This is a genomic window from Arsukibacterium sp. (genome assembly GCF_033722355.1).
GTDB lineage: Bacteria > Pseudomonadota > Gammaproteobacteria > Enterobacterales > Alteromonadaceae > Alishewanella.
In genome coordinates this window covers 1-47171 of sequence record NZ_JAWVZF010000006.1, presented here as the reverse complement: position 1 = coordinate 47171, position 47171 = coordinate 1, and the positions used below count along the sequence as shown (strand labels likewise).

Annotated in this window: 47 protein-coding genes, 4 tRNA genes, 1 pseudogene and 1 riboswitch; of the genes and pseudogenes, 28 read left to right on the top strand and 24 right to left on the bottom strand. The window is 48.4% G+C overall.

Going from position 1 to position 47171, the window contains the following annotated elements; all coding sequences use genetic code 11:
• From R3177_RS01645 to R3177_RS01635, 3 genes are all read right to left on the bottom strand, one after another.
• Positions 1–228, bottom strand: a 228-nt coding sequence (locus tag R3177_RS01645; protein WP_318969303.1) for a 1-deoxy-D-xylulose-5-phosphate synthase N-terminal domain-containing protein, incomplete at its 3' end; no start/stop codon positions are given.
• Positions 229–242: 14 nt separating this feature from the next.
• Complete coding sequence (ispA, locus tag R3177_RS01640) at positions 243–1127, bottom strand: (2E,6E)-farnesyl diphosphate synthase (protein WP_318969302.1); 885 nt, start codon at positions 1125–1127, stop codon at positions 243–245.
• A 1-nt stretch (position 1128) separates the two neighbouring features.
• The gene (locus tag R3177_RS01635) at positions 1129–1374 is read right to left on the bottom strand and encodes an exodeoxyribonuclease VII small subunit (protein ID WP_318969301.1); all 246 of its coding nucleotides are present in this window, start codon (positions 1372–1374) and stop codon (positions 1129–1131) included.
• A 197-nt stretch (positions 1375–1571) separates the two neighbouring features.
• Between R3177_RS01635 and pomA the strand changes: the two genes are divergently transcribed.
• The 3 genes from pomA (at position 1572) to thiI (ending at position 4906) form a co-directional block, all read left to right on the top strand.
• Positions 1572–2345, top strand: coding sequence for a flagellar motor protein PomA (gene pomA, locus R3177_RS01630; RefSeq protein WP_318969300.1), 774 nt, complete (start codon positions 1572–1574; stop codon positions 2343–2345).
• Positions 2342–3298: a flagellar motor protein MotB gene (locus tag R3177_RS01625; RefSeq protein ID WP_318969299.1), complete on the top strand. Its 957-nt coding sequence runs from the start codon at positions 2342–2344 to the stop codon at positions 3296–3298. The genes pomA and R3177_RS01625 overlap by 4 nt, the downstream gene beginning before the upstream one ends.
• A gap of 144 nt (positions 3299–3442) precedes the next feature.
• Positions 3443–4906, top strand: coding sequence for a tRNA uracil 4-sulfurtransferase ThiI (thiI, locus tag R3177_RS01620; protein ID WP_318969298.1), 1464 nt, complete (start codon positions 3443–3445; stop codon positions 4904–4906).
• Here the strand turns inward: thiI and R3177_RS01615 are convergent.
• Both R3177_RS01615 and R3177_RS01610 read right to left on the bottom strand, forming a co-directional pair.
• Positions 4899–5816: a 2-dehydropantoate 2-reductase gene (locus R3177_RS01615; protein ID WP_318969297.1), complete on the bottom strand. Its 918-nt coding sequence runs from the start codon at positions 5814–5816 to the stop codon at positions 4899–4901. The genes thiI and R3177_RS01615 overlap by 8 nt on opposite strands.
• Positions 5783–6139, bottom strand: coding sequence for a VanZ family protein (locus R3177_RS01610; protein WP_318969296.1), 357 nt, complete (start codon positions 6137–6139; stop codon positions 5783–5785). The genes R3177_RS01615 and R3177_RS01610 overlap by 34 nt, the downstream gene beginning before the upstream one ends.
• 94 nt (positions 6140–6233) lie before the next feature.
• Between R3177_RS01610 and R3177_RS01605 the strand changes: the two genes are divergently transcribed.
• Positions 6234–6716, top strand: coding sequence for a YajQ family cyclic di-GMP-binding protein (locus R3177_RS01605; protein WP_318969295.1), 483 nt, complete (start codon positions 6234–6236; stop codon positions 6714–6716).
• A 75-nt stretch (positions 6717–6791) separates the two neighbouring features.
• Positions 6792–6979, top strand: a riboswitch (cobalamin riboswitch).
• 36 nt (positions 6980–7015) lie between these two features.
• Positions 7016–8869: a TonB-dependent receptor domain-containing protein gene (locus R3177_RS01600; RefSeq protein WP_318969294.1), complete on the top strand. Its 1854-nt coding sequence runs from the start codon at positions 7016–7018 to the stop codon at positions 8867–8869.
• A gap of 12 nt (positions 8870–8881) precedes the next feature.
• Here R3177_RS01600 and R3177_RS01595 read toward each other — a convergent pair whose 3' ends face one another.
• Positions 8882–9733 carry an alpha/beta hydrolase gene (locus tag R3177_RS01595; RefSeq protein WP_318969293.1) on the bottom strand — a complete coding sequence of 284 codons (852 nt, stop codon included), beginning with the start codon at positions 9731–9733 and terminating at the stop codon, positions 8882–8884.
• A 155-nt stretch (positions 9734–9888) separates the two neighbouring features.
• Here R3177_RS01595 and gdhA point away from each other — a divergent pair, with 155 nt between their 5' ends.
• Complete coding sequence (gene gdhA / locus R3177_RS01590) at positions 9889–11241, top strand: NADP-specific glutamate dehydrogenase (RefSeq protein ID WP_318969292.1); 1353 nt, start codon at positions 9889–9891, stop codon at positions 11239–11241.
• A 47-nt stretch (positions 11242–11288) separates the two neighbouring features.
• Here the strand turns inward: gdhA and R3177_RS01585 are convergent, their stop codons facing one another.
• The 4 genes from R3177_RS01585 to ettA all read right to left on the bottom strand — a co-directional run bounded on the left by R3177_RS01585 (position 11289) and on the right by ettA (position 14990).
• Positions 11289–11936 (bottom strand): energy-coupling factor ABC transporter permease, encoded by a 648-nt coding sequence (locus R3177_RS01585; protein WP_318969291.1) that lies wholly within the window; start codon positions 11934–11936, stop codon positions 11289–11291.
• 66 nt (positions 11937–12002) lie between these two features.
• Entirely contained in the window at positions 12003–12377 is a 375-nt protein-coding gene (locus R3177_RS01580; protein WP_318969290.1) for a DUF6746 family protein, read from the bottom strand.
• 151 nt (positions 12378–12528) lie between these two features.
• Positions 12529–13194: a DsbA family protein gene (locus R3177_RS01575; protein WP_318969289.1), complete on the bottom strand. Its 666-nt coding sequence runs from the start codon at positions 13192–13194 to the stop codon at positions 12529–12531.
• 134 nt (positions 13195–13328) lie between these two features.
• The gene (ettA, locus tag R3177_RS01570) at positions 13329–14990 is read right to left on the bottom strand and encodes an energy-dependent translational throttle protein EttA (RefSeq protein ID WP_318969288.1); all 1662 of its coding nucleotides are present in this window, start codon (positions 14988–14990) and stop codon (positions 13329–13331) included.
• A 157-nt stretch (positions 14991–15147) separates the two neighbouring features.
• On the opposite strand from ettA, the gene R3177_RS01565 reads away from it, so the two are divergent.
• Both R3177_RS01565 and folE read left to right on the top strand, forming a co-directional pair.
• On the top strand, positions 15148–15501 hold the full coding sequence (locus R3177_RS01565) for a DUF2750 domain-containing protein (protein WP_318969287.1): 354 nt from the start codon (positions 15148–15150) through the stop codon (positions 15499–15501).
• A gap of 111 nt (positions 15502–15612) precedes the next feature.
• Positions 15613–16257 carry a GTP cyclohydrolase I FolE gene (folE, locus tag R3177_RS01560; RefSeq protein WP_318969286.1) on the top strand — a complete coding sequence of 215 codons (645 nt, stop codon included), beginning with the start codon at positions 15613–15615 and terminating at the stop codon, positions 16255–16257.
• 61 nt (positions 16258–16318) lie between these two features.
• Here the strand turns inward: folE and R3177_RS01555 are convergent, their stop codons facing one another.
• The 3 genes from R3177_RS01555 to R3177_RS01545 form a co-directional block, all read right to left on the bottom strand.
• A complete protein-coding gene (locus R3177_RS01555) occupies positions 16319–19294 on the bottom strand; it encodes an EAL domain-containing protein (protein WP_318969285.1) in 2976 nt (991 codons plus the stop codon).
• 119 nt (positions 19295–19413) lie between these two features.
• Positions 19414–19596 (bottom strand): PA3496 family putative envelope integrity protein, encoded by a 183-nt coding sequence (locus tag R3177_RS01550; RefSeq protein ID WP_318969284.1) that lies wholly within the window; start codon positions 19594–19596, stop codon positions 19414–19416.
• 87 nt (positions 19597–19683) lie between these two features.
• Entirely contained in the window at positions 19684–20733 is a 1050-nt protein-coding gene (locus R3177_RS01545; RefSeq protein ID WP_318969283.1) for a glutathione synthetase, read from the bottom strand.
• A 132-nt stretch (positions 20734–20865) separates the two neighbouring features.
• Between R3177_RS01545 and R3177_RS01540 the strand changes: the two genes are divergently transcribed.
• The 8 genes from R3177_RS01540 to R3177_RS01505 all read left to right on the top strand — a co-directional run bounded on the left by R3177_RS01540 (position 20866) and on the right by R3177_RS01505 (position 28704).
• Positions 20866–21408, top strand: a complete 543-nt coding sequence (locus R3177_RS01540; RefSeq protein ID WP_318969282.1) for a sigma-70 family RNA polymerase sigma factor — start codon at positions 20866–20868, stop codon at positions 21406–21408.
• Positions 21405–22079, top strand: a complete 675-nt coding sequence (locus R3177_RS01535; RefSeq protein ID WP_318969281.1) for an anti-sigma factor domain-containing protein — start codon at positions 21405–21407, stop codon at positions 22077–22079. Before R3177_RS01540 ends, R3177_RS01535 begins: the two co-directional genes overlap by 4 nt.
• Before the next feature lie 123 nt (positions 22080–22202).
• Positions 22203–23786: a DUF4331 domain-containing protein gene (locus R3177_RS01530; protein WP_318969280.1), complete on the top strand. Its 1584-nt coding sequence runs from the start codon at positions 22203–22205 to the stop codon at positions 23784–23786.
• A 10-nt stretch (positions 23787–23796) separates the two neighbouring features.
• Positions 23797–24288 carry an Ig-like domain-containing protein gene (locus tag R3177_RS01525; protein ID WP_318969279.1) on the top strand — a complete coding sequence of 164 codons (492 nt, stop codon included), beginning with the start codon at positions 23797–23799 and terminating at the stop codon, positions 24286–24288.
• Positions 24289–24442: 154 nt separating this feature from the next.
• Positions 24443–25450: a tetratricopeptide repeat protein gene (locus R3177_RS01520; protein ID WP_318969278.1), complete on the top strand. Its 1008-nt coding sequence runs from the start codon at positions 24443–24445 to the stop codon at positions 25448–25450.
• Positions 25447–25953 carry a hypothetical protein gene (locus R3177_RS01515; protein WP_318969277.1) on the top strand — a complete coding sequence of 169 codons (507 nt, stop codon included), beginning with the start codon at positions 25447–25449 and terminating at the stop codon, positions 25951–25953. Before R3177_RS01520 ends, R3177_RS01515 begins: the two co-directional genes overlap by 4 nt.
• A gap of 22 nt (positions 25954–25975) precedes the next feature.
• Entirely contained in the window at positions 25976–28030 is a 2055-nt protein-coding gene (locus R3177_RS01510) for a TonB-dependent receptor (RefSeq protein ID WP_318969276.1), read from the top strand.
• 89 nt (positions 28031–28119) lie between these two features.
• A complete protein-coding gene (locus R3177_RS01505) occupies positions 28120–28704 on the top strand; it encodes a glutathione peroxidase (protein ID WP_318969275.1) in 585 nt (194 codons plus the stop codon).
• A 196-nt stretch (positions 28705–28900) separates the two neighbouring features.
• Here R3177_RS01505 and rnhA read toward each other — a convergent pair whose 3' ends face one another.
• Complete coding sequence (rnhA, locus tag R3177_RS01500; RefSeq protein ID WP_318969274.1) at positions 28901–29368, bottom strand: ribonuclease HI; 468 nt, start codon at positions 29366–29368, stop codon at positions 28901–28903.
• A 66-nt stretch (positions 29369–29434) separates the two neighbouring features.
• On the opposite strand from rnhA, the gene dnaQ reads away from it, so the two are divergent.
• The 6 genes from dnaQ (at position 29435) to R3177_RS01470 (ending at position 32071) form a co-directional block, all read left to right on the top strand.
• On the top strand, positions 29435–30139 hold the full coding sequence (dnaQ, locus tag R3177_RS01495) for a DNA polymerase III subunit epsilon (protein ID WP_318969273.1): 705 nt from the start codon (positions 29435–29437) through the stop codon (positions 30137–30139).
• A complete protein-coding gene (locus R3177_RS01490; protein ID WP_318969272.1) occupies positions 30127–31572 on the top strand; it encodes a TIGR03503 family protein in 1446 nt (481 codons plus the stop codon). Before dnaQ ends, R3177_RS01490 begins: the two co-directional genes overlap by 13 nt.
• Before the next feature lie 108 nt (positions 31573–31680).
• Positions 31681–31757 (top strand) — tRNA-Asp (locus tag R3177_RS01485).
• Between the two features lie 16 nt (positions 31758–31773).
• Positions 31774–31850, top strand: a tRNA-Asp gene (locus R3177_RS01480).
• Between the two features lie 25 nt (positions 31851–31875).
• A tRNA-Asp gene (locus R3177_RS01475) sits at positions 31876–31952 on the top strand.
• 42 nt (positions 31953–31994) lie between these two features.
• Positions 31995–32071, top strand: a tRNA-Asp gene (locus R3177_RS01470).
• Between the two features lie 36 nt (positions 32072–32107).
• Here the strand turns inward: R3177_RS01470 and R3177_RS01465 are convergent.
• From R3177_RS01465 to tsaA, 8 genes are all read right to left on the bottom strand, one after another.
• Complete coding sequence (locus R3177_RS01465) at positions 32108–33505, bottom strand: GAF domain-containing sensor histidine kinase (protein ID WP_318969271.1); 1398 nt, start codon at positions 33503–33505, stop codon at positions 32108–32110.
• Between the two features lie 123 nt (positions 33506–33628).
• Positions 33629–34057 carry a DUF6691 family protein gene (locus R3177_RS01460; RefSeq protein WP_318969270.1) on the bottom strand — a complete coding sequence of 143 codons (429 nt, stop codon included), beginning with the start codon at positions 34055–34057 and terminating at the stop codon, positions 33629–33631.
• Positions 34058–34072: 15 nt separating this feature from the next.
• Entirely contained in the window at positions 34073–34474 is a 402-nt protein-coding gene (locus tag R3177_RS01455; protein ID WP_318969269.1) for a YeeE/YedE family protein, read from the bottom strand.
• Position 34475: 1 nt separating this feature from the next.
• Positions 34476–34898, bottom strand: coding sequence for a rhodanese-like domain-containing protein (locus R3177_RS01450; RefSeq protein ID WP_318969268.1), 423 nt, complete (start codon positions 34896–34898; stop codon positions 34476–34478).
• Positions 34899–34928: 30 nt separating this feature from the next.
• Positions 34929–35678, bottom strand: a complete 750-nt coding sequence (locus R3177_RS01445; protein WP_318969267.1) for a sulfite exporter TauE/SafE family protein — start codon at positions 35676–35678, stop codon at positions 34929–34931.
• Positions 35679–35917: 239 nt separating this feature from the next.
• A complete protein-coding gene (locus tag R3177_RS01440) occupies positions 35918–37639 on the bottom strand; it encodes a proline--tRNA ligase (protein ID WP_318969266.1) in 1722 nt (573 codons plus the stop codon).
• A 49-nt stretch (positions 37640–37688) separates the two neighbouring features.
• The gene (locus R3177_RS01435; RefSeq protein WP_318969265.1) at positions 37689–38747 is read right to left on the bottom strand and encodes a galactose oxidase; all 1059 of its coding nucleotides are present in this window, start codon (positions 38745–38747) and stop codon (positions 37689–37691) included.
• On the bottom strand, positions 38695–39426 hold the full coding sequence (tsaA, locus tag R3177_RS01430; RefSeq protein ID WP_318969264.1) for a tRNA (N6-threonylcarbamoyladenosine(37)-N6)-methyltransferase TrmO: 732 nt from the start codon (positions 39424–39426) through the stop codon (positions 38695–38697). The genes R3177_RS01435 and tsaA overlap by 53 nt, the downstream gene beginning before the upstream one ends.
• 147 nt (positions 39427–39573) lie before the next feature.
• Between tsaA and purU the strand changes: the two genes are divergently transcribed.
• Together purU and R3177_RS01420 are read left to right on the top strand one after the other, a co-directional pair.
• Positions 39574–40407, top strand: coding sequence for a formyltetrahydrofolate deformylase (gene purU, locus R3177_RS01425; RefSeq protein ID WP_318969263.1), 834 nt, complete (start codon positions 39574–39576; stop codon positions 40405–40407).
• A gap of 75 nt (positions 40408–40482) precedes the next feature.
• The gene (locus R3177_RS01420; RefSeq protein ID WP_318969262.1) at positions 40483–41016 is read left to right on the top strand and encodes a hypothetical protein; all 534 of its coding nucleotides are present in this window, start codon (positions 40483–40485) and stop codon (positions 41014–41016) included.
• 14 nt (positions 41017–41030) lie between these two features.
• Here R3177_RS01420 and can read toward each other — a convergent pair whose 3' ends face one another.
• On the bottom strand, positions 41031–41672 hold the full coding sequence (gene can / locus R3177_RS01415; RefSeq protein WP_318969261.1) for a carbonate dehydratase: 642 nt from the start codon (positions 41670–41672) through the stop codon (positions 41031–41033).
• Positions 41673–41872: 200 nt separating this feature from the next.
• On the opposite strand from can, the gene R3177_RS01410 reads away from it, so the two are divergent.
• The 3 genes from R3177_RS01410 to R3177_RS01400 all read left to right on the top strand — a co-directional run bounded on the left by R3177_RS01410 (position 41873) and on the right by R3177_RS01400 (position 45352).
• Positions 41873–43288 carry a mannose-1-phosphate guanylyltransferase/mannose-6-phosphate isomerase gene (locus R3177_RS01410; protein ID WP_318969260.1) on the top strand — a complete coding sequence of 472 codons (1416 nt, stop codon included), beginning with the start codon at positions 41873–41875 and terminating at the stop codon, positions 43286–43288.
• Positions 43248–44723 carry a phosphomannomutase CpsG gene (locus tag R3177_RS01405; protein ID WP_413229052.1) on the top strand — a complete coding sequence of 492 codons (1476 nt, stop codon included), beginning with the start codon at positions 43248–43250 and terminating at the stop codon, positions 44721–44723. The genes R3177_RS01410 and R3177_RS01405 overlap by 41 nt, the downstream gene beginning before the upstream one ends.
• A 104-nt stretch (positions 44724–44827) precedes the next feature.
• On the top strand, positions 44828–45352 hold the full coding sequence (locus R3177_RS01400) for an H-NS histone family protein (RefSeq protein ID WP_318969259.1): 525 nt from the start codon (positions 44828–44830) through the stop codon (positions 45350–45352).
• A gap of 68 nt (positions 45353–45420) precedes the next feature.
• Here the strand turns inward: R3177_RS01400 and R3177_RS01395 are convergent, their stop codons facing one another.
• Positions 45421–46164, bottom strand: a complete 744-nt coding sequence (locus tag R3177_RS01395) for a YciK family oxidoreductase (RefSeq protein WP_318969258.1) — start codon at positions 46162–46164, stop codon at positions 45421–45423.
• A 237-nt stretch (positions 46165–46401) separates the two neighbouring features.
• On the opposite strand from R3177_RS01395, the pseudogene R3177_RS01390 reads away from it, so the two are divergent.
• Positions 46402–47171 (top strand): annotated as a pseudogene (locus R3177_RS01390) (lipase); the annotation flags it as partial.

The following is a 47171-nucleotide window of genomic DNA, read 5'->3' as shown; positions in this document are numbered from 1 at the left end:
CCAGATTAAACGGTCAAAAGGGGTATTATAGACATAGTGTAATGCTACAGTCAGTTCAACCGTACCCAGACCAGAGGCAAAATGTCCGCTGCTCTGGCTGACAGTCTTCAGTAAAAAGCGGCGCAGTTCAGCACTGAGCGCGGGCAATTTATCCTGAGGTAACTTACGGAGCTGCTCAGGCACATTGGCTGTAGCTAACAAGGGGAAATCGGTCATATCTAATGCCATCTTCAATGCCTTTATTAAAACTTACGGGCGATAATGTAATGCGCAAACGCTTGTAACTCATCGGTATCGTAGGGCAGGCAGCTAAGTGCTGCCAATGCATCCTGATAAAGCTGCTGTGCTTTTGCTTTTGCTTGTTCCAGGCCTATAAGTGCCGGGTATGTCATTTTATTTGCTTTACAGTCAGACCCCTGGGGTTTACCAAGCACAACGGTATCACTTTCAATATCCAGAATGTCGTCCTGTACCTGAAACGCCAGGCCCATTGCACTGGCAAAGGTGGTCAGGGCGTGCAGTGTTGCCGGGCAGTCAAGTTCACTGCTGTAGTAAGCCAGTTGCACCGCACATTCAATTAAAGCGCCGGTTTTTAAACGGTGCATCTGCTCCAGCGTGGCTAAGTCAGTATGCTGATTAGTCTGTGCTAAATCTATCGCCTGTCCGGCACACATTCCCGCTATACCGCTTGCTCTGGCCAGAATCGATATCCGCTTCAGCCTGCGCGCTGAGCTAAGATCGCCTGATCCATCTGACAGCATATCAAATGCCAGTGCTTGTAACGCATCGCCTGCCAGAATAGCGGTAGCTTCATCAAATGCTCTGTGGCAAGTCGGCTTACCACGACGAAGATCGTCGTTATCCATTGCCGGCAAATCGTCATGAACCAGCGAGTAACTGTGCAGGCATTCTATCGCGCAGGCGGCGCTGTCAAGATTGGTTAGTGAGGCACCCAGCATAGTGCCACAGGCATAGACAAAAAAAGGCCGGATCCGTTTGCCGCCGTTGGTCAGGCTGTAGGTCATTGCCTGATGCAAACGAGCCGCAGTGTCAGGCTGGGCGGCAATCCGCCGTTGTAGTTGTTGTTCAATCCGCTGTTGATACAACGTCAGGCTTTCTGGTGCCAAGTTATTCTCCTGGCGGTGGCGTAAAGGCCTGCAGAGTTTCCTGCTGTTGTTGCTGCAACAGGAGCTGGACTTTCTGTTCAGCGCTTTGCAGTTGCTGCTGGCTTTGTTTTACCAGGCTTACCCCACGTTCAAACTGGGTTAGTGAGGCATCAAGCGATAAGTCGCCCTGTTCTAATTGCTGTACAATGTTTTCGAGTTCGGCCATAGCCTGCTCAAACTGGCTCAGGTCGGCTTTTTTCTTACTCATAATTATCCCCAAAAAAACTGTGCGCAACGTTACCTTAGCAGGCTATTATGGTCAATCTTAACGGATAAGTGAAAGCCTAAATTAGGTCTTTTCTGTAATTCAGTGCTTAATATTTACGAAGTTTTGTCGATAACCGACTATACGCTAATATATCATAATGATAATGCCCGCTTGGGGTCTGTATTAAGGAGTAAATAGTGGATATAGCAACCCTGATTGGCTTAATTGGTGCCATCGGCTTTGTAATCATGGCGATGGTTATCAGTAGTAGCGGTGATGTCGGTATGTTTGCTGATCTCGTCTCGGTGCTGATTGTGGTAGTGGGCTCTATATTTGTGGTGATTACCAAATTCACGTTAAGCCAGTTCCTTGGGGCAGGTAAAGCGGCAACAAAAGCGTTTATGTTCAAAATAGAAGCACCGGAAGAATTGATCGAAAAGGCCGTTCAGTTAGGTGATTCCGCCCGCAAAGGCGGTTTTTTAGCGCTGGAAGAAGCTGACATACCCAATGCCTTTATGCAAAAAGGCGTCAATATGTTGGTTGATGGTCACGATGCTGATGTGGTCAGAGCCACCTTACTGAAAGATATTAACCTTACCGAAAAAAGGCATGAAACCGCGATTGCCATTTTCAGAAGTTTAGGTGATGTGGCGCCGGCAATGGGTATGATAGGAACCCTGATAGGTCTGGTGGCCATGTTGTCAAATATGGATGATCCGAAAGCGATTGGCCCGGCTATGGCTGTAGCCTTGCTTACTACGTTATACGGCGCCTTTATGGCGAACGTTATTGCTATCCCGCTGGCCGATAAGCTGGCGATTCGCAATCAACAGGAAAAAATTAATAATCAGCTGATTCTGGATGCGATTCTGGGTATTCAGGATGGGCAAAACCCGAAAGTTATTGAAGGCATATTACGCAATTACCTTGCTCAGGGTAAACGCGAGGTCGCAGCCGGAGAGCCGGCATGAGTGATCAGGACGAGCAGGAATGTAAATGCCCGCCGCCAGGCTTGCCCCAGTACATGGGGACTTTTGCTGACTTAATGGCGTTATTAATGTGTTTCTTCGTGCTGTTATTAGCGTTTTCTGAAATGGACGTGCTGAAGTTCAAACAAATTGCCGGTTCCATGAAGTTTGCTTTTGGCGTGCAGAATAAAATTGAAGTTGAGGATATTCCCAAGGGTACCAGTGTTATCGCCATGGAATTCCGCCCCGGTCGGCCAGACCCGACACCGATTGAAACGATTCAACAGCAAACCATGGAAATTACCCAACAGGTTATAGAGTTTCAGGCAGGGGAGGAGGACTCAGCCGGTGGCCGTCAGGAGCAACGGGATGATATGACTGGCGGTCAATCTGCCGCCAATGCCGAAGAAACTGCAGATGCCGAAGCCGCTGCAGCCGAGGCCGCTGCAGAGGCGATGCAGGAGCAGACGAATGAGATGGTTAAAAAGCTGGCCGAGCAGCTTGAACAGCAAATTGTGGATGGCGCCATTGAGCTCGAGTCGCTTGGGCAACAAATAATTATCCGGATCCGGGAAAATGGTTCCTTCCCGTCAGGATCTTCGTTTTTACAGCCCAGATTCCGGCCTATTATTCAGCAAATTGGTACCTTGTTAAACGATGTCCCGGGTGAGATAACGGTCAGTGGCCATACCGATGATATTCAGGTATCAGACGAGCTGCACAGTAATAATTGGGAGTTGTCTGCCAAACGGGCTGTATCTGTGGCTACTGAGCTTATCCGTGCGCCGGACTTTGACCGGCAGCGTGTGGTCGTAATGGGGCATGCCGACACCCGGCCACTGGTAGAAAACGACTCTGAATTAAACCGCCGGCGCAACCGCCGGGTTGAAATATCGATAATGCAGGGGAAACCTAAGGAATCAGAACCAATAAGTTTTGAACCTGAAGCTAATTAGGTCTGCTAAGCATCAAGTCGCTTAATCAAATCTAAATAATACGATAATTAAAGCCAGAGCGCGGCACGGTATTAGGTGTTCCTCTGGCTTTGCGCTATAATCCGCGCCACTTTTTTAGCGCTGTTACTGTCATGTCTGAACGTTATGCTTGAATTTATTATTAAACTGCACCCGGAAATATCAATTAAAAGTAAGTCGGTTCGCAAACGCCAGACTAAGTTGCTGGAGCGAAACCTGAAAACCATTCTGACTCAGGTTGACCCGGCTGTCGTCATTACCAATTCATTTGATCATCTGACGGTCAGTTGTGTCAACAACACGCCACAGATCCGCAGCAAGCTTATTGAGCGCCTGGGCTGTATTCCGGGGATTGTCACGTTTTCTGAGATGCGTACCGCGTCCTTTACCGACTTGCATGATATCTATCTGCAGGTGCTGGCTGTTTATCAGTCACAGCTGGCAGGCAAAACATTTTGTGTAAGGGTGCGACGGCAGGGCAAGCATAGTTTTAGTTCGATTGAAGCCGAGCGGTATATCGGAGGCGGCCTGAATCAGCAGGTTGCTTCGGCGAAAGTGCAGCTGAAGCAACCTGATATTACCATTAAGCTGGAAATTAAACAGGATAAATTGTTACTGTTAAGTGAGAGTTTTCGCGGCATGGGTGGCTTTCCGCTGCCATCGCAATCCGATGTGTTATCGCTTATTTCCGGCGGCTATGACTCAGCGGTAGCCAGCTATCTGATGATCCGTAAAGGGCTGCGCACCCACTACCTGTTCTTTAACCTTGGTGGTGCAGCGCATGAGGCTGGCGTGCGGGAAGTCGCATTGTATCTGTGGCAGAAATACAGCCTGTCGCACCGGGTAAAGTTTGTCAGTGTCGATTTTGCTCCGGTGGTTAATAATATTCTGGAACAGGCAGATAACGGCGTAATGGGAGTTATTCTGAAAAGAATGATGCTTCGGGCCGCAAGTCAGGTTGCACAGAATCTTGGTATCAAGGCCGTGGTAACCGGTGAGAGTATTGGCCAGGTATCAAGCCAGACAATTGCCAATCTGGCGGTGATTGACCGGGTGATACCCGATTTAGTGCTCAGGCCGCTTATCTATCATGATAAGCAGGACATTATCGACATTGCCCGGCAAATTGGCGTGGAAGAGCTCGCAAAAAGTATGCCTGAGTATTGCGGTGTAATTTCGAACAAGCCGACCGTCAATGCCGTGCCAAGCGACATCGAACAAAACGAAAGTAAATTGGATATGTCGTTATTGCAGCAGGTGGTCAGCGCGGCAAAAGTGCTGGACATCCGGACGATTGACTACCAGGCAGAGCAGGAAGCACAGGTGGTAACCGAGCGCAGCGAACTGTCGGCTAATGCTGTTATTCTGGATATCCGTAGTCCTGAAGAAACGGAGCAGTTGCCGTTCGAAGAAAGTGGTTTACCGGTTATTGAGTTACCCTTTTTCCGGTTAGCCAGTCAGTTTGCCACGCTTGATCCCAGCCGTCATTACTACTGTTACTGCAGTAAAGGAGTAATGAGCCGTTTGCAGGCTGTGTTGCTGCACGAACAGGGACACCGGAATGTTTCCGTGTACCGGCCTGCTAGTTAGCAGTAGCTAATGCGACAATCCGGTTGAGCATTTGCAGATTGGCGGGCACTGCAATCCCCAGCTGCTCTGCCTGCTGACATACGTAACCACAAATGGCGTGGATTTCAGTTGGCCGCTTCGCAGCAACGTCTTGTTGCATAGACGAAAAATTATTGGCGGTAGCGGCTATTACCCGGTAAACCTCGGCCACGCTCTGGGCTGGCTGCATTGGATAGCCCAGTGCGGTAGCAACCTGACAGACTTCAGTTACCAGGGCCTTAATCTGTTGCTGGTAGCGGGGGGACGCTAGTTGGCCGTTGCGACAGTTCTCTAATGCGCTTAATGGATTAATCGCTGCATTAACCGCCAGTTTCTGCCAAAGTAGCGGCTGAATATCACTGACCACTGTCAGAGGCCCCAGCGCTGCTGTCATTGCTGTAATAATAGCATCGTCTTCAGTACTGGCAGCAGTCAGTTTTGCCAGATAGCTTTGCCCCAGTCCGGTGTGAATAACCTGATCAGCTGCAGGTTTGTATGCGGCCTGGCTGGTTGATAGAAACCACAATCCCTGGTCGGGATGTCGTTCCTCAAGCAGGGGTTTAAATGGAATAATACCGTTATGGCTTATTACCAATTGGGCGTCAGGCCTAAGCGCCGGTGCTAACTGATTAATTGCATTTGCCACATCATAGGCTTTTACTGGTATCAGGACACGCGGTATCAGACGGTCAGCTTGCTCGGATGGCAGTCGCATTTGCTGTTGCTGATGGTCAATGCCGGTATATGTCAGTTCAACTGGCGCCGGTCGCTTCAGCCACAACCGCGGCGAATAGCCGGCATGATAAAGCCTTGCCGCCGCCAGCAAGCCAATAGCGCCGCGGCCGACTATGGTCCAGCTTAACGCTGACGACGTGGACGGATTTGATGCCACAATGCACGAACCAGATAAAATACGATGACCCCGGCGATATCGGCCAGCCAGTCTAACCAGTCACCACTGCGACGGGTGAAGTAGTGCTGAGCCAGCTCTACTGCGCCGCCATAAATTCCCAGTAAAAAGAATGCGGTAACAGGGGCAAGTTTAAAGCCTTTCCATAACAGCGCCGTCAGTAAGGTAAAAATGCCAAAATGTGCCAGTTTATCAATATGAGCAAAGCCTGCTCCAATCCGGTGGCCGCTCAGCTCAGCCAGAAAGCCGGCGGTAGCCAGCACAAAACACACGACACATACCCAACGATAAAAAATCTGTGGCACAGCAACCCCCGACATAGAAACGGCGCTCGGATTGTAACAGTTTTCTGGTTATAATCACCAGCAGACAGAATGGCTTATGCTAAGGAGATTTAACATGCCCTCATTCGATATCGTCTCAGAAGTCGAGCAACAGGAAGTACTCAATGCAGTTGAAAATGCTAATCGTGAACTCGCCACCCGTTTTGATTTCCGGGGTGTGCAGGCAGATTTCACTCTGAAAGACAAAGTGATCACGATGAAAGCTGAAGCAGAGTTTCAGCTGCAACAAATGCTGGAAATTTTTCTGGCTAAAGCGGTAAAGCGTGGCCTGGATGTTCGTTCATTTAAAGAGGGTGAAGTCGTTCACTCTGGCAAAACATATAGCCTGAGCGTCAGCCTGTTGCAGGGCATAGAGCAGGATATGGCAAAAAAGCTGGTTAAGCTGATTAAAGATAATAAACTGAAAGTACAGGCGGCTATTCAGGGGGATCAGGTGCGGGTGACAGGCAAAAAACGTGATGATCTGCAAGAAGCAATCGCCCTGGTTAAAAGCAGTGAGTTAGAGCAGGCTTTTCAGTTTACTAATTTTCGCGATTAATTGTTTTTTGCTTTTGGCCGTCTGGATATCTATTGACATTTTTCACTTCAGCGTTACACTGCACGCGGCCTGATAAGGGCCGCTTTTTTTTCAGGTGCTGCAGCGCGCTGCAGTTAAACGGGAATCTGGTATAAGCCAGAGCTGCCCCCGCAACGGTAAACAACTATCAAAGCTTTGAATACCACTGTCAGCTGATGGGAAGGTAAAGTTTTGGCGCAAGCAGGTTGTCAGCCCGGAGACCGGCCTGAAAAGCCCATAAACTAACGAGGATGTGCGGTGGGCACATTGTAGGAGCTTTGATGTTTAAACCTGCTTTTGCAACTATACTGGTTGCGTCCTGCTTTCCGGTTGCTGCCGGAAGTCAAATTGTCAGTAATAATAGCGCTGCTAACGCGGCGACAGCTAGCCAAGCGCTTAGCCCTCAACCAACTGAAGCCTCAGCGATAGAGCATATTAGTATATATGCCAACCGTACCAGCAGGCCGGCGCAGGACGTACTGGCCAGCATAACCGTGCTTGATCGGGCCGATATCGTGGCGCGGCAGGCCAACGATCTACCCGAATTACTGGCTCAGTTAGCCGGTATTAATATGTCACGGGATGGTGGCCGTGGACAAAATAGTAGTGTGTATCTGCGCGGTGGTAATACCGGCCATACCCTGGTGCTGGTTGATGGCGTGCGCACTGGCTCTGCTACACTGGGCTATAAACCTTTATCAATGGTGCCTCTGGAGCTGATAGAGCGGATTGAGGTTATCCGGGGGCCCCGTGCTGCCTGGTACGGCTCAGATGCGTTAGCGGGGGTTATTGCGATTACAACCCGGCGCAGCAGTACCTTAGAATTGCATGCTGATGCCGGTAGTTTCGGTCAGGCCGGGGCCAGTATCAGTGCCAGTGAACAACTGCAAAAAATAGCATTATCAGCCATTGCCGGTGTCAGCCAGGCTGATGGTTTCAATGCCCAGCCAGACCAGGATCCTGATAGCGATGGCTATCAGCAGCACTACCTGAAAATGTCGGCTGATTACCAAACAGACTTTGGCTTGTGGTCAGCTCAGGCTGATGTCAATTCAGGGTTTAATCAGTTCGATACCAGTTTTGGTACAGAAGATGAAACCGACACCTTGAGCCGGACTTATTTGTTTGCCTGGCAGCAAGACGTTGGCAGCTGGCAGCATCAGGCTAAGCTCAGCCAGGCGCTGGACAGTGACACGACCTTTGGGCCGGATTCAAGAAGTCCTTTTGTTACTGAACGGCAAGAATTTAACTACCAGCTGGCGACAGACTTTGCCGCGGGTCTGGAATTTGTCGGCGGTGTTAACTGGTATCAGGAACAGGTCGCAAAATCTGCGACGGCTTATGAGCAAACCAGCAGAATTAATCGCGCGGTCTTTGCCGGCCTGAATTACCAGTATAATGCGGTGCAGCTGGAAAGTGCTGTCCGCCACGACGCTATTGACCACTATGGTGCAGAAACAACCTGGCAGCTTGCAGCAGGCTATCAGTTTAGTCATCACTGGCAATTGAGGGCTAGTCGGGGCACGGCATTTAAAGTACCGTCTTTTAATCAGTTGTATTTTCCGGGCTATGCAAACCCTGATCTGCAACCAGAAGAGTCGAGGTCAGATGAACTGGCACTGAGCTACGTTCATTCTGAGACAGAGCTGCAGCTTGCCTGGTTTGATCGCAAGGTCACAAATCTTATCCAGGGTATTGAACAGGCCGAAAATGTGCTGTTGGCAACGGTTAAGGGAGTTGAGTTCAGCCTACGCAGGGATTGGCAGCATTGGAGCAGCAATGTCAGCTATAGCTGGCTTGATACTCAAAACCGCAGCAATGACCGCAAACTGGAGCGCCGCCCCGAAAATACCTTGCATTGGCGTGGCAGTTATACGGCTGACAGCTGGTCGGCCTTTATTACGGCAGATTATCAGAGCGCCACCTATCAGGGGGCTGACTGGTTTAGTGGCGAGCCTTTCCCTGATGCGCCTGCTCATACGGTATGGGGAGCAGGGCTGAGCTATGTGTTTTCACCAAAACTGACGTTCAGGGCAAGACTGGCAAATCTGACTGATAAGCAGTATTACACCAGCCGGGGTTATGCTACAGCAGGTGCTAATTTCCGGATATCGGTCAGTTATATTTTGCAGTAAGCCGTCACCTCTCTAATCAAGCCAGGCTGAGATCAGTCTGGCAACTTCATCGGCGGCAGTCATATGACAATGATGGCCGCCATTAATCTGCCTGACGGTTAACCGCTGGTAATGCGCTTTTGTCTTCGCCAATTTCGTGACAAAAGGCCCGTCAGTGGCTAAAACTGCCAGCACCGGCGCTTGTACGGCCTGGCATAGCTGTTGCGCCTGGCAATCAGAAAGCCGGTGTACCGACGTGCAGCGCAACCGGTAGTCATTACGCCAACAAATACCAGCAGGCCCTTTGATAGTACCTCGTTCTGCCAGAAGTAATGCATGTTTTAAGGCAAAGTCACTGTTGGCCTGTCTTGCTTTTGCCGCTGCTGTAAGATCAGGATAACTTGGCCTGCGTTTCGGTGGCGTTTTCAAACGCGACAGGATCCCCGCGCGTAGCTGGGCACTGCTGCTTTGCTCTGCGCTGACAAAACCGAGACTGTCAAGCAGCACCATACGTGCCACCAGCTCTGGAAATGCTGCTGCCAGCGCCGTGGCTACCATTCCTCCCATAGAATGACCGATAACGGTAAGTTTCTGCCAGCCTTGCTGCTGGCAAAGTGCCACGACATCCTCAACCCAGTCAAAAAAATAATAATGTGCGTCGCTGCTGCGCTCAGCAGAGTGACCATGGCCGGGAAAATCCAGTGCCAACAGTGGCAGCCGCGGTAGATTCGCGGCCAGTGGTATAAAACTCGCTGCATTATCCTGCCAGCCATGCAGACACAGTACTGGGGGCTCAGCAGCGCTAAAAGCAGACCGGTTGGCCAGAGCAGCCAGTTGCATGCTATTTTTATAGCCAGCTAAGCTAAAGTTAACTGAGTGATCCATCAAGGGGAGTTCCACCGTTTACCATCATTAATTGATAAATAATTTTCATTACCGGCATTGTGCCAACGTGAACCGGCAATTGACAGCTTGAGGTACAGCCTGTGATTGTCGGTGAGCTTCAGCAGTAAGCCGGTTTTATTAAATAGGTTAATACTATGTCTTATACTCATAATACAATTACCAAACTGCGCAAAAGCAGTCCGGCCCAAACCGAATTTTATCAGGCTGTGGAAGAGGTATTAGACTCGTTGGTGACGGTATTGGATGAAGACAGTCGCTTTTGTCAGCATTCCATTATTGAACGTATGGTTGAACCCGAGCGGCAAATTATGTTCCGGGTGGCCTGGGTAGATGATGAAGGAAAAATACAGGTTAACAAGGGCTACCGAATTGAATTTAACTCCGCACTGGGACCTTATAAAGGCGGATTGCGGTTTCATCCGAGTGTGACGACCAGCATAGTAAAATTTCTTGGTTTTGAGCAGGTGCTGAAAAATGCCTTGACTGGCTTGCCGTTGGGCGGCGCTAAAGGTGGCGCAGATTTTAACCCCAAGGGGCGTTCAGATGGCGAAATTATGCGGTTCTGTCAGGCATTTATGAACGAGCTATACCGGCATATTGGCCCCAGAACAGATGTGCCTGCTGGCGATATCGGGGTGGGGACTCGCGAGCTTGGCTATATGTTTGGCCAGTATAAAAAGCTAACCAATCAATTTAACGGTGTACTGACTGGCAAAGACATCCTGTGGGGCGGCTCACTGGGACGGAAAGAAGCAACCGGGTACGGCTGCGTTTATTTTGCCAAGCATATGCTCGAAGGCATTGATGACACGCTTGAAGGTAAAGAGTGTCTGGTGTCTGGCTCTGGTAATGTGGCTATTCACACCATTGAGAAACTAATCGATTTGGGAGCCAGACCCATTACCTGCTCGGACTCGGACGGCACTATTTACCAGAAAAAAGGCATTGATATAAAGTGTTTGAAACAGATAAAAGAAATCGAAAACGGCAGGCTCAGTGATTACGCCAAACACAATCCTGATGCTGAATATATCAGCAGGGAGAACTATCCCGATGATGGCAATGCCGTATGGCGCTTTAGCGGTCAGGTGGCTTTTCCCTGCGCGACTCAGAATGAGTTAAACGCAGCCGACGCCCGTGCGCTGCTGGATAACGGCTGTATTGCAGTGTGCGAGGGCGCCAATATGCCCTGTACATCGGAGGCTGCTGATTTATTTCTCAAAGCAGAAATCGCTTATGCCCCCGGCAAAGCTGCCAACGCAGGTGGGGTGGCGACCAGTCAGCTTGAAATGGCCCAGAACGCCAGTATGCAGCGCTGGACCTTTAAACAGGTGGATGACGAGCTCAGAGACATCATGCTGGACATCTACCAGCGCACCCGCGATACCGCTGCTGAGCTTGATCAGCCAAACAATTTAATCCTGGGGGCGAATGTCGCCGGTTTCAGACGGGTGGCTGATGCCATGATCCAGCAGGGCGTGGTGTAATGGCGTAACCGGTACTGATTTATAGTGTTATTATCTTAAAGACAGGCTTAGCGATCCGGCGACAGATACTCATTGTCGTAAAAAGTTCTGAGCCAGTGCGGACGGTAAACACTCATCAGGGTAATCGCCATACCATTTAGTAATGCTTCTGCAAACCAGATAAGTAATGCCAGCTGCAGGTAATTCTGATAAATACTGCTCCAGCTATAATGGCCCTGCCAGTGAAACCAGAGTGCTGTCAGTGTCATTTTAAAGGTGATGGTCAGTGCGGCATTGGCAAACCCGGCCACAAAAATATAGATAAACAAATGACGCGGTAAATACTGATAAGATAACGCGAATATCAGGTAACTGAATAGTGCTGGCAGCATTACCGTCAACAATGCGGTGCTGCCTGCATCAGCCAGACTTGTTTTACCGACCGCAACCAGAAAGAAAATCGCAAGACTACCGATCAGCCAGGCTATCCGCCAGCCATGACATAACACCAGCGTGGTTATTCCGAGCAAGTGCAGTTCAAGGCCAGGTTCAATACCGGCCTGTACTGACCAGAGTAGCGCTGTCACTACAATGGAACTTAGCCATAAATGCTGGTAACCGGTATCCGACTTTAGCTTAAATACCAACTCACGAGGGAAAAACCGTAATAACAGTGCCAGCCAAAGCAGCCAGGTGGCACCCTGCCATAAGTTCATCGGCTTCTCCCGTTTACCCAGATTTATATCAGTATACCGGGCCGGCTGCTTTGGATCAGCTGCAAATTATTTTACCAGGGTGGTGGCAGTCTCCAGATAGCGTTCAGCCTGCTGTTTTACTTTAGAGAACTCCATATTTTCTGAGCCCAGATGAACGTCCTCTAATACGGCTTTTAATGTTGTTGTTTCGCCGTGAATCTTTTCAAGCGCATTTTCAAGTGTGTAAGTCAGCTGGTGAATTTCCACCATAGCTTCCGGGCTCAGATCGCCTTGTATCAATTGCCGGAGTTTCTGATTATTTGTCCGGAATAATTCGATAGCTTCAGTTAATGTTGCCGCTGACTGGCCTTTGAAATGATCAGGTCGCTGGTCATCAGCGACAGCAGCGCAAGTGAAGCTGACCAGAAACAACCCGGTAGCAACAGACAAAACAGTTTTCATAAAACCCCTTAATGCATATGATAATAGTTATCAGTTACAGTACCATAATCAGCCACAGTTGCAATAAGATTTTCAACCCATGATTGGTTTAATTCAGGGCGTTGCTGCGGTGCTCGCCCATTATTAAAGCCCTGGATAATCTGGTGTCAGATTACTGCTGTTTAGCCATCAGATGGTCGATTAACGCCAGGTAGGTCTCCAGATCATTGATGTCAGCATGGGGCAGAATAAGATAGCGACCATTGACGACCAGTGCCGGAACACCACCAATTTCATTGCTTTGCATTTCGCTGGCGCTGCGCTGCATTTTAGCCATCACTTGCTCGCTGTTTTGTGCGAGATTAAAAAAAGTAGTCTGATCTACCTGATGTGCACTTAAAAACTGTTGTAAATCGAGCGGGGTCATTTGTTGCTTCTCGCTGTACAACTCGAGCAGTGGCTTGGTTAAATATTCAAGATCCATTTGCTGCAGCGTATAAAATATCCGGGCATCGGTCTGCCAGTGTCTGGCAACAGCCGCGTGTTTACGGACCAGCGTCAGCTCAGGACGGCGCAATAAAATGGTTTCAAGAACCGGCTCAAAACGCTGACAGTGTTGGCAGCCAAACCAGAAGTATTCTACCAGATAAGGGGGATTAGCCTGCTCCGGGTCGATATTGTTGACCAGGCGATAATGTTTATCGACTTCAAATTGCAACATCGGGCTGGTTTGTTGCTGTGAAACAGCGGCGCTGTCAGCAGGAAGACCTGATGTATCCGGTTCAGCACACGCCACCAGTAAGCAACTGATACTGGCAACTGCCAGTGCTTTAGTCATTTTCAGCCAAGAATTTATACCCGTCATATGCACCTGCAAGTTTTTCGTAAAAAATACTGTAACTACAGGGCTGCAAAGGCATGTCAGTTAGCGAGAAACTGACTACTCCGCTGCCCTGAGGGTTACTGCCAGTTTTAAATCTTCTTATATTTTATCCGGTGAGGCTCCAGCGCTGCCGCGCCATAAGTGGCTTTAAGCCATGCTTCGTAGTCTGAGTAGTTACCTTCAAAGAAATTTACCTGTCCTTCGTCACGGTAATCCAGAATATGCGTTGCTATCCGGTCCAGAAACCAACGGTCGTGCGAAATCACCATGGCACAGCCCGGGAAGTCGAGCAGAGCGTTTTCCAGTGCCCGTAACGTTTCCACATCTAAATCGTTGGTGGGCTCATCCAGTAGTAACATGTTACCACCTGCTTTAAGAAGCGCTGCCAGATGTACCCGGTTTCGTTCCCCGCCAGATAATTCGCCGATAAATTTCTGTTGATCATTGCCTTTAAAATTAAAACGGCCGACATAAGCCCGGCTTGGGATCTGAAAGTTACCAATTTGCAGCATATCCTGGCCGTTTGAGATTTCCTGCCAGACGGTGTTTTTTGGATCCATACTGTCACGGAACTGATCAACACTGGCCACTTTAACGGTATCACCAATTTCGATGCTGCCACTGTCCGGCTGTTCACTACCGGTTATCATTTTGAATAATGTGGATTTACCTGCACCATTCGGGCCGATAATGCCAACAATAGCGCCTTTAGGTACGCTAAAACTCAGATCGTTGATCAGCAGGCGATTAGCAAAGGATTTGCGCAAATGACTGACTTCCAGCACTTTGTCGCCAAGCCGTGGCCCAGGCGGAATAAACAACTCATTCGTTTCATTGCGCTTTTGAAACTCCTGGCTTTGTAACTCTTCAAAGCGCGCCATTCTGGCCTTGCTTTTTGCATGGCGGCCTTTGGGGTTAGTACGTACCCACTCCAGTTCTTGTTTAATAGAACGCTGGCGGGCATTCTCCGTTTTTTCTTCCTGCTGTAAACGTGCCTCTTTCTGTTCAAGCCAGGATGAATAATTTCCTTCCCACGGTATGCCATAGCCACGGTCAAGTTCCAAAATCCAGCCAGCAACGTTATCAAGAAAATAACGGTCGTGGGTAATCGCGACCACGGTACCGGGATAGTCGTGCAGGAAACGCTCCAGCCAGGCTACAGATTCAGCATCCAAATGGTTGGTTGGTTCATCAAGCAACAGCATATCAGGCCGCTCAAGCAGCAGCCGGCATATCGCGACCCGTCGTCTCTCACCACCTGACAAATGGCCGATGTTGGCATCCCAGGGCGGCAGGCGCAGTGCATCTGCTGCCCGCTCCAGAGTATTGTCAAGGTTGTGGCCATCTTTGGCCTGGATAAGTGCTTCCAGCTCACCCTGCTCGCGGGCCAGTGCATCAAAATCAGCGTTTTCTTCAGCATAAGCTGCGTACACCTGATCCAGTCGGGCAAAAGCGTCTTTAACATCGGCGACAGCTTCTTCAACAATTTCCCGGACTGTTTTGCTGGTGTCCAGCACAGGTTCCTGAGGCAGGTAGCCAATTTTGGTGCCAGCCAGCGGCCGTGCTTCACCTTCATATTCGGTATCAACGCCTGCCATAATCCGCAGCAGGGTTGACTTACCTGCTCCGTTTAAGCCCAGCACACCGATTTTGGCGCCTGGGAAAAAAGACAAAGAAATATCCTTTAAGATGGTTTTTTTCGGCGGGACAACTTTTGACACCCGATGCATGGAATAAATGTATTGCGCCATAGTGCTCTTGCTATTAGTGATTAAGGTTGGCGCAAATTGTACGTTATTTTCAGGTGTCAGGGAAAGCCAATGGCTGGCGCAACGATAATGATGGCTTTTTACCCGCTAAATCTGTTCTAATAGCAGCTATTATTAGCCACAGAAATGCAGGTATGTTATGGCCGAGTTTGAACACGATCCGAATTTTCAGAAATTTATTGAAGAAGCCAAAACCAATGGTGTGGTCTGGACACTCGCCGATGGCGAAGATCTGTTGGTGGTAGAGTCTGTTGAGTATGAAGAAACGGACGTAATGCCTTTCTGGTCTAACAAAGCCGATGCTCAGGCTCACTGCTCAGACGAATGGTCTGGCTATAAACCGGAAGCGATTCCGCTGGATGTGTTTTGTGAAGGCTGGTTAAAAGAAATGTACGATGATGGTGTACTTATCGGCACCAACTGGGATGAGTCATTAAATGGTCCGGAAGTCGAGCCCCGTGAGCTGCTGGAATCTCTGGCGAGGGTTCAGTAACCACGGCGAATGATGATTAACCTGGTATTTCAGATAAAGTTGAGTTGATTACTAAACTAATGGTTTTATTGCGCCGTAAAAGCAGCACCTAACCTTAGTTGGATTTAAGCTATGTTGTCAGAAGAAGCAATGTTAGTGCGCAGCGCACTTGAGGCACAGGGGCTGGAAACCCCGATGCTGGACAATGGTCTGTCCAGAGATGAGAAGTACCAGAAAATCTCACAGTTAATGACGGAGGTTGTCGGCACCCTTGGTCTGGATTTAACCGATGACAGCTTAAGTGAAACCCCGCATCGCATTGCAAAAATGTATGTTGACGAAATTTTCGGCGGATTAAATTACCGTAATTTTCCGAAGATTGCGTTGATAGACAATAAAATGCAGGTGCGGGAAATGGTTAAGGTGAAAGATATCAGCTTTACCAGCACTTGCGAGCATCATTTTGTGACCATTGATGGTAATGCGACGGTGGCATATATTCCGCAGGGCAAAATTATCGGTTTATCAAAAATAAACCGCATTGTCCGGTTTTTTGCACAGCGGCCTCAGGTACAGGAACGTTTGACCCAGCAGATATTGCTGGCGCTGCAAACTCTGCTGCAAACTGAAGATGTCGCGGTCACGATGGAAGCCGTGCATTATTGTGTCAAATCGCGTGGTGTCATGGATATGAATTCGAAAACGCAGACCACTGCGCTTGGCGGATGTTTTAAAAATGACGGCCGGACCCGGGCAGAATTCCTGGCCCGTTATTAACTCTGGTTCTGACTGCAATATAAAAAGGGGCGTCGGCTCCTTTTTATATTGGATTAAAACCTTACTGGTCTGGCCCTTGCTGCCTGATAAATTGAGTTGCCTGCTCTGCGTTTAAGGGTTTGCTGTAGAAATAGCCCTGTATTTCATCACAACCTAATGTTGCCAGAAAATCGCATTGCGCCTTCGTTTCGACACCCTCAGCAATGGTTTTTAATCCCAGATTGCCGGCCATATTGATAATGGCATTGACGATGGCTTTGTCCTGATTATCTGTTAATAAATCACGGACAAAAGATTGATCTATTTTCAGTTTGTTCAGCGCAAAACGTTTCAGATAACTTAACGAAGAGTAACCGGTACCAAAATCGTCAATTGCAATATTAATACCCCTGGATTTAAGCCCTGCAATCAGTGCTATGGCCTTTTCCGGTTGCTCAGCCATGGCGCTTTCGGTAATTTCCAGCTCTACCTTCGCTGCAGGCACACCGCTGAATTCAATCACATTATTGACAAACTGCTGCAAATTTTCCTGTCGAAACTGAACACTCGATAAGTTTATTGCCATATTCAATTGCCGGTAGCCGGCGCTATGCCAGATGCTCAGTTGTTGCAGCGCAGTTATGATGACCCACTCACCGATGGCTACTATTAAACCATTGCGCTCAGCCAGCGGAATAAACTCTGCTGGCGAGACCTGACCGAAATCTTCATGGTGCCAGCGAAGCAGTGCTTCAAAGCCGATCAGCTGATTGCTGGCCAGAGAATACTGAGGTTGATAAACCAGACTTAACTGGTTCCGATCTATAGCCCGGCGCAGCGCATTTTCCAGCATTAAATTCCGGGTATGAAATTGCTGCATATCTGCGGTGAAAAACGAATAGCGGTTGCGACCGCTTTCTTTTGCTTTATACATCGCAATATCAGCATGCTTGTATAACTGATGAAACTGCTGGCCATCCTCTGGATACATGGCAATGCCAATTGACATTGATAGGGTAAGCTCCTGACCGGCCAGATAATAAGGCTGTAAAACAAGCGGCAGCATGCGCTCAGCTAAATGGGCGGCGCCATTGGCATCAGTATCAGGTAATACCATGACGAATTCATCACCACCAAGCCGGCACAACGTATCTTCGGCGCGGCAGAGTTTGCGTAGACGGTAGGCCACCTGAATCAGCAGTTCATCACCTGTTTCATGGCCAAGCGTTTCGTTGATCTGCTTAAAGCGGTCTAAATCCATAAACAACATGGCCAGGGATTGCTTATGGCGTTCAGCATGCAATAGTGCCTGTTCGGTTCTGTCCATCAGCAGGCTGCGATTAGGCAGCTGGGTTAGCGGATCAAAGTGAGCCAGAAACTTTATCTGGGCTTCATCCTCTTTATATTGAGTGATATCACTGAACAGGGCTACATAGTGACTAATCTGATTCTGTTCGTCTTTAATCTGACTGATAGACAGCCATTCCGGGTAGGGGCTGCCATCCTTGCGCCGGTTCCATATTTCGCCCTGCCAGCTGCCCTGCTGTGCTATGGCCTGCCACATATGTTCGTAAAAGTTTTTGTCCTGCCGTCCGGATGCCAGTATCTTGGGGTTCTGGCCAATAACTTCACTGGCACTGTAACCACTTATTTTAGTGAAGGCCTGATTAACCATGACAATTTTCTGGTCGGCATCGGTAATCAGTACGCCTTCTGAACTCTGTTCGAACATCCTTGCCATTAATTGTAATTTCAGTTCTGCTTCTTTTCGTTCGGTAATATCCAGATGAATACCGACCGTCAACGCTGTTTTCTGTCCCTGTTCGTCAAGCAGGGTTTTCCCCCGGGATAAGATCCAGCGCCAGCTGCCATCGGCATGCCGCAGGCGAAAGGTACTGTCATAAGTGCTGTCAGGTTCGCTATGCTGTAAATAGTGCCAAAAAGCGGCGCAGGCTTGTGCTTTATCTGCGGGATGCAACAGATTAATCCAGCAACTATTCAGATTATTGGGCTGACTGTCGGCAAACTGACTTCTCTGATAACCCAGCATGCTGTAATACTCGCTGCTCGCCGTTAACTGATTATGCTGTTGCTGAAATTCCCAGCTGCCGCTGTCAGAGGCTGCAATAAACGACTTTTGCCGTTGCAGCTCAGTATGCAGCGCAGCCGTGCGTAACTGAACCAGCCGTTCAAGCTGATATTTATGCATCCGGGTCTGGATCAGCTGTGCCGTCAGTGCCGCCAGCATGGCGCTGAACAATAATGCCAGCAGTTGCTGGCCGTACGCGGTAAACTGATCACCCCAGCCAAAAACCGGTACCAGTTGCAACTGCCACTGACTGTCGCCAAGTTCAATAAACTGAACGACCGGGTTACTAAATCCGGTTGTAACAGACTGCCGAATCAAGACCGAGTCATTATCTTTGGCAACTGATGTCAGACGGTAATGTAAACCTTGCTGGCGCAGCGTATCCAGCCGGTCTAACGAGGTTAAATCGGTCAGCCGCAGAGTGACATTTACCAGCCCCCACCACTGCGGGGGAGCGGCTTCGATGAAAACCGCCAGCCTGCCAACAATGCCCATACCACCCTGTTTCAGTTCATACGGGCCGGTAACCTTAACATCATGACTGGCCAGACTTGCTTTGGCTGCAAGTGCCTGCTCAGGGTCCCGCATAATCTGGTAGCCCAGCAGATCACTGTTGCCGGTTTGAGGATACACTGCGGCAATTGTGCCTTGCGGGGCTACTGACAGAGCCGTGGTGTTTGGATAACGTTGCCACAATTTTGCGGCAAATGCGTCGAACTGACTGATATCGCCCCTGTTCTGCTGAACAAAAGCGGCCAGTGCATTGGCTGCACTGACTTGGTAATTCAGTTCATGTTGCACGGCCTGGGCAAAACTACTGGCGCGGGCACTTACCAGACGCTGTTGATTCTGCTGTCGCTGATCTTTGAGATAGTCGGCCAGACTTAGCGATAATGCCAGTGTCAGAGCAAATACCAGAACTGTTACTACGATATTAAAGCGACGCTGTTTTTTTAAAAGTTGCGGCATAAATGATTGAAGCGAGTCAGCAATTGAGGTATTCAACTGCTTATTGTAGCAAAGAAGTGCTTGAAACCGGCAGCGATTATCACTCCTGCCGGTTTACCTGGCCAAAAAAAGCTCAGCCGTTAATCATCCAGCTCCCAATCGTCGAGCAATTCACGTAATCTTCTTTGCTCCATCAAATCGTCAATCCGCCGCCGGGCTTCATACTTCTGTTTTGCTTTACTGTCTTTGCTGACTTCTTTGCGCAGCTCGATGTCAGTAGCCAGATCATCTTCTTCAATTTCCGGGTTAACCGCTAACAACATAGACAATACCTCCGCTTTTTTTGCCTATTTACCGTTATTCCGTCGGATTAAACAGTGAATTTTTTTTTATTTTACGATAAAAAATTTTTACTCAAGCGCGATATGTAATTCAGCGGCGGCCAGCAGCGGTTGAAATACCTGTTTACGGGGCGATATATTTCGTTTGCTTTCAATGATAGTCTCAATAAAATCAATCACTTTTTCTTGAAGTCTAACTTTGTTAAGGCGGTTAATCCGGGCAATACCCCCCGGGCTCATGACATTTACTTCAATCAGTTTGCCGTTAATAACATCTATACCGGCAAAAAATAAACCGTCACGGGCTAACCTCGGGCCAATATGGGCACACAGTTTCTTTTCCTGTGCGCTGAGCTGATATTTAACCACAGTGCCGCCGGCATGCACATTGGAGCGCACATCATCAGCCGGTGGAATGCGTCGCATGGCACCGATAGGCTGGCCATTTAGCATCAGGATCCGGATATCGCCCTGCTCGGCACCTTCAACGTATTCCTGCAAAATTACGTAGTTGCCTCTATCACCATCCCCGATATAGAAATCCAGCAGCGAGCGGGCACTTTGCACCGCCGATTTTTCCATAACGATAACGCCTTTACCGCCGTAGCCATTCAGTGGTTTTAAAATCATCTTTTCATTGACTGACTCTGCTAGTACCCGGGCCAGATAGTCTTTATTCTTAGAAACATGGGTAACAGGGATAAACTCATTAGCCGGGTCGTGTAACGACGCCGTATACATTTTGTTATTCGCAATCCGGATGCCGTCTAAGTCATTCATAATAAACGTATCTTCACGTACTGAATCAAGAAAGTTCAGCACAATCGGGTCCAGCGGTGGATTAAGTCTGACAAAAATGGCATCAAACGCAGCCAGTGGCAGTTTTTGCTGATTAAACGCGACCTTCTGGTAAAAACTGGCAATATTGCTGGAGATCTTTTGCCCCTTAACAACCACTTTGCAAAAGGCCATAGCAACACTGTCACGTACGGTCAGGTTATTGGCGTGAGTAATGGCGACGCTGTGGCCGCGGCTTACTGCCTCATGGATCATCCGGATGGTGCTGTCGCCATCAGGCATAACTTTTTCCCACGGATACATCAGAAAACAAATACGCATGTATTACTCTTTCAATCAATGATGTGCTAAGCATAATGGGCCCGCAAAAAAAAGGAAGCCCAGAATAATTTGGTTGCATCCAGTTACTGAATTCTTTCGTACTTTAAAAAGAATAATAACAAGGAATTTCACATGGAAACATCGCAACAACAGCTGTTGGAGTGGCTATATGCTACTGCCAATGGTAATCGCTCAGCCTTTGAAAAATTATATCAGGCCTGTTCCGGAAAGCTATTTTCAGTATCGCTGCATTTGCTGCGCCGCCACGACTGGGCTGAAGATGTACTGCAGGACGCCTTTGTCAGGATTTGGCATAACGCGGCAGATTATCATGCGGATAAAGGCACGGTGATGACCTGGATGATCAGCATCACCCGCTACCGGGCCCTGGATTTACTGAAGTCACGCCGGATTAAAGCAGAACATCTTGATGTAACCGACGATTTAGCGGCAGAGATAAAGCCGGGGGAGGTGCTGGGCTTAACCAGGGAAAAGGTTAAGTTGGATGAATGTATGGAAACGTTAAGCCAGGAACAGCGTCAGTCAATTCAGTTGGCTTACCTGAATGGCTTAAGTCACCACGAAATTACTGAGCACACCGGCTCGCCACTGGGTTCGGTGAAAAGCTGGATCCGGCGCGGTCTGACGCAGTTAAAGAGGTGCCTTGAAGGATGAACTATTTATTACCCCAAAGGCTTGATGCACTGGCTGTCAATTATGTGTTGGGCGGCATGCAAGGCAGAGCACGGCAACGGTTTCAGCGCCTCATTGCCACTAACAACCAGGTACGCAGTACAGTATGGCACTGGGAGCAGCACTTGAACCCACTGGCAGCATCGTTACCTGCTACCACTCCACGTGCTGAAGTATGGCAAAAAATCCAGCGCCGGCTGGGCTGGCTCTCGCAGGAGCAGGTTGTCAGTCGCAGTAGCCGGCCACTGTGGCTCAGTCTGGCCGCGGCAGCCTGTGTCATGCTGGCTGTTATATTTTTACAACCAGTTACGCTAATACCAGCAACAACCGAAGTGGCGATTATTCAGACCACTGACGCCAAAGCACTGTGGCTGGTTTCGCGAAAAGAGCAGCAGCTGATGTTAAAAGCGACAGCAGCAGTCACTGCCTCGACGGAAAACGACTATCAGCTCTGGATGTTACCTGCAGACGGCCAACCTCCCGTGTCACTTGGCATTTTACCTCAGCAAGGTGAAGTAACAGTGCAATGGCCTAAAGCGGCTTTGGGGATTGATATCGCTGCCCTGGCGGTCAGCTTTGAGCCTTTGGGGGGCTCGCCCACCGGCCAGCCAACCGGACCAGTGTTATTTACCGCCGAAGTTATCGCGATATAAGCACTAATTCAGATGTAAAAAACCGCTGCGGCGGTTTTTTTGCATTTCTTCTCTCTGACTGCATCCAGTGCGACGGGTCTGTCGTTACTAGGTGGCAACTTAAATAAAAAAAGGATCCAGATTATGCAACGTTCACTCTTATTTTTAGCAGTTACATCGGCACTGAGTGCGGCAATTATTGTTAATGATGTTCAGGCATCGAGCCATCGTGAAGCACCCAGTATTACCCGCTCGCCCACAGTCGATGCGACTGATTTTTATGTTTTTAACAGCTATGAGACCGGTCGTGAAGGCTATGTCACGCTCATCGCCAATTATATTCCACTACAGGATGCGTATGGCGGCCCTAACTATTTCGCGCTGGACCCATCGGCAGTTTACAGTATTCATATTGATAATGACGGCGACGCCATGCCTAACATGACTTTTAACTTCAGGTTCAAAAACACCCTGGCTAATGATGGTGCAGGCGTGGAATTACCTATTGGACCGACTGGTAATCAGCGGATGGTTGCGGTACCGCTTAAAAATGTTGGCGGGATCAGTAGTGACAGCAGTGCAGCGCTGAACTTTATCGAGAACTATACGGTAGAGCTGGCATCTGGCAATTCAAGCAGTATGTTAATACCGGGCGATGGCGCCATGCATTTCACCAAGCCTTATGACTTTGTTGGTACCAAAACGTTTACCAGTGCCGCCGATTATCAGACTTATGCAGACCAGTATGTCTACGATGTAACATTACCAGGCTGTGAAGCATCAGCACGGATCTTTGTTGGCCAGCGTAAAGACCCGTTTGTCGTAAACCTTGGTGAAACTTTTGATTTGGTAAACTACGTACCGGTAGAAGGAGACAGCGCACCAGGGGCTGGCGACGGTGATGGTTTTCCGGGTGGCATTACCCAAAGTAGTGCCAATGATGACTTGCGCGACAAAAATGTTACATCGCTGGCGGTGGAAGTGCCTAAAGCCTGTATTACCGGCAGTGGTAATGGTGTGATCGGCGCATGGACAACGGCCAGCTTGCCTCAGGCCCGCATTTTAAACCCAAATGCGACTTTTCAACGGCCGCAAGTTAACGGTGGCGCTTTAGTTCAGGTTTCACGGTTAAGTAACCCGCTGGTGAATGAGTTGGTTATCGGTCTGGCGGATAAAGATAAATTTAACAGCAGCAAGCCTGCTGCTGATGGCCAGTTTGCTGATTATGTTACCCATCCAACGTTACCTGCCTTACTGAATATTCTGTTTAAAGATGCGGTAAATAGTACGCTGGGTACCAGCATAGAAAATTTAGCGCCGTCTAATTTCCCGCGGATGGATTTGGTTAATGCATTTTTAACCGGCGTGGCCGGTGTTAACCAGTTGGCAACCGTCACACCATCTGAAATGTTGCGGTTAAATACTGCAATCCCAGCAAAATCAGCTGCGATGCAGTCTCCGTTTGGTGTGGCTGGTGATGATTTGGCAGGCTTCCCCAATGGGCGTCGGCCGGGCGATGACGTTGTTGATATTGCGCTTCGGGTAGTGATGGGGGCGCTATGTCACGATATTCCGGTGAATGGCACGCCGACCAACCTGGGGTACTGTATGCCTGAAGATGCACCAGTAGGTAATGTCCCTTTTACAGATGGTGCGCCAATAAATGCATCAATGCTGAACAGTCAGTTCCCCTATTTACTGACACCGCTGGCAGGCTCACCTAATTAAGGAGGTTGTAATGAACAACGTCATGTTAAAAACAACCGTTGCATTAATATTATTAACAGGATTAGCAGCATGCGACAGTAGTAGTGATAAGCCCAATCAGCCTCCTCAGTTCGGTGGTACCAGCTTTGTTACTGAGACAGATGTGGTTATTGCAGACAAGTTGACGGCGACTGATCCTGATGGTGATCAGCTCGGTTTTAATTTGTTGTCAGAGCCCGACAATGGTTCAGTTGTCCTGCAAAGTAGTGGTGATTTTGTGTATACGCCTGCTGCAGAATTTACCGGCGATGATAGCTTCAGAGTACAAGTCACCGACGGCGAAAACATTGTACAAGCGACAGTCAGTATAGATGTACAGGTGGCAGTGGTATCGTTTCTGAATTACAGCCGTAGCGCTTTTAGTCAGGATGCCAGTGCTATACCGTTACCGGTTAATGGTCGTGAGTTTACGATGGATGCCATGGCTGAAGCAGATTACGCCGATCTGTTACAGGGTCAGTAACAGGGAGTAAGGCGGGGCGGTTTGCGCCCCGTTTTTTTAATAGCCTATGACAAAATACCTACTTTATATCATGTTGCTGCTGAGCCAGCAGTTACTGGCAGACGCTTTTCGGCCTGCAGCTGACGATAAGTTCATATTAGCCGCACCGTTACCGATGACTAGCCGAATGGCTGAGTTAGTTGCCCGGCATGAGGATAAACCTGAAGGGAATATCACGTTAGAGTTGACTAGCTTATATCTGCAAGGTGCACGTCAACCGGGGTTTGAAGACTGGTTTCATGAAGCTGAACAATTACTTGATACCCTGAGCGAACAACATTCAGATGTACTCCAGTATCAATTGTTGAGAGCCGATATTCAGCAGCAGCAACACCAGTTTCAGGCTGCCCTTAAAACGCTGGATGCGGTTTTTGAGAATGATCCCCAACATATTTATGCCAGTCTGATGGCTGCGAGAATTTACCTTGCAACAGCCCAGCATGATGCTGCGCAGCAAGCGTGTGCCAGATTATGGCAACAAGATTTATTTTTGATGTCGGTATGCAGTTTTGAAGTTGCCGGGCGCAGGGGCAATTGGTCAACTAGCTATCCGGCGCTGCGCGATCTTTTTCAACGTCAGGCAAGTATACCGCCAGCTATTGACATATGGGTTCGGGGCATTTTAGCCGAGCAAGCTGAACAACTGGGCCAGTTAACGGATGCACAGCAGTGGCTAAGTCCGGTGTTAGCCAAGGCACCAACCAGCTTGTGGCTTAAATGGGCTGATTTAAGTCTTAAGCTCGAAGATGCAGTGCAGGTTTATAATAAACTGGCGCTGAAACAGCAGGATCTTCGTATCGCAGACAGCTTGCTGGTCAGGTTGGTCAGAGCGGAGCAGCAAATGGCAATATTGCCAGACAATGCGAAGTCTCAGCGTTTTTCGGCTGAATTAGCGCAGCGGGTCGCACTGCGAATTGCGCGGGGAGACACCGATCATGCTGCTGATCTGGCCTACTACTTTTTACATATTGAACTTGATGCCGCTGCTGCAGTGCACTGGGCCACGTTAAATTATCAGAGCGCCAAAGAGCCTGATGATCTTGCTTTACTAATCCAGAGCCAACGAGTTTTATCACAACGTAATCAATTGGCTGAACCTCAATTAACGGAAGCTGAAAAATGAAAAACCGTAAATTAATTGCAGCGCTGCTGTGCCTAGTGTTAACGCCATTCGCCCTTGCCCATAAATTTAGCACCGCCTATATGGATGTGCAGGTTATTGACGGTCAGCCTGCGTTACTATGGAAGGTCGCACTACACGATTTGGCTAAGGCAAAATTGATTGTTGCACAGAACAACCATCAGGTTTCATGGCAGCAAGTGATGGATAGCGCACCTGTACTGACGGATTATCTAAAACACCATTTGTTCTTCAGTAGTGAGGCAAAGCAATGTGACATATCGCCAGCGCCGGCCAGTAACTGGCAGCTGCAGAAATTGCAACGCGATCTCTACTTACTGCTTCCTGTCCGGGTGCGCTGTGATGTCTTGAGCAACTGGCAGCTTACCTACCGGGCGTTATTTGCCAGTGAACCCAGTCATAAACTGCTGCTATCCTGGCAGGTGCCAGGTGAGAGCGCTAAGGGTGTACTGGCTGCAGAGTCTGTTACTTTTCCGCTTAACTGATACATCATTTACAGGCATAACTATGAATTTTTACCACTACTCTTTGTTGGTGAGTACCCTGGTATCGTGCTGTCTGCCAAACAACCTCGCTGCTGATCCTGTTTCAGCTCATATGATAGAGCAAATTACAATCAGAGGTCGCCAAACCGATTTACTTGGCCACGCCAGCTCTGCCTCTGAAGGAGTTGTTGGTGATGCAGAGATAAGTGACCGGCCCCTGTTGCGCACCGGTGAGGTGCTCGAATTTATTCCCGGTATGGTGGTAACCCAGCATAGCGGCAGCGGTAAGGCTAACCAATATTTTCTAAGAGGCTTTAACCTTGATCATGGTACCGATTTTAGCGTCAGCATCGATGGCATGCCAATTAATATGCGAAGCCATGGGCATGGCCAGGGTTATACTGACTTAAGTTTTATTATGCCCGAGCTGATAAGCCAGATTAGCTATCGCAAAGGTGCTTATTATGCTGATGATGGAGATTTTTCAACTGCAGGTTCTGCTCGTTTTAGTATACAGAACCAGACACCAGCCACTATTACTGTTAGCGCCGGCCAGAACAATTATCGGCGGCTGTTAGCTAAAGACAGCATTATACAAGGCAACGGAAGTCTGGTGCTAGCGGGCGAGCTGCAGCAATATGATGGTCCGTGGACCGATATTAATGAAAATGTAAAGAAGATAAACGCGCTGACACGTTTCAGCGAGCCATTAGGTACGGGCCGTTTTTCGGTTACCGTAATGGTGTATGACAACAGCTGGAACGCTGCTGATCAGATCCCGGCACGTACAGTCAGCAGTGGCCAGATTGACAGACTCGGTTCAGTCGATACAACGGTGGGGGGGCAAAGCAGCCGCTACAGCCTGTCAGCAAGCTGGCTTAGCGATGGCTGGCAGATAAGTGCTTATGCCATTGATTACAAAATAGATTTGTGGTCAAACTTCACTTATTTTCTGACAAATCCCGTTGCCGGTGATCAGTTTCAACAAGTCGACAAACGACAGATTTTGGGTGGTCAGCTAAGTCATCACTGGCATCACCGGGTGGGGCAGTTTGCTATAGAGCATGTCGTTGGGGGGCAATTACGCTATGACGATATTGACGAAGTAGGGCTCTACAACACCCGGGCCCGGCAGCGTTTAAGTACGGTGCGCAGTGATCAGGTTAAGCAGGGTTCAGTAGCTGTTTTCGGCCAGTCAGATATTCAGCTTAATGCCGACTGGACAGCCCATCTGGGGCTGCGTTACGACTACATGGATGCGATGGTAGACAGTGCACAAACGACGGCTAATTCCGGCGATGCATCTGACGGTATCGTGTCACTGAAAGCCGGCATCAGTTATCAGTTTGCGCCAAACTGGCAGGCATATCTCAATACCGGTCAGGGGTTTCATTCCAATGACGTCCGGGGCGCCACTGCAGTTGCCGACCCGGTGACGTTAGAGGCAGTAGCGCCTGTCGATTTGCTGGTAAAATCTGACGGCGCCGAGCTTGGCTTGCGCTTTTTTGATTATACTGCATTTAATGCCTCGCTGGCACTCTGGTATCTAAAACTTGACTCTGAGCTACTTTATATTGGCGATGCCGGGACCAATGAGCCAAACCGGGGCAGTAAGCGCTATGGCGTTGAGCTGGCTGCTTATTACTGGCTGGGGAGTAACTGGAGTTTAGATGCTGAGCTGGCCCTGACCCGTTCGCGGTTTACCGGCGATGTTGATGAAGAGGGTAATCAAGTTGATGGTTCGTTGCCATTGGTGGCGAGTATGGGGCTGATTTATGAAGCTGACCGGCCCTGGCAAGCCAGTTTACGGTTGCGCCATTTTGGTAAACGGACGTTAGATAGCTTTAATCAGCAGCGTTCAGCGGCAACAACAGTGGTCAATGCCGCGTATCAGTATAAGTGGCAGCAGTGGCAGCTGGGTGTCGACTTGTTAAATCTGCTCGATAGCACTGATAACGACATTGACTACTTTTATACCTCACGTTTGCCTGGGGAGCCGGTGGAAGGTATCGAAGATCGTCATTCGCATCCGTTAGAGCCCAGAACCCTGCGTCTAAAACTTACTTATCGTTTTTAATTTACCGCGGTTACTGTTTCACAGATCGGTTTACGTTAAGCTTACGTAACAACAGGGCGTAATCCCCAACAAATCTTCGGAGAGTTAAAATGAACAAATGGATCGGTGTCGCGGCACTGGCAGGGTCGTTAATGGCTGTTCCTGCATCAGCTAACCAGTGTGGCGAAATACTCAGCCATGCCATGCAGCAGTTAAATACCCGGGAAACAATTGATTTATGTGAGCAGTACCAGGGTAAAACGGTACTCGTGGTGAATACCGCCAGCAAATGTGGTTTTACCAAGCAGTTTGAAGGGCTGGAAGCGTTATATCAGAAATATCAGGATAAAGGCCTGGTGGTACTGGGTTTTCCATCAGATAGCTTTAAGCAGGAATATGATGATGCGGAGAAAACGGCTGAAGTCTGTTATCTGACCTATGGGGTTAAGTTCCCGATGTTTACCACTACCAAAGTAAAAGGGGACGACGCCAACCCAGTGTTTAAAGCGCTGATTGCTAAAACCGGTGAAACACCGTCCTGGAATTTTAATAAGTATCTGGTAAGTAGCGATGAGCAAACTGTAAAACACTTTGGCAGTCGCACAGCGCCAGACGATAAAGACTTTATTGCTGAGCTCGAAAAGATGCTGATGGCAGGTAGCGACTCAGAAAAGACTGGTAAGTCTGGCGAGTAAGCCCACCGCTGGTCATCTGCTCTGGCTACAACACTCGCTTTGGCTCATCATAGTAACTCGCTCGCACTGACGTGCTTGCCCAGACACTCTGTGATGACCAAATCGAGGTTCTAGCCGCAGTTGACTCATTACTTACTGCAGTTGATTACCGATATAAATGATTTTTTACATCAAGCCCACTTGCAATATTTTAATATCAATTTGCTTCAAAAGCCTGGTCGATTGTGGTGGGGTTTGCTTCAGCGGCTGTTCTGGCCAGCACATCACAGCGTTCGTTCTCCGGGTGGCCGGCATGGCCCTTTACCCAATGCCAGTTTACTTTGTGTTTCGCTGCTGCAGCATCTAACCGCTGCCATAAATCCTGATTTTTAACCGGTTGTTTCTGGCTGGTTTTCCAGTTATTACGCTTCCAGCCAGCCAGCCACTGCATAATACCCAGCCGCACATACTGACTGTCGGTGGTTAACTCTACCTGACATGCTGACTTTAAACTTTCCAGCGCAATAATGGCCGCCAGCAGTTCCATCCGGTTGTTGGTGGTGAGGCGAAAGCCACCGCTGAGCTCTTTGCGATGCTGGTTATACACTAAAATAGCGCCATAACCACCGGGCCCGGGGTTACCCAGACAGGAACCGTCGGTATAGATCGCAACACTTTTCTGCATAAAGCCTTTCCTCAAAGTAAAACGGCGTATAATCTAACGTAAATGCAGTAAAAAGCGAAATCTCTGATGGCAAAGCGACAAATTATTCTCGACACCGAAACCACAGGTATCAACCCCCGTGAGGGCCACCGAATTATTGAAATTGGCTGTGTTGAACTGGTTAATCGCCGTTTTACCGGCAATAACTATCATGTCTATATTAACCCGGAGCGGGAAATTGAGGCTGAAGCCGTTGCAGTGCATGGTATTACCAATGAGCGTTTAGCACATGAGCCTAAATTCCGGGATATTGCAAAAAGCTTTTTTGATTATATTCAGGGAGCCGAGCTGGTCATTCATAACGCCGCATTTGACGTCGGCTTTATTGATCACGAATTCGCCAGGCTAACACCCGCATTACCACCGGTACAGCAATACTGTGCCGTACTGGATACGCTGAAATTAGCGCGGGAGCTGCATCCGGGGCAAAAGAATAATCTGGATGCCTTATGTCGTCGTTATGATATTAACAACAGCCATCGGACCTTGCACGGTGCATTGCTTGATGCAGAGATCCTGGCTGATGTCTATTTGCTGATGACCGGCGGTCAGGTTAGTTTAAATCTGGCTGCGAAACAGGAGCACAGTGAGCAGGGTGAAAATGCGCCGGCTACACTTGTTCGCAACAGTAAATTAAAGGTTATTCGCGCCTCGGCCGATGAAATGCTGGCACATGAAAGCCGGCTTGATCTGGTGCAGAAAAAAGGAGGAAGCTGTCTGTGGCGAAACTAACGGGGCAATGCTATTGGTTGCTGCTGTGTGCTGCGTTGCTCTGGCCTTCGATATTGCAGGCACGGCAGGATAATGCTTCAGCAGAACCTGCACTGACAGAGGAGCAGGCCAGTACTCAGGCAGAAGGTTTTGCGTTATTAGGTGATTTACCCACTAAAAATCAGATCCCATTTTTTGAGAATCGTTTTCGCATCGACAGTGAAGTTGAAACGATAACCCTGTTAATGTTTCGTCGACCCGGCAGTGCGTCGGTGGTTTTAGTCAGACCCGATGGCAGTAAATTGTATTTCAATACCGCCGAAGAAAATAATGTACGCTGGTATGACGCTGCCACCTACGATTTAATTGAAATTAATAATCCGATGCCCGGCCCCTGGCAGGCTATTGGCCGCATTTTGCCCGAAAGCCGGATAATGGTGCTGACTGATATTAAGCTGGAAGTGGACCCGCTGCCAGATAACCTGATGGTAGGGGAAACCGTAAAAGTTACAGCACGGCTGCTAAACGGCGTGACAGCGGTAACTGCCGGTGATTTTCGGGAAGTATTGAGCCTGGAAGTGATTTTTATCAGTACCAATAATGCTGAATTCGCTAATTTCGGCCGGGGCATCATTCAGGTGGCAACCTTTCGGGATGATGGCCGCGGTTTCGATGAACGGCCGCGCGATGGCATATTTACCGGTGAGTTTAAACTTGATTTTGTGGCCGGGGAGTGGACCCCCAAGTATATTGTCCGTACTGCGCTCTATACCCGGGAATTAGAGCAGGATCCAATCATATTAAAACCAGCACCGATTAACCCCGAAGTTAAGCTTGCAGCCACTGAGACTGATAGTCATCAGGTCACCTTTAATCTGACCGAGGACGGGGTGGATGCAGCAAGTCTTCTGATCCAGGGGCGGGTGCGTTACCCTGATGGCAGCGTCGATCAGTATGCGCTGAATGCACAGGATAATCCGGACAATACACTCAGTGTGCTGAATAAAGGTTTTGGTAGCTATATTCTGGATATTGCTGTTTTTGGTAACTGGCAGGATGGTCGCGAATTTATGTTGACGATGCCGGAACTTAGTTTTGTTGTCAACCAGCAAACCTTTGCTGCACCGGAACTGGAGCAGCTGCCAGAACAAATTCTGGCAGAGCTGGAAGCGGAGCAAGCCGCAGCAGAAGCAGAGCAGGGGTTTCCCTGGGCACTGGTAATTGGTATCAATCTGTTTATTCTGATCACAGGCAGCCTGGCTATCTGGTTTATTATGAGTGGTAAAAAGCCTGCTGCTTTATTATTCTGGCGTAAACAACCTGCGGTAACACGCAATGCAGTCAAGCGATCGGCCCCGACTGGCAATGGCACTAAAACGATGACTTCAGAGACAAAAGCACAAAAAAACAACGATCTGGATGATATTCTGGATCTTTCCCTGCCGGATGATTAAGGAATAGCCAAAAGCGACAAAAAAGAAGTTGACGGGCTATAGCCTTATCCGTATCATTCCCGCCGCACCAGACGATACCCAAATGAAATTGTCTGGTGTAATTAGCGCGGAGCGGTAGTTCAGTCGGTTAGAATACCGGCCTGTCACGCCGGGGGTCGCGGGTTCGAGTCCCGTCCGCTCCGCCAATGTTGTTGCTTCTTCGGAGCGGTAGTTCAGTCGGTTAGAATACCGGCCTGTCACGCCGGGGGTCGCGGGTTCGAGTCCCGTCCGCTCCGCCAATGCAACACATAGCTTTCTGATTCCGGAGCGGTAGTTCAGTCGGTTAGAATACCGGCCTGTCACGCCGGGGGTCGCGGGTTCGAGTCCCGTCCGCTCCGCCACTTCAGTAAAGTAATTAGCAGAGCTTAAGCTCACTCCAGCGCGGAGCGGTAGTTCAGTCGGTTAGAATACCGGCCTGTCACGCCGGGGGTCGCGGGTTCGAGTCCCGTCCGCTCCGCCACTTCCTGGTTCTGTTAAGTTTGCTGCTGTGGCAAAGTTAATCGGGTTTATTGCCAGTCACCTCAGGGCAGACGATAGGTAAGGTTAACCTGAAGCTGCTGCCATGCCCCGGAGTCGAATCAATACTGATAGCGCCACCCAGCGTGTTGGCAACCAGGTTGTAAACAATCGCCAGTCCCAGGCCGCTGCCACCGTTACTTCTTTTTGTGGTATAAAAAGGTTCGAAAATACGTTTTTGTTCTGCTTTGGCAATACCTTTGCCATTGTCCCGAACTGTTAATTGTACTGTTTCACGCTGCGGTTGCTCGATCAAAAACTCCACTTTATTTGTTCCTTTCGTTTGCTCAAAGGCATGCATGCACGCGTTAATGACCAGATTAGTAATAACCTGAGCAATGGCGCCGGGATAGGTGGTGATGGTGATAGATTGCCGGCAGTGAATCTGATGGTCGACATCATAAGCTTTGGTATAAGGCTTTAATGTTGTTACCAGAGTGCCAATATAGTCTGCCAGATTAATTGTCTGAATATCATAACTGGACTGATCGACCGCTGTTTTTTTAAAGTTTACAACCAGCTCAGCGGAGCGATCCAAAGTGCGCTCTATGACAGCATGGCTGTCGCGAAGTGCCTGAATTGTCGTTTCCAGCTTACTGCGACTTAAGGTATTACTTTCCAGTAATTGCTGAAGTTTATCGGTCATTTCAATGCAGTGAGAATTAGCAGTAATCGCAATTCCCAGTGGCGTATTCACCTCATGGGCCACACCTGCGACCAGCGCACCTAATGATGCCATTTTTTCAGACTCGACCAGCTGTGCCTGAGTTTGCTGCAGTTCATCAATATGTTTTTCCAATTGCTCGGTACGCTCATTAACCCGGCGTTCGAGCTGCTGGTTTAGCTGTTCGAGTTGTTGCTGATATTGTTTTTTCTGCCGGGCGGTCAGGGCTCGGCCATATAAATCGGCTAATGCTGCAACAAAATGCGTTTCATCATCGGTCCATTTTTTCAAGGTATGTTTTTGTTCACAACAGATAACGCCAATCATTTCACCACCAAAGCGGATTGGCACGTCCAGCATTGATACGATGTCAGAAGGAATCAGATAGCTTTGGGTAAATTCAGATGTAGCTGGATGGCTGCAGGCATCATTGGCCCGGATCACCCGCTGATGATCCAAAGCACTGAAATATGCAGGGAAATCCTGTCGGTAAAACACGGCTTTTTCACTGCTGGCAGGTAACTCATTATCCAACAGTTGTTCACAGCTAATCGATTTTCGCTGTGAATCAAAACACCACAGGCTGACCCGGGCTATTTTTAAGCCATTTAGACAGGCTTGCAGCAATAGCAGTTCGGCGGCATCGCTGTCACCGCTATCCAGTACCGGGCTTAAAGACACATTAAGCAAAATAGTTTCAAGCGTTGTATCCACATCAACCAACTTTTGATAGCGGCAGGCTTAACTGCCGGCAATTATCGCAGCAATCGGGCTAATGCTTACTATAGCAATGAATTTACCAGAGGACGAATAATCAACGCTTCCCAGATTAATGGCCTAAGATTTTACACCTGAGCGCTTTAATGGAATTCGTCCGGCAATAAACCAGCCCGCTACCATCATTAAAACAAAGCCGCTGGTACCCGCATTGAAGGTTGGCAGTGCAGCAATAGCCGGTCCCGGACAATAACCTGTTAAGCCCCAGCCAATACCAAAAATAGCCGAGCCGGCCAGCAGCGATTTATCCAGATGCTGTTTCGCCGGTAGATAGAAGCTGTGGTCAAATAGCGGTGCATCTTTCTTTAAAGCTAAGCGGTAACCCACGGTATAAACCATCAAAGCTGCTACCATGACGAGCGCCAGGCTGGGATCCCAGTTACCGGTCAAATCCAGAAAGCTTAGCACCTTCTGCGGGTCTATCATTTTAGAGACGGCAATGCCCGCTGAGATCAGTAAACCGGATAAAAACGCGAATAAAAGCTGCATAAATCACCTCATTAATCAGAATACGCTGGCAATCAGGAAACCAGTAGCCATAAACATCAGCGTTGCGGCCACTGAACGTGGTGAAAAACGACCGACCCCGCAAATTCCATGGCCAGAGGTACAACCACTACCCCAGGCCGTCCCCAGCCCAACCAATAAGCCGGCAGTGAGGGTGCGAATGCTTAAATCGGGTGTACTAAAGCTGAAATCCTCCAGCAATAAACCGACTAATATTGGACCAAGTAGTAAACCTGCAACAAACGCAAGTCGCCAGCTACGACCATCGCGCTGAAATAATGCCTGGCTGGCAATGCCGGAAATACCGGCAATCCTGCCCAGGGTAACAAGCAGCAGCAGGGTACCAAGACCAATCAGACTACCACCTATTAATGCTGAAACCGGGGTAAAATTTTCCATATTATTCTCCCTGATTCTGTGGCAGGGGTTGGGTCGCAAAATTCGCTGCAAGCCAATCCTGCATACCACCGGCCACAGAGAAAACCTCTGTAAACCCCATGCGTTGTAACGATTCTGCTGCCAGCGCAGAACGGCCACCAGAGCGACATATCAGATATAACGGCGCTTCAGCTAATTGTGCCAGGGCAACCTCTGCGGCGCAGCCACTGGCGGCAACTGCCGGATGATTTGCCAGCTGCATCTCAAGCACACCTCTGGGGTAGTTTACTGCGCCTGCGATATGGCACTGAGCAAATTCTGCGGGTTCGCGCACGTCAATCAGGCGGGGTTGTGGGTGCTGCGCTAAATATGCTGCCAAATCCGCGACTGTCGTTTCTCTGATCCCGGCTCTTGCTTCGGCAATCAGTTGCTGTGATGTTTTCATATGCAATTCCTTAATTGACGTTAAGCTGAATTAAAGGACTGACTGTGTAATAACGATAACAGCCATTACTATTAAAAATACCGCAAAACCTCGCTGTAGCTTGTCTTTGGCTAAGCGCCTGCCGATCCAGCCACCAAAATAACTGCCCACAACGCCGGCCAGGATCATTAAGCCCATCACAGACCAGGCAAACTGAACACCCTGGCTGCTGAATACCAGATAATATTTAGCAAAACCGACAAAGGATTTCATGGCAATGATGAGTAAGCTGGTCGCAACACTGACGGCGATCGGTAAACCAGCCATTATTACTAAAGCCGGTACAATCAGAAAGCCGCCACCTACACCAACAAAACCGGTAACGGCGCCAACCAGCAAACCATCGGCAATCACCTTGGTTTTATTAAAGTCAGGCAGCATCGCCACTTCTTTCAGTTTACTGCGCCACATTAACACGGCTGCAACTATCATCAGTATTGCAAACACCAGCAGTTGCCAGCGGCCATCGACACGCGTCCCAGCCCAGGCGCCAACGTAGGTACCGACCATACCCGGTAAGCCAAACCACAGCACGTGGCGCCAGCTAATCAGTTTTTTCATACCGTTATGGACAGATCCGAACAAGCTGATTCCAGCCACAATTAACAATGACGAAGCGATCGCTAACTCTGCTGGCATGTGAAGCAGATAAAGCAGAACCGGCACGGTCAGAATAGAGCCGCCTGAGCCAAACAAGCCAAGGCTTAAACCGATAATTAATGCGCCAACTAATGCTGCCACGCTGCCTCCCACATATTCTTAAAAGGAATAAGCTTATAACCAGGCTTTATTCTAAGGTGTTTTAGACAGGCTGACAATTAAATTTTAGTATTTTCTAATTTAAAAGGCCAAAATGACGTTAGGTCAGATTTTTAACAGGTATCAAGTATACAGCAGGCTTAAAAGTGGCCTCCCTGGCAGATTGTGTGCAGCGGGTGACACAATCTGCCAGGGAGGCAGGATAGGAAAGCTCAGGTTTCTCAGCGCAGTTTTTGCTGGATTTCTGCAACCACAGCAGTAATATCAAGCATCATTTTTTCACCAGTGCGGCGGTTTTTATATTCCACCTGCTGGTTATCAAGATTACGCTCACCAATCACGATAGTATGAGGCACGCCAATCAGCTCTATATCAGCAAACATCACCCCGGGGCGTTCCCGGCGGTCATCAAATAATACGTCAATACCCGCCGCAGCTAATTGCGTATAAAGTTGCTCTGTCACTTCAGCAATACGGACAGATTTATGCATATTCATTGGAATAAGAGCAACCTGAAACGGGGCAATTGCATCTGGCCAGATAATGCCGTTCTCGTCATGATTTTGTTCAATCGCCGCGGCGACAATACGGGATACGCCGACACCATAACAACCCATAGTCATTATCTGATGCTTGCCTTCTTCATTTAAAACGCCGGCTTTAAGCGCTTTCGAATATTTTTCACCCAACTGAAAAATATGGCCCACTTCAATACCACGCTTGATTATCAGGGTACCAAAGCCACAAGGGCTGGGATCTCCGGCCACAATATTCCGGATATCTGCAACCTGATATTGCGGAATATCTCGCTCCCAGTTGGTTCCGCTAAAGTGATAACCGTCTTGATTCGCACCGGTAACAAAGTCGGCAAGATGGGCTGCGCTGCGATCAGCAATGATCCTGATTGACAAGCCAACCGGGCCTACTGAACCGGGCCCGGCGCCGCATACCGCTCTGACTTGCTCTTCTGTCGCAAATTGCAATGGGCTGGCAATCCCTGCCAGCTTCTCTGCTTTTAACTCATTTAATTCATGATCGCCGCGCAATACCAGGGCAATAAGTTGTTGTGCTCCGCTGTCATCAGCTTCTGCCAACACGAATAACGTTTTAGCGATAGTGTCCTGCGCAACGTTTAACAACGCCGCCACCTCAGCTACCGTACCGGCGGCGGGGGTCGCGACTCTGGTTAATTCTGCCGCAGGTGCTGCTCTGCTGCCGTTAGGTGCCAGGGCTTCCGCCATTTCTATATTGGCTGCGTAGTCGCTGCTGTCAGAAAATGCGATAGCATCTTCGCCGGACTCCGCCAGCACATGAAACTCATGGGAGACACTACCGCCAATAGCGCCACTGTCAGCTTGTACAGGCCGGTAATCCAGCCCCAACCGGTTAAAAATATTACAATAGGCGCTGTACATAGCGTCATAGGTTTGTTGCAGGCTGTCCTGACTTAAATGAAAAGAATAGGCATCTTTCATGATAAATTCGCGGGCTCGCATTACACCGAATCGCGGCCGGCGCTCGTCGCGGAATTTAGTTTGGATCTGATACAGATTTAACGGTAACTGTTTATAGCTGGTAATTTCCCGCCGCACTAAATCAGTAATAACTTCCTCATGAGTCGGGCCCAACACATAGTCGCGCTGATGCCGGTCTTTAAAACGCAGCAACTCAGCGTCCATACTGAACCAGCGCGCAGACTCCTGCCATAATTCAGCAGGTTGAACCATTGGCAGCAGTACTTCAATAGCACCGGCTTTGTTCATTTCCTGACGGACAATTTCTTCAACTTTACGTAGTACTCTGACACCAGTCGGCAGATAGCTGAACATGCCGGTACCTAACCGGCGAATCAATCCGGCTCGTAACATCAGTTTATGGCTGATAATTTCGGCGTCGGAGGGAGTTTCTTTCACCGTCGATAACAAATACTGGCTGGTACGCATGCTACTCTCAGAAAATAGTCAGAAAATTGCGGCCATTCTAGCAAGTCATTTAGTCTGGCAGAAGTTGAATCTGATGTTTTATTGGCTTATTTATTACCTGCTGCTCTGAAATCATGCCTCCAAGGGTATAAAATTCGCCGTTTAATTCCAGCAGAGCATGAGCATCCATTACCGGAACACTGTCTGCGGCAGTTCGCCACTGTTGCCTTGAAACCGAGTATATCCAGACCTCGCTGCTTGGGATGGCGCTTTTTCCATTAAAACCAATGCCGTTGTAATGATAACCAAGCTGGCTGCCACCGACAAAGATGATAACCGGTTCGCCATTAATTTCAGCTCCGGTCGCAGCCATTCTGAACCGAGCCTTTCCGGTTGGGTGACCTACCTTTTGCCAGCTAATCTGATTGGGGTTGCTGCCAATAGTACCCTGCCAGCAGGCAGGTTCTGCGACAAAGTTACGCGGCTTTGCATGCGGGTATTCGATAGCGATACCATCACACAGTAGTAACGTATTATCAATAATACCACCGGCTAAACCAAACACCGGTTTTCCCGGAAACGGGGTGGCCTGCGACCAACGCTGGGTAAAATTATCAAATAGCTGCAGCAAATTGACGTTGCCATGGTCACTCCAGCCGCTGGCCAGATAAATATAGCGATTCTGATAGGGCAGGGCGACGGCATCGTCTACCGGTACCGGCATATCGTTAAGCCGGGTATAGCGCTGGGTTACCGGATCGAGCCGGTAGCTGTCCGTCGCGGTTTGTTTACTGCCATCAGCACTGATCGTAAAGCCACCGAAAATAAAAAAGCTGTTATTTAACGCCACAGCACTGGCTGCGGCACGCCCTTGCAGTCGTTGCTTACTTGGCACGGGTGGTAATTCAGTCCAGCCGAATTCACCCAGCGTATGCATCCATACTTTATTATGCAGGTCATTATGCTGTTTGCCAGGACCAATCCCCATCGCGCTGATAATATAGGTTTTACCCCGAATTGTCGCACTGGCAACGCTGTTGTTACTGACCGGCTCGGGTAAATCGGGTATGGCTATGCTACTGGCTGCGACGGTCAGCAAACTCAGATAGCTGAGAGATTTCAGTAACATGATTATGTTCTCCATTGACAGTCCATTTAATATTAAACTGGTACAAAGTCATACCGTACTGCTGTGCGGCATCGCGTTGTTTTTTATAAGATGGCCGTGGGTCCTGTTTCAGCACTTTTTCAGTTAACAGCGCCAGGTCCGGATACGCCGTCTGCGCCTGACAGAAGTCTCTTGCCTGCTCACTGAAGCTGACGGTCATCAGTGTTTCCGGGGCACTGTCAGCAAATCCGCCTATCGCATCTTGCAGGGCATCAGCATAAGGTAAATACGGTTTAATGTCTAAGATGGGCGTGCCATCCAGTAAATCTATACCACTTAGCTCTAACACCAGTTTGTCTTGCTTTCGGTATACCCTGTCCAGTTTTACGACAGAGAGGCCAATTGGATTAGGTCGGAATGTTGCCCGTGTTGCAAAAACACCTTTTCGGGTATTTCCACCCAGTCTTGGCGGTCTGACCAGGGGCGACCAGCCTTTATCAGCCGTTTGATGAAATACAAACACCAGCCACAAATGACTGAAAGTTTCGATACCTCTGATGATGTCATCATCAGCATAAGGTGGTGTAAGTATCAACTTGCCCCGGGCTTCGGGTATCAGCCCGGGCTGGCGTGGGATAGCAAACTTCTGTTTATACGGTGATTCAATAGTGCCGATAACATTAAACTGAAAAGAGTTCATGGTAACTACGCGTTGCGAGCAAAAATAATCCCGCATTATGCAGTTGCCTTCATTAAACAACAAGCATCAATACAGACGTCTGAATGTCTTTGACTCCATATGATTGTTAGGTAACAATGGCAAGAAAATGTTAAGTGAAGAGTAAAAATGGAACGGAAAACCCTGTTAACCGAATGTCCGGACTCCAAAGGACTGATCGCTCAGATTACTAATATTTGTTATCAATATCAGCTTAATATTATCCGTAACACTGAATACGTCGATCCGGTGACGGGCCAGTTTTATATGCGTACCGTGCTTGAGGGCATATTTGATGACGCCGCGTTACTGTCTGATTTGGATCGGGTTTTACCAGCCGGTAGTCGCCGTAGCCTGTTAAGCGATGGGGCCAGACGCGTGGTTGTGCTGGTTACCCGGGAAGCCCATTGTCTGGGTGATATTTTAATGAAAGTGTTTGATGGTTCACTGGCATTAGACATTGCCGCCATTGTCGGTAATTACCCTGAATTAGCTGCGCTGGCAGCTAAATTTGGCATACCCTATCATTACATCAGCCACCAGGGGATTAACAGGAATGAACACGAGCAGCAGATTCTGGCTGCGGTAGCGCCTTATCAACCCGACTATCTGGTGCTTGCCAAGTTTATGCGGATCTTAAGTGCAGACTTTGTTGCCCGGTATCCTAACCGGATCATCAATATTCATCACAGTTTTTTACCCGCTTTTATTGGCGCCAATCCTTATCAGCAAGCATTTGAACGTGGGGTAAAAATTATTGGTGCGACGGCTCACTTTGTTAATGAACTGCTGGACGAAGGGCCCATTATTGAGCAGATGGTTCGCACGGTGGACCATAACTTCAGTGCCAACGATATGGCCAGAGCTGGCCGGGACGTTGAAAAAGCGGCATTAAGCCGGGCATTGCAGCTGGTAGTGGAAAACCGGGTACTGGTCCACGGCAATAAAACGGTGGTGTTATAGCTAAGATTTTACTTTCTGCAGACTATCTCTAATACTTCAACCACCTTAATTATTTTGAGCTGCAGGGACGTTACCATGAAAGCGTATATATTAATCTGTTGTTTGTTTTTCTGTCATTTTAGCGGTGCTGCCCAGACAGTAAGCCTGCACCCGAAGCTGGAAGTGTTCCGGCCCTATCTGGGGCAGTACTGGCAAGGTAATCTGGCGCAGCCTGGCAGCGATAAACCTGTTATTGACCGTTCGCACTGGTCGAGGGCCCTTAATGGCCAGGCAATTAAAACAGTGCATTCAATTAATCACGGGGAATATGGTGGCGAGTCTTTTATTTTCTGGGATCAGGCAAAAGACAGCCTGGCTTACTACTATTTTACAACTGCCGGTTTTTATACTTACGGCACTATGCAGTTTAATCCACAAACTGGCGAAATCACTGCATTAGAGAATGTTGAAAACAATCAGAACGGCATTACCAAAGTTAAATCACACTCTAAAATAATGCCGGATGGTAGTTTACAGGTGCGGTCCAGTTATTTGCAGAATGATAAATGGGTTGAAGGCCACAGTGCGGTATATCAACCCGTTGCTCCCCAGGAGATTTTATTTAAATAATGACCAGCAGCATCCTAACTGTCGACAGGATCCATAGCATAAATGTTATCTATTTTATCAGCACTGGAGTGACTGACCCTTAAGTCTTTTACCCTGCCGTTGTGCAAGCTGTAAACCCAGCCGTGGACCGCCAGTGGCTGACCACGTTCCCAGGCTTCCTGCACAAAGCTGGTATGACACAAGTTCCGGACCTGCTCGATGACGTTCAGTTCAATCAGCCGGTTCAGGCGCTGGTTATCATCGCTGAAGCTGTCTACGTCTTGCCGGTGCATTGCATAGACATCTTTTACATTACGCAGCCAGTTATCCACAAATCCGACCCGTTGCTTCATCATGGCGGCTTTTACGCCACCACATCCATAATGCCCCACTACCAGAATATGTTTGACTTTCAGAACATCAATCGCATATTGAAGAACGGACAGGCAATTCATATCCGAGTGCAACACCAGATTTGCGACGTTCCGGTGAACAAACAGTTCGCCAGGCAGCAGGCCGACTATCTCATTAGCCGGTACCCTGCTGTCTGAACAGCCAATCCAGAGATATTCAGGTGTTTGCTGCGCCGATAACTGCTTAAAAAAACCTGGCTGCTCACGTTCAATCCGATCTGCCCAGTTTTTATTGTTGATGAATAACTCTGTGAAGTCTGGCATAACACTGATCCTGAGAATAGTCGCGCTAAGATAGCTGATTCTACCGCAATTAAGAGCACCGACCAGCCTTTTGCTGTTCAGGTACTGCAATCAACCGCTCTGAACAAGATCAATATTCCGGGTGACCTTTGCGGGTAAAGCTGGCTATACTAAGCTCAACTAAGCTACTTATTTAATGGAAAGTATCGCAAGGAGTTGCAATGATCCCGGTTATTTTATCTGGCGGGTCCGGTACCCGGCTCTGGCCTTTGTCCCGCGCAAAAAAACCTAAACAATTTCTGTCTCTGGTTAACGAAAAAAGTATGCTGCAAAATACCCTGTTAAGGTTAAAGGGGATAGAGCAGTTGGCGCCGCCACTGGTAGTCTGTAATGAAGACCATCGCTTTATGGTGGCTGAGCAACTTCGCGAGCTGAGTATTACAGATGCCTGTATCATGCTGGAGCCAGTGGGCCGTAATACCGCCCCCGCTATCGCTATTGCTGCGATACAGGCGTTACAGACAGAACAGGATCCGTTGCTATTGGTACTGGCTGCAGACCATGTTATTCAGGATATACCCGCTTTCCAGCAAGCGGTTGCTGAGGCCAGGGTGGCTGCCGAAGCAGGCAAGTTGGTGACCTTTGGTATAGTGCCGGTCAGTGCGCATACCGGTTATGGTTATATCCGCCGCAGTCAGCAAAGTATTGCTGGTATGGTCAATACGTTTGAGGTGACGGAATTCAAGGAAAAACCAGATAAAAACACAGCAGAGCGGTATCTGGCGTCAGGCGAGTATTGCTGGAACAGTGGTATGTTTATGTTTAAAGCCAGCAGTTTACTGGCTGAGCTTGAAAGGTTTGCGCCGGATATTGTCAGCGCATGCAAGCTGGCGGTGACATCGGCAAGTCAGGATTTAGATTTTGTCCGGATTGACAACCAGGCGTTCAGCACCAGCCCCTCAAATTCTCTGGACTATGCCGTATTAGAGAAGTCTGATAACACTGTCATGGTGCCATTACAAGCGGGTTGGAGTGATGTCGGTAGTTACGATGCACTGTGGGACGTGATGGCAAAAGATGCGCAGGGCAATGCGTGTCGTGGTGATGTTATGCTGGAAGCAACCCACAACAGTTATATTAATGCTGAAGAAAAGTTAGTAGCGGTAATTGGTTTAGACAACGTTATCGTAGTCGAAACCAAAGATGCCGTGTTAGTTGCTGATAAAAACGACATTCAACAAGTAAAAAACATCGTGCAGCGGTTGCAGAGTTATGGCCGGACCGAAGTGGATTTACACCGGGAAGTATTCCGGCCCTGGGGGAAATATGATTCAGTCGATCAGGGAACCCGCTATCAGGTAAAACATATTACCGTAAAACCCGGAGCTAAATTATCGGTTCAGAAACATCATCACCGGGCTGAACATTGGGTCGTAGTAAGTGGTACTGCCCTGGTAAGAAACGGTGATCAGGAATTTATGGTTACTGAAAATGAATCCACTTTCATTCCGATTGGCGTCGTTCATTCCCTGGAAAACCCCGGCAAAATTCCACTAGAGCTGATTGAAGTCCAGTCTGGCAGTTATCTGGGAGAAGATGACATCGTTCGTTATGCTGACAAGTATGGCAGAGGTTGAGATGACATCGTTATCCTGCTTTAAAGCCTATGATATCCGTGGCAAATTAGGGGACGAGCTGAATGAACAAATTGCCTACAGTATTGGCCGGGCTTATGCCCGGATTATTAAACCTCAAACTGTGGCAGTGGGCAGTGATATCCGGCTGAGTTCAGAATCCCTTAAGCTCGCATTAGCGTTAGGGTTGCTGACCGAAGGCGTAGACGTGCTCGACTTAGGTATGACGGGCACCGAAGAGGTCTATTTTGCTGCTCAGCATCTGGCAATCGACGGAGCCATTGAGGTAACAGCCAGCCATAACCCGATAGACTACAATGGGATGAAGTTGGTTCGTGCACAGTCGCGGCCAATCAGTGGTGATAGCGGTTTGTTTGCGATCCGTGATGAAGCCAGACAACTGCTGACTGATTTATATATGCCGTCAGCATTACAGGAGCTTACTGAACAAAGTAAGGTGATTGGTAATAGAAGCTGGCGATACGGGAAAGCCAGCTATAAAAAACACAGTATTCTCGCACCTTATATCGATCACTTGCTGGGATATATCAACAGCGCCAATATCAAGCCATTAAAGCTGGTGGTGAATTCAGGTAATGGTGCTGCCGGTCATGTTGTTGATGCGCTGGAGCACGCTTTTATCCGGCATAAAATACCGGTCACTTTTATTAAAGTTAATCATCAGCCTGATGGTCACTTTCCTAACGGTATTCCTAACCCGCTACTGGTGGAAAACAGGCAGACTACGGCAGATGCCGTCAGGCACTACCAGGCCGACTTCGGTATCGCCTGGGATGGTGATTTTGATCGTTGCTTTTTGTTTGACGAACAAGGTCAGTTCATTGAAGGTTATTATATTGTCGGTATTCTGGCAGCGGCGTTTCTACAAAAAGAGCCAGGAGCCAAAATTATTCATGATCCCCGGTTGTACTGGAATACTGAGGCTGTTTGCCAGCAATACAATGGCCTGGCAATTTGCAGTAAGACAGGTCATGCATTTATTAAAGAGCGGATGCGTGCTGAAGATGCAGTATATGGTGGAGAGATGAGTGCGCATCATTATTTTCGCGACTTCGCATATTGTGATAGCGGGATGATCCCATGGCTTTTAGTTGCCGAGCTATTATCATTGTCAGGAAAAAAATTATCGCAATTGGTTCAGCAAATGATTGCTGACTATCCCTCTTCCGGCGAACTGAACTTTAGGATCACGGATCCGCAAAAGGTAATTACTAAATTAGCAGCATATTATGCAGACCAGGCAATTCAAACTAATTATATTGATGGACTAAGTATGGATTTTGGTAACTGGCGTTTTAATCTTCGCGTTTCTAATACCGAAAATGTTGTCAGATTGAATGTTGAAACTCGTGGTGATTCAATGCTGATGACACAAAAAACAGCAGATATAACGTCTTTCTTAACTGAAACTGAATAGAATATGCTTTTTTGCTCAGTATATTTATTTCAGAAGTCTCTATCACTTTATTTAAACGGCGAAATTGCTTATTCTTTATTAAATTTTGTATAAAGGAGAGTGACGTGTCTTTATTATTAGATAAAAAAGAACTTAAGAAAGCAGCCAAAGAGTTGACGCTGGTTAAGTTGACAGAAGTCATTGAAACGTTAAATGGTGTACTGGCTGAACGCCAGCAGGAAGTTGAGCTAATCGCGCAGCTGGAACAACTTGCTAAAGCGCAGGGATACACGTTAGAGCAACTTGGTTACAAACAGAGCAGTGATGTTGTCGTAGCCGAAAACAGTGATAATGCCAGTGCCAAGCGACCAGTAAAACCGAAATTCAAGACGATTAATAAAGACAGCCAGTTTTTCTATGTCGAAAATGGACAGTTACAATTGCTGCGCACCCATACGATGAAAAAAGGCCTGCAACAACGGGGCATTCAGGTTGTGCCACTGGCGAAAGTAGATAAAAAATTTGCTAAGGATGTCGACAAACTGATTGCTGATGCAACAGCGCAGGCGATTGAAAATTACAACAATAAGGTAGCCATCTGGAATGAATGGGCGGTGGCTAACGGCGGCGAAATTCTGGAAAAACGCTGAGGCTTTCGTTTTAATAAAAAAACCGGCTTTTATGCCGGTTTTTTTATTATGCCATCGACGTCTGAATGCTATTTGGGCTGGGCATCAAGTGACTTGCCATTGACTGATTTGCTGGCGTCTGCCATTAAATACAAGTAGAGCCACATCAGATCTGCCGGTGTTTTTAAGCTCAGCGGATCTTCGCCGGGATAAGCCTTTGCGCGCATTGCTGTGCGGGTAGCGCCAGGATTAATACAGTTTACCCGGATTGAGCTGTCGGCGTACTCGTCAGCCATCACCTGCATTAACCCCTCTGTAGCAAACTTCGATACAGCGTAAGGTCCCCAATATGCCCGACCGCTTCGGCCAACACCTGATGATGTGAAAACCACTGAGGCTGCCGGTGCTTTTTTTAACACCGGAATTAAAGCCTGAGTCATTAACATCGCACCTGTCACATTTATTTGCATAATATCTTGCCAGCTGGCGAGATTAATATGCTCAAAGGGGCTTAGTACCCCCAGTAAACCTGCGTTGTGCAGCACACCATCCAGCTTACCAAACTCCCGCTCAATGGTGGTTGCCATATCTTTATAATGACTGGCCGTTGCGCCTTTTAAATCCAGCGGCACGATAGCCGGTTCAGCGTCGCCGGCAGCGATAATTTCATCGTATACAGCTTCAAGCTTTTTGACTGTTTTACCCAGCAAGATAACAGTTGCCCCATAGCGGGCATAGGTTAATGCAGCACAACGACCAATACCATCGCCGGCGCCGGTAACTAAAACCACTTTACCTTCTAACACCCCTGGCGGGGCTGTGTAGTTATCCATAAAATCTAACCTGTCTGTGTTAAAAAACGGCGCAAGCATACGCTTAAAACAACTATTTTGCATCTTTCTTGCTGCCAACCGTATTTTTACGCTAGCGATCTGGCAGACTTTGAGTTAACTTTAACTGGTCGTAGCTGTTTGTACTTGCAGCTACCTTAAAAATAAAAGAATTCGTAATAAACAAAGCAAGGTTTTGCTTTGTAATAAAAAAATAAGCGTTAAGGACGGGGAGATATTATGAAAAAGCTTGCTATTAGTATCGCTGTTGCGGCAGCGGTCGGTCTGGCTGGTTGTGGTGATTCATTAGAAGATATAAAACAGGAAGTCGGTGAAGACACAGTGGTGCCAGCTTCCAGAGTGGTTTTTGACCCTTCAGCGGGCCGGGTGTCAGTTCCAAACGACTTATTATTCCAGGGCACCACAGACGGTACCCTTACTCTGGATAGTGGGGAAAACCCGAATTATACTAACCCGCAGACGGCACTAGGTGCATTAGATGGGTGGTCTACCCAGAATCCTTTCGCTATTGATATCAGCTTTCCGGCAGGCGTCACGTTAAATGCAGATAGTGCGCAGACTCCCGGCGCGGTGAGGGTATTTAAGGCATTAATGGGTGACCCAATGTCTGCTGAGGCGGCATGCACCCAGGTGCCACGGGGTGCAGCTTGTCAGATCACTGAAGAGTTAGTGTTTGGTCAGGATTTTGTCACTGCTGCGCGTGGTAACAGCGTGGCTGTGGTTCCGTTAAAACCACTGGATAGTGCCACCACCTATTTGCTGGCACTGACAGATATTTTGCAGGATAGCACTGGCGAATCTATCAAACCATCAACAACTTATGAGCTGGTTAAACAGGATATTACCACCTTACCTCTTGCCACTGCTTCACAGCGGGCATTGCAAGGCGTGATTAACAGCTTTGAAAATGTCATGGTAAGAGATGAAGGCCTTGATAAAGACAATATTATTTATACCGCTGCCATTACCACTCAGTCTGTTGGTGCCGT

What these genes read in the sequence shown, in the direction of transcription:
- R3177_RS01635 (WP_318969301.1), bottom strand. Translation starts at nt 1,374, where the DNA reads ATGAGTAAGAAAAAAGCCGACCTGAGCCAGTTTGAGCAGGCTATGGCC.
- R3177_RS01625 (WP_318969299.1), top strand. Translation starts at nt 2,342, where the DNA reads ATGAGTGATCAGGACGAGCAGGAATGTAAATGCCCGCCGCCAGGCTTG.
- thiI (WP_318969298.1), top strand. Translation starts at nt 3,443, where the DNA reads ATGCTTGAATTTATTATTAAACTGCACCCGGAAATATCAATTAAAAGT.
- R3177_RS01605 (WP_318969295.1), top strand. Translation starts at nt 6,234, where the DNA reads ATGCCCTCATTCGATATCGTCTCAGAAGTCGAGCAACAGGAAGTACTC.
- R3177_RS01600 (WP_318969294.1), top strand. Translation starts at nt 7,016, where the DNA reads ATGTTTAAACCTGCTTTTGCAACTATACTGGTTGCGTCCTGCTTTCCG.
- R3177_RS01595 (WP_318969293.1), bottom strand. Translation starts at nt 9,733, where the DNA reads ATGGATCACTCAGTTAACTTTAGCTTAGCTGGCTATAAAAATAGCATG.
- gdhA (WP_318969292.1), top strand. Translation starts at nt 9,889, where the DNA reads ATGTCTTATACTCATAATACAATTACCAAACTGCGCAAAAGCAGTCCG.
- R3177_RS01585 (WP_318969291.1), bottom strand. Translation starts at nt 11,936, where the DNA reads ATGAACTTATGGCAGGGTGCCACCTGGCTGCTTTGGCTGGCACTGTTA.
- R3177_RS01580 (WP_318969290.1), bottom strand. Translation starts at nt 12,377, where the DNA reads ATGAAAACTGTTTTGTCTGTTGCTACCGGGTTGTTTCTGGTCAGCTTC.
- R3177_RS01575 (WP_318969289.1), bottom strand. Translation starts at nt 13,194, where the DNA reads ATGACTAAAGCACTGGCAGTTGCCAGTATCAGTTGCTTACTGGTGGCG.
- ettA (WP_318969288.1), bottom strand. Translation starts at nt 14,990, where the DNA reads ATGGCGCAATACATTTATTCCATGCATCGGGTGTCAAAAGTTGTCCCG.
- R3177_RS01565 (WP_318969287.1), top strand. Translation starts at nt 15,148, where the DNA reads ATGGCCGAGTTTGAACACGATCCGAATTTTCAGAAATTTATTGAAGAA.
- folE (WP_318969286.1), top strand. Translation starts at nt 15,613, where the DNA reads ATGTTGTCAGAAGAAGCAATGTTAGTGCGCAGCGCACTTGAGGCACAG.
- R3177_RS01555 (WP_318969285.1), bottom strand. Translation starts at nt 19,294, where the DNA reads ATGCCGCAACTTTTAAAAAAACAGCGTCGCTTTAATATCGTAGTAACA.
- R3177_RS01550 (WP_318969284.1), bottom strand. Translation starts at nt 19,596, where the DNA reads ATGTTGTTAGCGGTTAACCCGGAAATTGAAGAAGATGATCTGGCTACT.
- R3177_RS01545 (WP_318969283.1), bottom strand. Translation starts at nt 20,733, where the DNA reads ATGCGTATTTGTTTTCTGATGTATCCGTGGGAAAAAGTTATGCCTGAT.
- R3177_RS01540 (WP_318969282.1), top strand. Translation starts at nt 20,866, where the DNA reads ATGGAAACATCGCAACAACAGCTGTTGGAGTGGCTATATGCTACTGCC.
- R3177_RS01535 (WP_318969281.1), top strand. Translation starts at nt 21,405, where the DNA reads ATGAACTATTTATTACCCCAAAGGCTTGATGCACTGGCTGTCAATTAT.
- R3177_RS01530 (WP_318969280.1), top strand. Translation starts at nt 22,203, where the DNA reads ATGCAACGTTCACTCTTATTTTTAGCAGTTACATCGGCACTGAGTGCG.
- R3177_RS01525 (WP_318969279.1), top strand. Translation starts at nt 23,797, where the DNA reads ATGAACAACGTCATGTTAAAAACAACCGTTGCATTAATATTATTAACA.
- R3177_RS01520 (WP_318969278.1), top strand. Translation starts at nt 24,443, where the DNA reads ATGACTAGCCGAATGGCTGAGTTAGTTGCCCGGCATGAGGATAAACCT.
- R3177_RS01515 (WP_318969277.1), top strand. Translation starts at nt 25,447, where the DNA reads ATGAAAAACCGTAAATTAATTGCAGCGCTGCTGTGCCTAGTGTTAACG.
- R3177_RS01510 (WP_318969276.1), top strand. Translation starts at nt 25,976, where the DNA reads ATGAATTTTTACCACTACTCTTTGTTGGTGAGTACCCTGGTATCGTGC.
- R3177_RS01505 (WP_318969275.1), top strand. Translation starts at nt 28,120, where the DNA reads ATGAACAAATGGATCGGTGTCGCGGCACTGGCAGGGTCGTTAATGGCT.
- rnhA (WP_318969274.1), bottom strand. Translation starts at nt 29,368, where the DNA reads ATGCAGAAAAGTGTTGCGATCTATACCGACGGTTCCTGTCTGGGTAAC.
- dnaQ (WP_318969273.1), top strand. Translation starts at nt 29,435, where the DNA reads ATGGCAAAGCGACAAATTATTCTCGACACCGAAACCACAGGTATCAAC.
- R3177_RS01460 (WP_318969270.1), bottom strand. Translation starts at nt 34,057, where the DNA reads ATGCAGCTTTTATTCGCGTTTTTATCCGGTTTACTGATCTCAGCGGGC.
- R3177_RS01455 (WP_318969269.1), bottom strand. Translation starts at nt 34,474, where the DNA reads ATGGAAAATTTTACCCCGGTTTCAGCATTAATAGGTGGTAGTCTGATT.
- R3177_RS01450 (WP_318969268.1), bottom strand. Translation starts at nt 34,898, where the DNA reads ATGAAAACATCACAGCAACTGATTGCCGAAGCAAGAGCCGGGATCAGA.
- R3177_RS01440 (WP_318969266.1), bottom strand. Translation starts at nt 37,639, where the DNA reads ATGCGTACCAGCCAGTATTTGTTATCGACGGTGAAAGAAACTCCCTCC.
- R3177_RS01435 (WP_318969265.1), bottom strand. Translation starts at nt 38,747, where the DNA reads ATGTTACTGAAATCTCTCAGCTATCTGAGTTTGCTGACCGTCGCAGCC.
- tsaA (WP_318969264.1), bottom strand. Translation starts at nt 39,426, where the DNA reads ATGAACTCTTTTCAGTTTAATGTTATCGGCACTATTGAATCACCGTAT.
- purU (WP_318969263.1), top strand. Translation starts at nt 39,574, where the DNA reads ATGGAACGGAAAACCCTGTTAACCGAATGTCCGGACTCCAAAGGACTG.
- R3177_RS01420 (WP_318969262.1), top strand. Translation starts at nt 40,483, where the DNA reads ATGAAAGCGTATATATTAATCTGTTGTTTGTTTTTCTGTCATTTTAGC.
- can (WP_318969261.1), bottom strand. Translation starts at nt 41,672, where the DNA reads ATGCCAGACTTCACAGAGTTATTCATCAACAATAAAAACTGGGCAGAT.
- R3177_RS01410 (WP_318969260.1), top strand. Translation starts at nt 41,873, where the DNA reads ATGATCCCGGTTATTTTATCTGGCGGGTCCGGTACCCGGCTCTGGCCT.
- R3177_RS01405 (WP_413229052.1), top strand. Translation starts at nt 43,248, where the DNA reads ATGACATCGTTCGTTATGCTGACAAGTATGGCAGAGGTTGAGATGACA.
- R3177_RS01395 (WP_318969258.1), bottom strand. Translation starts at nt 46,164, where the DNA reads ATGGATAACTACACAGCCCCGCCAGGGGTGTTAGAAGGTAAAGTGGTT.